The sequence below is a fragment of the Pseudomonas sp. NFACC16-2 genome, from assembly GCF_900119205.1.
Classification (GTDB): Bacteria; Pseudomonadota; Gammaproteobacteria; order Pseudomonadales; family Pseudomonadaceae; genus Aquipseudomonas; species Aquipseudomonas fluorescens_Q.
Window position 1 is genome coordinate 1 of the sequence record NZ_FPIX01000022.1, and the last position, 57,057, is coordinate 57,057.

Annotated in this window: 51 protein-coding genes, 4 tRNA genes, 1 rRNA gene and 1 pseudogene; 28 read left to right on the forward strand and 29 right to left on the reverse strand. The window is 60.9% G+C overall.

Annotation, left to right across the window (positions count from 1 at the left end; translation table 11 throughout):
- The 7 genes from BT116_RS17835 to BT116_RS17870 all read right to left on the reverse strand — a co-directional run.
- A 16S ribosomal RNA gene (locus BT116_RS17835) occupies nt 1–89 on the reverse strand; the annotation flags it as partial.
- Nucleotides 90–642: 553 nt separating this feature from the next.
- Entirely contained in the window at nt 643–1,263 is a 621-nt protein-coding gene (gene msrQ, locus BT116_RS17845) for a protein-methionine-sulfoxide reductase heme-binding subunit MsrQ (protein ID WP_072346055.1), read from the reverse strand.
- Nucleotides 1,263–2,276 (reverse strand): protein-methionine-sulfoxide reductase catalytic subunit MsrP, encoded by a 1,014-nt coding sequence (msrP, locus tag BT116_RS17850; RefSeq protein WP_063324360.1) that lies wholly within the window; start codon nt 2,274–2,276, stop codon nt 1,263–1,265. The genes msrQ and msrP overlap by 1 nt, the downstream gene beginning before the upstream one ends.
- 75 nt (nt 2,277–2,351) lie before the next feature.
- A complete protein-coding gene (gene pssA, locus BT116_RS17855; protein ID WP_063324359.1) occupies nt 2,352–3,197 on the reverse strand; it encodes a CDP-diacylglycerol--serine O-phosphatidyltransferase in 846 nt (281 codons plus the stop codon).
- A gap of 145 nt (nt 3,198–3,342) precedes the next feature.
- Nucleotides 3,343–4,359, reverse strand: a complete 1,017-nt coding sequence (gene ilvC / locus BT116_RS17860) for a ketol-acid reductoisomerase (protein ID WP_024779611.1) — start codon at nt 4,357–4,359, stop codon at nt 3,343–3,345.
- 45 nt (nt 4,360–4,404) lie between these two features.
- Nucleotides 4,405–4,896, reverse strand: a complete 492-nt coding sequence (ilvN, locus tag BT116_RS17865) for an acetolactate synthase small subunit (RefSeq protein ID WP_003205610.1) — start codon at nt 4,894–4,896, stop codon at nt 4,405–4,407.
- Nucleotides 4,897–4,898: 2 nt separating this feature from the next.
- A complete protein-coding gene (locus BT116_RS17870) occupies nt 4,899–6,623 on the reverse strand; it encodes an acetolactate synthase 3 large subunit (protein WP_072346158.1) in 1,725 nt (574 codons plus the stop codon).
- 401 nt (nt 6,624–7,024) lie between these two features.
- On the opposite strand from BT116_RS17870, the gene BT116_RS17875 reads away from it, so the two are divergent.
- Nucleotides 7,025–7,447 (forward strand): DUF4124 domain-containing protein, encoded by a 423-nt coding sequence (locus tag BT116_RS17875; protein ID WP_024618735.1) that lies wholly within the window; start codon nt 7,025–7,027, stop codon nt 7,445–7,447.
- 6 nt (nt 7,448–7,453) lie between these two features.
- Here BT116_RS17875 and BT116_RS17880 read toward each other — a convergent pair whose 3' ends face one another.
- From BT116_RS17880 to mrcB, 3 genes are read right to left on the reverse strand one after another with little or no spacing between them, the layout of a single operon-like run.
- The gene (locus tag BT116_RS17880) at nt 7,454–7,783 is read right to left on the reverse strand and encodes a YqcC family protein (protein WP_072346057.1); all 330 of its coding nucleotides are present in this window, start codon (nt 7,781–7,783) and stop codon (nt 7,454–7,456) included.
- On the reverse strand, nt 7,783–8,502 hold the full coding sequence (locus tag BT116_RS17885; protein ID WP_063324356.1) for a tetratricopeptide repeat protein: 720 nt from the start codon (nt 8,500–8,502) through the stop codon (nt 7,783–7,785). Before BT116_RS17885 ends, BT116_RS17880 begins: the two co-directional genes overlap by 1 nt.
- A gap of 16 nt (nt 8,503–8,518) precedes the next feature.
- Nucleotides 8,519–10,837, reverse strand: coding sequence for a penicillin-binding protein 1B (gene mrcB, locus BT116_RS17890; RefSeq protein WP_063324355.1), 2,319 nt, complete (start codon nt 10,835–10,837; stop codon nt 8,519–8,521).
- A gap of 118 nt (nt 10,838–10,955) precedes the next feature.
- Here mrcB and BT116_RS17895 point away from each other — a divergent pair, with 118 nt between their 5' ends.
- The 3 genes from BT116_RS17895 (at nt 10,956) to BT116_RS17905 (ending at nt 13,447) form a co-directional block, all read left to right on the forward strand.
- Nucleotides 10,956–12,512: a bifunctional aminoglycoside phosphotransferase/ATP-binding protein gene (locus tag BT116_RS17895; RefSeq protein WP_072346059.1), complete on the forward strand. Its 1,557-nt coding sequence runs from the start codon at nt 10,956–10,958 to the stop codon at nt 12,510–12,512.
- 87 nt (nt 12,513–12,599) lie between these two features.
- Complete coding sequence (locus tag BT116_RS17900) at nt 12,600–12,941, forward strand: pentapeptide repeat-containing protein (protein ID WP_003205621.1); 342 nt, start codon at nt 12,600–12,602, stop codon at nt 12,939–12,941.
- 233 nt (nt 12,942–13,174) lie between these two features.
- Nucleotides 13,175–13,447 (forward strand): TfoX/Sxy family protein, encoded by a 273-nt coding sequence (locus tag BT116_RS17905; protein WP_063324352.1) that lies wholly within the window; start codon nt 13,175–13,177, stop codon nt 13,445–13,447.
- 223 nt (nt 13,448–13,670) lie between these two features.
- Here the strand turns inward: BT116_RS17905 and BT116_RS17910 are convergent, their stop codons facing one another.
- Genes BT116_RS17910 through BT116_RS17925 form a run of 4 tightly spaced genes read right to left on the reverse strand, consistent with a single transcriptional unit; the run spans nt 13,671 to nt 17,221 of the window.
- Complete coding sequence (locus BT116_RS17910; RefSeq protein WP_072346061.1) at nt 13,671–14,525, reverse strand: ChaN family lipoprotein; 855 nt, start codon at nt 14,523–14,525, stop codon at nt 13,671–13,673.
- Nucleotides 14,526–14,541: 16 nt separating this feature from the next.
- Nucleotides 14,542–15,309 (reverse strand): heme ABC transporter ATP-binding protein, encoded by a 768-nt coding sequence (locus tag BT116_RS17915; RefSeq protein WP_072346063.1) that lies wholly within the window; start codon nt 15,307–15,309, stop codon nt 14,542–14,544.
- Nucleotides 15,309–16,292, reverse strand: a complete 984-nt coding sequence (locus tag BT116_RS17920) for a FecCD family ABC transporter permease (protein ID WP_170845986.1) — start codon at nt 16,290–16,292, stop codon at nt 15,309–15,311. The genes BT116_RS17915 and BT116_RS17920 overlap by 1 nt, the downstream gene beginning before the upstream one ends.
- 50 nt (nt 16,293–16,342) lie before the next feature.
- A complete protein-coding gene (locus tag BT116_RS17925; protein WP_072346066.1) occupies nt 16,343–17,221 on the reverse strand; it encodes a heme/hemin ABC transporter substrate-binding protein in 879 nt (292 codons plus the stop codon).
- Between the two features lie 195 nt (nt 17,222–17,416).
- Here BT116_RS17925 and BT116_RS17930 point away from each other — a divergent pair, with 195 nt between their 5' ends.
- Nucleotides 17,417–17,734, forward strand: a complete 318-nt coding sequence (locus tag BT116_RS17930) for a Rieske (2Fe-2S) protein (RefSeq protein WP_003205632.1) — start codon at nt 17,417–17,419, stop codon at nt 17,732–17,734.
- On the opposite strand, the gene sfsA is transcribed toward BT116_RS17930, so the two are convergent.
- On the reverse strand, nt 17,690–18,436 hold the full coding sequence (gene sfsA / locus BT116_RS17935; RefSeq protein ID WP_072346160.1) for a DNA/RNA nuclease SfsA: 747 nt from the start codon (nt 18,434–18,436) through the stop codon (nt 17,690–17,692). The genes BT116_RS17930 and sfsA overlap by 45 nt on opposite strands.
- Complete coding sequence (locus BT116_RS17940; RefSeq protein WP_072346068.1) at nt 18,436–19,608, reverse strand: pyridoxal phosphate-dependent aminotransferase; 1,173 nt, start codon at nt 19,606–19,608, stop codon at nt 18,436–18,438. The genes sfsA and BT116_RS17940 overlap by 1 nt, the downstream gene beginning before the upstream one ends.
- Nucleotides 19,609–19,959: 351 nt before the next feature.
- Between BT116_RS17940 and dksA the strand changes: the two genes are divergently transcribed.
- The 14 genes from dksA (at nt 19,960) to BT116_RS18005 (ending at nt 39,513) form a co-directional block, all read left to right on the forward strand.
- Complete coding sequence (dksA, locus tag BT116_RS17945; protein WP_003205639.1) at nt 19,960–20,403, forward strand: RNA polymerase-binding protein DksA; 444 nt, start codon at nt 19,960–19,962, stop codon at nt 20,401–20,403.
- A 155-nt stretch (nt 20,404–20,558) separates the two neighbouring features.
- Nucleotides 20,559–21,440, forward strand: coding sequence for a tRNA glutamyl-Q(34) synthetase GluQRS (gene gluQRS / locus BT116_RS17950; protein WP_072346070.1), 882 nt, complete (start codon nt 20,559–20,561; stop codon nt 21,438–21,440).
- 78 nt (nt 21,441–21,518) lie between these two features.
- On the forward strand, nt 21,519–21,695 hold the full coding sequence (locus BT116_RS30660) for a hypothetical protein (protein WP_003176118.1): 177 nt from the start codon (nt 21,519–21,521) through the stop codon (nt 21,693–21,695).
- Nucleotides 21,679–24,633: a sensor histidine kinase gene (locus BT116_RS17955; RefSeq protein WP_161951744.1), complete on the forward strand. Its 2,955-nt coding sequence runs from the start codon at nt 21,679–21,681 to the stop codon at nt 24,631–24,633. The genes BT116_RS30660 and BT116_RS17955 overlap by 17 nt, the downstream gene beginning before the upstream one ends.
- Nucleotides 24,634–24,655: 22 nt before the next feature.
- Nucleotides 24,656–26,089 carry a sigma-54-dependent transcriptional regulator gene (locus BT116_RS17960; RefSeq protein ID WP_063324342.1) on the forward strand — a complete coding sequence of 478 codons (1,434 nt, stop codon included), beginning with the start codon at nt 24,656–24,658 and terminating at the stop codon, nt 26,087–26,089.
- 717 nt (nt 26,090–26,806) lie between these two features.
- Complete coding sequence (locus BT116_RS17965) at nt 26,807–28,204, forward strand: polynucleotide adenylyltransferase PcnB (RefSeq protein ID WP_057450877.1); 1,398 nt, start codon at nt 26,807–26,809, stop codon at nt 28,202–28,204.
- A 3-nt stretch (nt 28,205–28,207) separates the two neighbouring features.
- A complete protein-coding gene (gene folK / locus BT116_RS17970; protein ID WP_072346072.1) occupies nt 28,208–28,693 on the forward strand; it encodes a 2-amino-4-hydroxy-6-hydroxymethyldihydropteridine diphosphokinase in 486 nt (161 codons plus the stop codon).
- 350 nt (nt 28,694–29,043) lie between these two features.
- Nucleotides 29,044–29,844, forward strand: a complete 801-nt coding sequence (gene panB / locus BT116_RS17975) for a 3-methyl-2-oxobutanoate hydroxymethyltransferase (protein ID WP_072346074.1) — start codon at nt 29,044–29,046, stop codon at nt 29,842–29,844.
- Nucleotides 29,841–30,701 carry a pantoate--beta-alanine ligase gene (gene panC, locus BT116_RS17980; RefSeq protein WP_072346076.1) on the forward strand — a complete coding sequence of 287 codons (861 nt, stop codon included), beginning with the start codon at nt 29,841–29,843 and terminating at the stop codon, nt 30,699–30,701. Before panB ends, panC begins: the two co-directional genes overlap by 4 nt.
- 327 nt (nt 30,702–31,028) lie before the next feature.
- Complete coding sequence (gene pgi, locus BT116_RS17985; RefSeq protein WP_060740585.1) at nt 31,029–32,693, forward strand: glucose-6-phosphate isomerase; 1,665 nt, start codon at nt 31,029–31,031, stop codon at nt 32,691–32,693.
- A 217-nt stretch (nt 32,694–32,910) separates the two neighbouring features.
- The gene (gene acs / locus BT116_RS17990) at nt 32,911–34,848 is read left to right on the forward strand and encodes an acetate--CoA ligase (protein WP_072346078.1); all 1,938 of its coding nucleotides are present in this window, start codon (nt 32,911–32,913) and stop codon (nt 34,846–34,848) included.
- A 297-nt stretch (nt 34,849–35,145) separates the two neighbouring features.
- Nucleotides 35,146–36,162 carry a class I SAM-dependent rRNA methyltransferase gene (locus BT116_RS17995; RefSeq protein WP_072346082.1) on the forward strand — a complete coding sequence of 339 codons (1,017 nt, stop codon included), beginning with the start codon at nt 35,146–35,148 and terminating at the stop codon, nt 36,160–36,162.
- Nucleotides 36,163–36,282: 120 nt separating this feature from the next.
- Entirely contained in the window at nt 36,283–39,216 is a 2,934-nt protein-coding gene (locus BT116_RS18000) for a DUF748 domain-containing protein (RefSeq protein WP_170845985.1), read from the forward strand.
- On the forward strand, nt 39,217–39,513 hold the full coding sequence (locus tag BT116_RS18005) for a DUF2845 domain-containing protein (protein WP_072346084.1): 297 nt from the start codon (nt 39,217–39,219) through the stop codon (nt 39,511–39,513).
- A 330-nt stretch (nt 39,514–39,843) separates the two neighbouring features.
- Here BT116_RS18005 and BT116_RS18010 read toward each other — a convergent pair whose 3' ends face one another.
- Together BT116_RS18010 and BT116_RS18015 are read right to left on the reverse strand one after the other, a co-directional pair.
- Nucleotides 39,844–40,197, reverse strand: coding sequence for a BON domain-containing protein (locus BT116_RS18010; RefSeq protein ID WP_063324333.1), 354 nt, complete (start codon nt 40,195–40,197; stop codon nt 39,844–39,846).
- A gap of 319 nt (nt 40,198–40,516) precedes the next feature.
- Nucleotides 40,517–40,948, reverse strand: a complete 432-nt coding sequence (locus tag BT116_RS18015; protein ID WP_072346086.1) for a pilin — start codon at nt 40,946–40,948, stop codon at nt 40,517–40,519.
- Between the two features lie 224 nt (nt 40,949–41,172).
- Here BT116_RS18015 and pilB point away from each other — a divergent pair, with 224 nt between their 5' ends.
- The 5 genes from pilB to yacG are packed head-to-tail and all read left to right on the forward strand — an operon-like array spanning nt 41,173 to nt 45,784.
- Nucleotides 41,173–42,873 (forward strand): type IV-A pilus assembly ATPase PilB, encoded by a 1,701-nt coding sequence (gene pilB, locus BT116_RS18020; RefSeq protein WP_072346088.1) that lies wholly within the window; start codon nt 41,173–41,175, stop codon nt 42,871–42,873.
- A 2-nt stretch (nt 42,874–42,875) separates the two neighbouring features.
- Nucleotides 42,876–44,093 carry a type II secretion system F family protein gene (locus BT116_RS18025; RefSeq protein WP_072346090.1) on the forward strand — a complete coding sequence of 406 codons (1,218 nt, stop codon included), beginning with the start codon at nt 42,876–42,878 and terminating at the stop codon, nt 44,091–44,093.
- 1 nt (nt 44,094) lies between these two features.
- On the forward strand, nt 44,095–44,964 hold the full coding sequence (locus tag BT116_RS18030) for a prepilin peptidase (RefSeq protein WP_072346093.1): 870 nt from the start codon (nt 44,095–44,097) through the stop codon (nt 44,962–44,964).
- Entirely contained in the window at nt 44,964–45,587 is a 624-nt protein-coding gene (gene coaE, locus BT116_RS18035; protein WP_072346095.1) for a dephospho-CoA kinase, read from the forward strand. Before BT116_RS18030 ends, coaE begins: the two co-directional genes overlap by 1 nt.
- On the forward strand, nt 45,584–45,784 hold the full coding sequence (gene yacG, locus BT116_RS18040) for a DNA gyrase inhibitor YacG (protein WP_072346097.1): 201 nt from the start codon (nt 45,584–45,586) through the stop codon (nt 45,782–45,784). The genes coaE and yacG overlap by 4 nt, the downstream gene beginning before the upstream one ends.
- A gap of 202 nt (nt 45,785–45,986) precedes the next feature.
- Here yacG and BT116_RS18045 read toward each other — a convergent pair whose 3' ends face one another.
- Together BT116_RS18045 and BT116_RS18050 are read right to left on the reverse strand one after the other, a co-directional pair.
- Nucleotides 45,987–46,202 (reverse strand): hypothetical protein, encoded by a 216-nt coding sequence (locus BT116_RS18045; protein ID WP_072346099.1) that lies wholly within the window; start codon nt 46,200–46,202, stop codon nt 45,987–45,989.
- Between the two features lie 63 nt (nt 46,203–46,265).
- Nucleotides 46,266–46,952 carry an energy-coupling factor ABC transporter permease gene (locus BT116_RS18050; RefSeq protein WP_072346101.1) on the reverse strand — a complete coding sequence of 229 codons (687 nt, stop codon included), beginning with the start codon at nt 46,950–46,952 and terminating at the stop codon, nt 46,266–46,268.
- Between the two features lie 229 nt (nt 46,953–47,181).
- Between BT116_RS18050 and BT116_RS18055 the strand changes: the two genes are divergently transcribed.
- The 4 genes from BT116_RS18055 to BT116_RS18070 all read left to right on the forward strand — a co-directional run bounded on the left by BT116_RS18055 (nt 47,182) and on the right by BT116_RS18070 (nt 49,926).
- Entirely contained in the window at nt 47,182–47,808 is a 627-nt protein-coding gene (locus BT116_RS18055; RefSeq protein ID WP_003205682.1) for a DUF1780 domain-containing protein, read from the forward strand.
- Entirely contained in the window at nt 47,805–48,332 is a 528-nt protein-coding gene (locus BT116_RS18060; protein WP_072346103.1) for an MOSC domain-containing protein, read from the forward strand. The genes BT116_RS18055 and BT116_RS18060 overlap by 4 nt, the downstream gene beginning before the upstream one ends.
- Before the next feature lie 52 nt (nt 48,333–48,384).
- The gene (locus BT116_RS18065) at nt 48,385–48,558 is read left to right on the forward strand and encodes a DUF3094 domain-containing protein (RefSeq protein ID WP_003205686.1); all 174 of its coding nucleotides are present in this window, start codon (nt 48,385–48,387) and stop codon (nt 48,556–48,558) included.
- Between the two features lie 69 nt (nt 48,559–48,627).
- The gene (locus BT116_RS18070; protein WP_072346105.1) at nt 48,628–49,926 is read left to right on the forward strand and encodes an NAD(P)/FAD-dependent oxidoreductase; all 1,299 of its coding nucleotides are present in this window, start codon (nt 48,628–48,630) and stop codon (nt 49,924–49,926) included.
- Nucleotides 49,927–50,065: 139 nt separating this feature from the next.
- Here BT116_RS18070 and BT116_RS31880 read toward each other — a convergent pair whose 3' ends face one another.
- The 9 genes and pseudogenes from BT116_RS31880 to rluD all read right to left on the reverse strand — a co-directional run bounded on the left by BT116_RS31880 (nt 50,066) and on the right by rluD (nt 57,047).
- The gene (locus BT116_RS31880; protein ID WP_371856180.1) at nt 50,066–50,929 is read right to left on the reverse strand and encodes a methyl-accepting chemotaxis protein; all 864 of its coding nucleotides are present in this window, start codon (nt 50,927–50,929) and stop codon (nt 50,066–50,068) included.
- Nucleotides 50,921–51,691 (reverse strand): annotated as a pseudogene (locus BT116_RS31885) (MCP four helix bundle domain-containing protein); the annotation flags it as partial. The pseudogene BT116_RS31885 and the gene BT116_RS31880, both read right to left, overlap by 9 nt.
- A 150-nt stretch (nt 51,692–51,841) precedes the next feature.
- Nucleotides 51,842–51,918, reverse strand: a tRNA-Pro gene (locus BT116_RS18080).
- Nucleotides 51,919–52,011: 93 nt separating this feature from the next.
- Nucleotides 52,012–52,087, reverse strand: a tRNA-Lys gene (locus BT116_RS18085).
- Nucleotides 52,088–52,092: 5 nt separating this feature from the next.
- Nucleotides 52,093–52,169, reverse strand: a tRNA-Pro gene (locus BT116_RS18090).
- A 7-nt stretch (nt 52,170–52,176) separates the two neighbouring features.
- Nucleotides 52,177–52,252: transfer RNA gene (locus BT116_RS18095), tRNA-Asn, on the reverse strand.
- 415 nt (nt 52,253–52,667) lie between these two features.
- Nucleotides 52,668–55,232: an ATP-dependent chaperone ClpB gene (gene clpB / locus BT116_RS18100; protein WP_053125348.1), complete on the reverse strand. Its 2,565-nt coding sequence runs from the start codon at nt 55,230–55,232 to the stop codon at nt 52,668–52,670.
- A gap of 130 nt (nt 55,233–55,362) precedes the next feature.
- Nucleotides 55,363–56,088, reverse strand: a complete 726-nt coding sequence (gene pgeF, locus BT116_RS18105) for a peptidoglycan editing factor PgeF (protein ID WP_072346109.1) — start codon at nt 56,086–56,088, stop codon at nt 55,363–55,365.
- Nucleotides 56,085–57,047 (reverse strand): 23S rRNA pseudouridine(1911/1915/1917) synthase RluD, encoded by a 963-nt coding sequence (gene rluD, locus BT116_RS18110; protein WP_072346111.1) that lies wholly within the window; start codon nt 57,045–57,047, stop codon nt 56,085–56,087. Before rluD ends, pgeF begins: the two co-directional genes overlap by 4 nt.
- Nucleotides 57,048–57,057 lie beyond the last annotated feature (10 nt).

Genomic DNA, 57,057 nt, shown 5'->3' on the forward strand with positions numbered 1-57,057 from the left:
GAGAAGCAAGCTTCTCTCTACCGCTCGACTTGCATGTGTTAGGCCTGCCGCCAGCGTTCAATCTGAGCCATGATCAAACTCTTCAGTTCAAACATCTTTGGGTTTTGAGAAAACCCTAAACTTGGCTCAGCAATCGTTGGTTACATCTTTGATTTCTCGCGGAGTAACTTGTGATGCTGATAATCTGTTGACTAGCAGTCTGACTCCACAAGCACCCACACGAATTGCTTGATTCAGTTGTTAAAGAGCGGTTGGCTGAGTCTTTCGTCTCAACCGAGGCGCGCATTCTACAGCGCCCCGTGTATCTGTCAAGCGGTTATTTTCAGAAGTTTTCAAAGTTTCGCTTCGGAAACATCAACAACTTCAACCACTTGCGCCTAAGATCTCTCGTTAGCGGGAGGCGAATTCTACAGCGTTACTCGCTGCTGTCAACACCTCTTTTTCACCGCTTTCGACCGAGAAGATCGAACCGCCGATAGAGCCAAACAACACCGCTCCACCTGCTCCTTCCGGGCTTCGATGAACTGAAGCCCTGCACCTTCGAAACCTAGTTAACTCATTGAATCTAAAGGAGTTTTCCGTTTCGACTGCGCCGGAAGTGGGGCGAATTATAGACTTCCAGAATCTGCCGTCAACCCTTAATTACGCTTTTGTTGCAGAAGAGACTTTCCTACCCCGCAAACGCGGGATCCGGCGCATAACCGGCGGGACTCTTAGCATCAACAGTACAGCCCCTATAAACGCGTATATCGCCCACTCCTTCAGATCTGCCCGCACGATCCACAGCATATGCAGCAACCCAAGCCCCAGGATCAGATAAACCAGGCGATGCAATTTCTTCCAACGCATGCCAAGCCGCCGCTGACTGTAGCGATTGGATGTGACCGCCAACGCCAGCAGGCCGAGAAACCCAAGCGCCCCGACGATAATGTAAGGCCGCTTGCTCAACTCGACGCCCAACTGCGACCAGTCGAACCCCAATATGAACGCCGCATACCCACTCAAATGCAGCACCACATAAGCAAAGCACCACAACCCCAACTGCCGCCTGACCGCAATCCACCCCGCCCATCCCGTCAGCTTTTGCAGCGGCGTCATGCTCAAGGTGATCAACAACAGGATCAACGTGCCCAACCCGAGCCGATCCACCAGCACCTTGCCCGGGTCAGGACCCAGCGAGTTCATCAAGGCCTCGTAAAGCCAGAACAAGGGCCAGATCGCCGCCGCGATGAAGACGCCGACTCGCCAGACTGGAAAACGCATCAGTAGTCCTTCCTCAGGTCCATCCCTGCATATAAAGAAGCGACTTCATCCTGATAGCCGTTGAACATCAACGTATCGCGGACATTGGGACTGAACAGACCGCTCGGTAAACGACGCTCATGCGCCTGGGTCCACCGCGGGTGATCGACCGTCGGATTGACGTTGGCATAAAAACCGTATTCGTCAGACGCAATGCTCTGCCAAGTCGTCTTCGGCTGCTCACTCACCAGACTGATACGCACGATGGACTTCACACTTTTGAAACCGTATTTCCATGGGACCACCAACCGCAGCGGCGCGCCGTTCTGGTTCGGCAACTCCCGCCCGTACATTCCCACCGCCAGAATGGCCAACGGGTTCATCGCCTCATCCAATCGCAAGCCTTCGACATACGGCCAGTCGATCAAGGCGAAACCGGAACGCTGCCCCGGCATGACCTTGGGATCCTGCAGGGTTTCGAAGCGGATGTACTTGGCCTTGGAGGTCGGTTCGACCTGCTTGAGCAAGGCAGAGATGGGGAAGCCAATCCACGGAATGACCATCGACCAAGCCTCGACACAGCGCAATCGATAGATGCGCTCTTCCAGTTGATAAGGCTTCATGAAGTCTTCCAACCCGTAGCGTCCCGGCTTGCCCACCTCCCCGTCCACGACCACGCTCCAGGGCTCGGTCTTCAACGATCCTGCATTGGCTGCCGGGTCTCCCTTGTCAGTTCCGAATTCATAGAAGTTGTTGTAGTGGGTTGCGTCCTTGAACGGCGTGATGGGCTCATTCTTGACCGTGACCACGCCCCATTGGACTGAGGGCAGTTTCTCGGCAAACCAGGACGGCGCCTTGCCGGGCTCGACATCGGCATAACGCGCCGCATCGGCAGCACTGGCCCATTGAGGCAAGCCGCTGACGGCGAGACCAGCCAGGGACGCACCGAGCATTTGCCGACGGGATAGATAGAGGGATTCGGGCGTGACGTCCGATTCACGGCAGTCGGACGACTTGGGGATCTTGATCAGCATGACAACTCCGCAGTATTGGAGGGCAGGTGCACCAATAGACTGCGGAGTATGGGGGAAATTACATTAAGGCAACGTTTAGCGTCGGCGAAGACGCAACAAGTATTGCACCGGTCCGGAAGCGGCATAGCCCAGGAAAACCAACAACAGGATACGCGGTGGATCACTGAACACCACTGCGAACACCAGCACCACCGCCAGAATCGCCACGAATGGCACACGCCCCTTCAGGTCGAGCTCCTTGAAGCTGTTGTATTTGATGTTGCTGACCATCAACATCCCGGCCGCCGCAACCAGCAACGCCACCAGGAACGACATTTTCGACCCCTGGATGCCGTAGTCGCTGAATGCCCAGACGACACCTGCCACGACACCCGCCGCGGCCGGACTGGCCAGGCCGATGAAGTAACGTTTGTCAGCCTTGCCAACCTGGGTGTTGAAACGCGCCAGGCGCAACGCCGCCCCCGCCACATAGATAAAGGCAACCATCCAGCCGACCTTGCCCATGTCTCCCAGCGCCCAGCCGAACGCCAGCAAGGCGGGAGCCACGCCAAAGGCGACCATGTCGGACAGTGAATCATACTCAGCGCCAAACGCACTCTGGGTATTGGTCATGCGGGCCACGCGCCCGTCCAGACCATCGAGCACCATGGCGACGAAGATCGCAATGGCGGCGAACGCGAAGTAACGACTCGCCCCTGCGCCATCCCCAGCGCTCAAGGCAGCCTGGGCACTCATGGAGTTGATGATGGAATAGAAACCGGCGAACAGGTTCGCGGTGGTGAACAGGTTCGGCAATAGATAGATGCCACGATGCCGGACCTTACGGCCTTCAGCGTCATGGCCTTCTTCGACGTGTTCATCGATGGGTAGCAGGCTTTCGGCGTCAGGAGCCTGGTTTGGCTCGTCGGGACGTTCGCTCATGGACAATACCTTGCAACGGTGTGAAAAAATTCGACAGATGTCTGGGACGACGGTTCGGCCGCAAACGATGCAGCTTTATACCAGAAGCCACCGCCCAAACGAAAAAACGCGGCCAAGGCCGCGTTTTTCGACTCAAGTTCGCGACTTAGTTCTTGGCTTTGTCGACGATCTTGTTGGCGCTGATCCACGGCATCATCGAACGCAGTTGCTCGCCGATGATTTCGATACCGTGCGCAGCGTTGTTGCGACGCTTGGCGGTCATCGAAGGATAGCCGGTGGCGCCTTCGCTGATGAACATCTTGGCGTATTCGCCGTCCTGGATACGTTTCAGGGCGTTGCGCATGGCCTGACGGGATTCGGCGTTGATCACTTCCGGACCGGTCACGTACTCGCCGTACTCGGCGTTGTTGGAGATCGAGTAGTTCATGTTGGCGATACCGCCTTCGTACATGAGGTCAACGATCAGCTTCAGTTCGTGCAGGCACTCGAAGTAAGCCATTTCCGGCGCGTAGCCCGCTTCGACCAGGGTTTCAAAACCGGCCTTGACCAGTTCGACGGTACCGCCACACAGAACGGCTTGCTCGCCGAACAGGTCGGTTTCGGTCTCGTCCTTGAACGTGGTTTCGATGATGCCGGTACGACCGCCACCCACGCCAGCGGCGTAGGACAGAGCCACGTTCTTGGCATTGCCCGAAGCGTCCTGGTAGATCGCGATCAGGTCAGGGATACCGCCGCCTTTCACGAACTCGGAACGCACGGTGTGGCCCGGAGCCTTCGGCGCGATCATGATCACGTCGAGGTCGGCACGCGGCACGACCTGGTTGTAATGGATCGAGAAACCGTGGGAGAAGGCCAGGGTCGCGCCTTTCTTGATGTTCGGTTCGATTTCGTCGCGATACAGGGCGCCCTGGAACTCGTCCGGCGTCAGGATCATGACCAGGTCGGCAGCGGCAACGGCGGAAGCCACGTCAGCCACTTTCAGGCCATGGGCTTCTGCCTTGGCAACGGTGGCCGAGCCTTTGCGCAGGCCGACAGTCACGTCAACGCCGGAATCTTTCAGGTTGCACGCCTGGGCGTGACCTTGGGAACCGTAGCCGATGATGGCGACTTTCTTGCCCTGGATGATCGACAGGTCGCAGTCTTTATCGTAGAAAACTTTCATGAATTTCCCCTCTATCCGGCCGTTCAGGCCATTCGCTAATTTGGTTTAGATGCTCAGTACTTTGTCGCCACGGGCAATCCCGGTGACGCCACTGCGTACGGTTTCCAGAATCGAGGCAGTGCCGATCGATTGAATGAAGCTGTCGAGCTTGTCGCTGGTACCGGTCAACTGAACGGTATAGACGCTGGCGCTGACATCGACGATCTGCCCACGATAAATATCGGTAGTACGCTTGATCTCGGCGCGCTGGGCGCCGGTGGCCTTGACCTTGACCAGCATCAGTTCACGCTCGATGTGAGCGCTTTCCGACAGGTCCACCAGCTTGACCACCTCGATCAGCTTGTTCAGGTTCTTGGTGATCTGCTCGATGATTTCATCGTGCCCCACGGTGGTCAGCGTCAGACGCGACAGGGTCGGGTCTTCGGTTGGCGCCACGGTCAGGCTTTCAATGTTGTAGTTGCGCTGCGAGAACAGGCCTACAACACGAGACAGCGCACCCGGTTCGTTTTCCAGAAGCAAGGAAATAATGTGTCGCATGATTAGGTACGCTCCGTCTTGCTCAGCCACATATCGCGCATGGAGCCGTCTTTGATCTGCATCGGGTAGACGTGCTCGCTGGTGTCGACCGCAATATCGATCACCACCAGGCGATCCTTCATGGCGAACGCTTCCTCCATCTTCGACTTCAAATCCTTCGATTCGGTGATGCGCACGCCAACGTGACCGTAGGCCTCTGCCAGCTTGACGAAATCAGGCAACGATTCCATGTACGAGTGCGAGTGACGGCTGCCGTAGCTCATGTCCTGCCACTGGCGAACCATCCCCAACACGCCGTTGTTCAGGATCACGATCTTCACCGGCAAACCGTATTGCAGGCAGGTGGACAGTTCCTGGATGTTCATCTGGATGCTGCCCTCGCCGGTGACGCAGGCGACATCAGCCTCTGGAAAGCTCAACTTGATGCCCATGGCCGCCGGGAAACCGAAGCCCATGGTGCCCAGGCCGCCGGAGTTGATCCAGCGATTGGGCTTGTCGAACTTGTAGTACTGCGCAGCGAACATCTGGTGCTGGCCCACGTCGGAGGTCACAAAGGCATCGCCGTTGGTCACTTCGCACAGGGTTTCGATCACGGTCTGCGGCTTGATCACACTGCCGTCACCCTTGTCATAAGGGAACAGGCCACGATCGCCGCGCCATTCATCGACCTGCTTCCACCAGCTGGCCACGGACTCCTTGTTTGGAACCTCGCCGATTTCCTTGAGGATGGCGACCATTTCGGTCAGCACGCTCTCTACAGGACCGACAATCGGCACGTCTGCCTTGATGGTCTTGGAGATGGACGCCGGGTCGATGTCGATGTGGATGATCTTGGCGTTCGGGCAGAATTTCGCCGGCCCGTTGATAACGCGGTCGTCGAAACGCGCGCCAACCGCCAGGATGACATCGGCGTGGTGCATCGCCAGGTTGGCGGTGTAGCTGCCGTGCATGCCGAGCATACCGATGAACTGACGGTCGGTGCCAGGGAACGCGCCCAGGCCCATCAGCGTATTGGTGACCGGCAGGTTGAGCATTTTTGCCAGTTCAGTCAGCGGCGCGGAGCCACCGCCGAGGATCACGCCACCACCGGAGTACAGCACCGGGCGCTTGGCCGCCAGGAGCATTTCGGCTGCCTTGCGGATTTGCCCGGAGTGGCCGCGTACGGCCGGGCTGTAGGAACGCAGCTTGGCTTTTTTCGGGAAGATGTATTCGAACTTCTCGGCCGGGTTGGTCATGTCTTTCGGGACATCGACCACGACCGGGCCCGGACGACCGGATTCAGCCAGGTAGAAGGCCTTCTTCATGACTTCCGGGATCTCCGATGCGTGCTTGATCATGAAGCTGTGCTTCACGATCGGCCGGGAGATACCGATCATGTCGGTTTCCTGGAATGCATCGGTCCCCACCATGGTGCTGGGCACCTGGCCGGAAATGATCACCATCGGGATGGAGTCCATGTACGCGGTAGCGATACCGGTGATGGCGTTCGTGGCGCCTGGACCGGAAGTCACCAGTACCACGCCGGCCTTGCCGGTGGCACGGGCATAGCCGTCAGCCATATGGGTGGCCGCCTGCTCGTGACGAACCAGGATGTGGGTCACTTCCGGTTCTTTGAACAGGGCATCATAGACATGAAGAAGAGCACCACCGGGGTACCCGTAAATATATTTGACGCCTTCGTCACGCAAAAAGCGGACGAGCATCTCACCGCCAGATAAAAGCTCCACGTTGTTCACCTCTAAAACGCCAGAATACCGACCCACAAGAAAGGGACGGGTCTTAATAGGTTTACTTCTCGGCAGAGCATGAGCGACGGTGGTCGCCGACTACGTCAGCACTGACTGAGCAAGTATTGGGATCGTCCCAAGTGTTGCGGGCCTTTCCCACCCAGCGCGAGGTAACGCGTTGCGGGTGTAACAGGTCGGCGCGGATGTGCGCCTCATGATCTGCTGAGTGGGTCTGCTTCTGGCAGTCCCTCTACAGCGGACTTTGGATTCTTCTGTTTCGCCTCCTTCAAGTCAAGTCGTCTATGTGCTTTATTCGAAGTAAGCGCATGAGAACGCAAGAAAAAACCTTTAAACGGCAACTGTGTTAGCTTCAATTGCGCAACCCATGACAAGGAAACAGCATGCGAATGATCTTCTTGACGGCCAGCCTGCTGGTTGGCCTGAGCCCGATGTGCATGGCCGGCCAGGTCTACAAATGGGTGGACGCCCAGGGTGTTACCCACTTCGGCGCCCAGCCGCCGGAAGGCACGGAGGCCACGACGGTGATCAAGTCCGCCCCGCCGCCCGCCAAACCGGCGGCACCGCCGTCTGGCGGAGTCATTGGCGACCAAAAGGCCATCGATCAACAGGTCAAGAAACAGATTGCCGAGCAGGAAGCCCAACTAAAGGCGTTTTGCGAACAGGCGCGGACCAACCTGGCGCAATTGCAGAACAATCCCAGGGTACGTGAAGACGTGGAGGGGGAAATGCGCCGCCTCACCGATGAGGAGCGACGCCTGCGGATCGACGAGACCCGCAAGCAAATCGAGGAGAACTGTCAGTAACGCCGGTCAGCCGGCGTTGCTGATCAACTGATCGAACTGCGCCAGCAGCCGCTGCAACTCGATGCCCTGCCCTGGCCGCTGGGCATAGACCATCTCGGCCATGGCAAGGATGCCCGAGGCGTTGGGCAGCGGCAGGTCGTTTTCCAGGATAGTTTTCATCCTGGGCAGGAAGATCCATTGCAGCCATTGCTCGAAGTCCAGGGTGTCGACCGCGAACGGCTCGACGCTGGCCAGCGCCTGCGCCGAAGGCGACACATCGCTCCACCAGCCCTGGACCCGCAGTTCCCGCTCGATCAACAGCAACTGATCGGCGATCCGAGGAAAACGCGTATCCATCAGAGCGAAACCTTGGCCTTCTGACGGGCCAATGCCGCGCCAGCGGAATCGCCCTGTTTCTCACGGGCCTGGGCGATCAATTCCCACAGGCTGGCCTGAAGTGCCGGACGACCACTGGAGAATGTCAGGCCACGACGGGCCAGCTGTTCGGCTTGCGGTGCGTCGCCCTGGGCCATGCGCACCTGGGCCAGGCGATAAAGCACCTGGGGTTCGCGCGGCGCGACACGCTGGGCGCGCTCCAGGCTGGAAGACGCACCGTTGAGGTCACCGCCGGCCTGTTGCTGTTGCGCGGTGGTCAGCAGGGCCAGGACCGGACCGTCGAGCTGCTCATCGGCGGACAGACCACCGGCTCCTGCCGACGGAATGCTGCTCGGCGTCGAAGGCATGCTGTAGCTGCCCTGATCGATCGGCGAGGTTTCGATTGGCCCGGGGGTGATCGGGCCCGGCGTGATCGGCGTGCTGCTGATCGGCGCCGAGGTCGTCGCGCCGCCACCTGGCACCATCACGACGACACCGGTGTCGCCCTGCGGGATTGCCTGGACCTGGCCCTGCACCGGCCGCTTCACTGTCGTCTGACGGAAACCGCCGTTGGCCGAGACCCGCTCACTGTTGGAAACAGCGGTGCCGGAGTCAACGACCGGAATCGAACCACGTTGTACGGTAGAACAACCACTGAGCAAAGCCACGGCTGTTACCGCTGGAATCAACCACTTGTTCACTTGAAACCCTCTTTGCTTAATTCATCCAGTCCTTGACCCAATCCATCACCGATTCGGCGGGATTCGTGCCGCCACAGGCAGCACCAGGTGGCGGTTCGCTGCCGCGAATATACGGCATCTGCACAGCGCCGGGGCAATTGGCATCGGAGCCTTGCCCCGTGCGTGAATCGACCCACGCCTGGACGATGTTGTCCGGTTGCGGCATGTCCAGCGGCAACGGGTCGGCCTTGCGCATGAAACTGGTCCAGACCTGCAGCGCACCGGTGGCACCGGTGAATGGGGTCTTGCCGTTGTCATCACGTCCGAGCCAGACCACCGCCAGCAGGTCCTGGCTGAAGCCGGCGAACCAACTGTCACGCGAGTCGTTACTGGTACCGGTCTTGCCCGCCAGGGTCAGGGTCCGGGGCAGCACGTTATAGACCGAACTGCCGGTGCCTTCACGCATGACCCGCTGCATGGCGCTCTGGATCAGGTAAATGGAGGCCGGATCGAAACGCTGCTGAATCTGGAACGGATAACGCTTGAGCGGCTCGCCATCGGCGGTCAGCACACTGCGGATCCCGCGCATCGGCGTATTGAAACCGCCGTTGGCCAGCGTCTGGTACATGGCCGCCACTTCTATCGGCGTCAGCCCACCCGCCCCCAGCAACATCGACGGGAAGGCCGGCAGTTCGCGGCTTACTCCCAGGCGTGCCAGAGTCTTGAGTACATTCGGCACGCCGACTTCCAGCCCGAGGCGAGCTGTCGACAGGTTGTAGGAATGCGCCAGCCCCTGATAGAGGAACACCGTGCCGTGGGAACGACGGTCATAGTTCTGCGGTTTCCAGACCTGGCCATCGGCCCCCTTGACCGAGAACGTCTCGTCCGACAGCCAGCTGGTCAACGTGTATTGGCTCGGCTTTTCCAGGGCGGTGAGGTACACCGCCGGCTTGATCAGCGAGCCAATCGGGCGCACCGCATCCAGCGCCCGGTTGAAACCGGCGAAACTGGCCTGCCGGCTGCCGATCATGGCCTGGACTTCGCCGGTTTCCGGGTTGGTCACCACCATGGCCGCTTCGACTTCGTCAGCGCCCTTGCGCCCACCCAGTCGCTTGAAGGTGTCCTCGACCGAGGCTTCGGCTTTCATCTGCAGGATCGGGTCGAAACTGGTGAAGATGCGCAGGCCTTCTTCGGTCAAGTCTTCGTCGCGGTAGTCTTCCCGCAGCTGACGCTTGACCAGGTCCATGAAACCGGGGAACGAACTGTCTGCCAGGCTGCCACGCTTGGTCACGCCTAACGGCATCTTTTTCGCCGCCTCGACTTGCTCGGCCGTCGCCACACCCTGTTGTTGCAGCAGGTCGAGCACCAGGTTGCGCCGTTCGAGGGCGCGTTCCGGATTACGACGCGGGTTATAGGAAGACGGCCCCTTGACCATGCCCACCAACAACGCCACCTGATGCAACTTGAGCTCGGACAGCGGTTGGCTGAAGAAGAACTGGCTGGCGAGGCCGAAACCGTGCACCGCCCGTTGACCGTCCTGGCCGATAAATACCTCGTTGAGGTACGCCTCCAGGATCTCCTGCTTGTCGTAGTGCAGCTCCAGCAACAACGCCATCATGGCTTCGGTGAGCTTGCGGGTCAGGCTGCGTTCGTTGGTCAGGTAGAAGTTCTTGACCAACTGCTGGGTCAGCGTGCTGCCGCCCTGGCGCATGTGACCCGAGGAGGTATTGACCCAGACGGCCCGGGCAATCGACTTGGGCGAGACGCCGAAGTGATGGTAGAAGTCGCGGTCTTCGACGGCGATCAGCGTATCGAGCAGGAACGGCGGCACCTGGTCGATCTTGATCAGGATCCGGTCTTCGAGGTTCTTGGGGTACAGGCCACCAATGAGCAGCGGCTCAAGGCGCACCACCGACAGGCTTGCGTTGTTGGCGCCGGTCAACGCAGCGACATAATCGCCGGAAAAACGCACCCGCACCGGTTGTGCCTGCTCCATGCCCTCATAGAACTGGAAGCCACGGGTATTGAGGTCGATGGTATTGCCATTGACCGAGGCTGCGCCCGGACCATTGGCCACGCTTTCACGGCGATAACCCAAGGCATCGAGCTCGGTCAGGAAATCATCCTTGCTCAGCTTTTGTCCGACGAACAGCTCCAACGGCCGGGCATAGACCTTGGCCGGAATGGTCCAGCGCTTGCCGGAGAACTTCTCCTGGACCACGGCATCGAGATAGACCGCAAAACCGGCGAGCACGACGAGGCCCACCAGGCTGAGTTTAAGGGCCCAGCCCAGCCAGGGCCGCAGGCGGCTGGCGGGTGGTTTCTTGGGGGTACGGGGGGATCGGGTACGAGTCATGGCGGCGGATTATACGCACTTTGTCGGGGTTCAACATGAGCCCTCCACGCGGTTTGCGTTAGCGCGGCTTGCGGCCATAATGACGGCCTGAATTTTTCCAGTCTATGAAGGACCGCCCGTGAGCCAATCCCTGATCGCTGCCCTGCAAAACCCGGCCCTCTACCCGCATCCCGTCGAAGGGTTCCAGGTCATCGAGACCCACATTTCCTGGGTATTGCTCACTGGGCCATACGCCTACAAACTCAAAAAACCGGTCAACTTCGGCTTCCTCGACTTCACCAGCCTCGAGGCGCGCAAGCACTTCTGTGGTGAGGAGTTGCGCCTCAACCAGCGCCTGACCCAGGACCTGTACCTGGACGTCCTGCCAATTACCGGCAGCGCCGAAGCGCCGCAGCTGGGTGGCGACGGCCCGGCCATCGAGTACGCCCTGAAGATGCGTCAGTTCCCGCAGAGCGAACTGCTCAGCACGCTGCAAGCCAACGGCGAACTGACTACCGCGCACATCGACGAGATGGCCGCGCAGATCGCCCAATTCCACCTCGCCACGCCCAAGGTGCCCGCCGCAAACGACGCCGGCACCCCGCAAAGCGTGATGGCACCGGTGCTGCAGAACTTCGAACAGATCCGCCCGTTCCTCAACGACAAGGCCGACCTGTTGCAACTCGAAGCCCTGCAAGCCTGGGCCGAAAGCAGTTTCGAACGCCTCAAGCCGCTGTTCACCCAACGCAAGGCCGAAGGCTTCATCCGCGAATGCCACGGTGATATCCACCTGGGCAACGCCACCGTGATCGACGGCAAGGTGGTGATTTTCGACTGCATCGAGTTCAACGAGCCGTTCCGTTTCACCGACGTCTATGCCGACACCGCATTCCTGGCGATGGACCTGGAGGACCGCGGTCTGAAATCGCTGGCACGGCGCTTCGTCAGCCAGTACCTGGAACTGACCGGTGACTACCAGGGCCTGGAGCTGCTGAACTTCTATAAAGCCTATCGTGCCCTGGTCCGGGCAAAAGTCGCGCTGTTCAGCATGCCGGCCGAAGCCGATCCGGTGCAGCGCGCCACCACCCTGCGCCAGTACCGCAACTACGCCAACCTGGCCGAAAGCTACAGCACCATTCCTTCGCCTTTCCTGGCCATCACCCACGGCGTCTCGGCCGTCGGCAAAAGCCATGTCGCGATGCGCCTGGTAGAGGCACTGGGCGCCATTCGCCTGCGTTCGGACGTGGAGCGCAAGCGTCTGTTCGGCCAGCAACAAGTACCCAACGACCCACAGGCCGGCATTTATAGCAGCGACGCCAGCAGCGCTACCTACGCCCGCCTGCATGAAATCGCCGCGGTGATCCTGCGCGCCGGCTTCCCGGTGGTGATCGATGCCACTTACCTCAAGCGCGATCAACGCGACGCAGCAGCGAAAATTGCCGAAGCCACCGGTGCTCCGTTCCTGATCCTCGACTGCGATGCGCCGCAAGCGGTCATCGAAAGCCGCCTGGCACAACGGCAGGCCGACCAGAAAGACCCCTCCGATGCGAATCTGGCGGTCATTGCCGCCCAACAGTCCAGCCGCGAAGCCCTGACCCCGGCGGAAATTCTCTGCAGCAAACGGGTCCAAACCAACGAAAGCGGCACACTCGACATCGTGGTCGCGCAGATCCGTCAGCGCTTGCCAGGCTTGTAACTATTTCGGCCGTGAAGCGATGCCCGGCTTCACGGCCGCCAAATAGTGGCACTATACTGGCGTCATAAAACCAACAGGTGATATGAAATGAGCCTTCCCAAGCTTCTCAACACCCCGCTGTATGCCTTGCTACGCAAAGACGATATCGCCGGGTTCAACAACGAACGCCCACAAGGCCCAGTCGACATGCGTGGTGGCGATTTTCGCGGCCTTGATCTGCGGGAACTGAACGCGGACGACGTTGACTTCAGCGACGCCTACTTCCGCTCCGCCGATCTGCGTGGTATCGATTTTCGCAAGTCGTCACTGGAAGGCGCGAGCCTGGCCCACGCGCAGATATCCGGCGCCTACTTCCCGCCAGAGCTGTCTGCGGACGAGATCCTGATGTCGATGAACTTCGGCACCCGGTTGCGCTACCGCACTCGCTGAACCTGTTTGAAGCGGGTCGGCCAGCGAGCGGAACTGCTACAGACTGAAACGGACCTCCAGCGCCCCCGCTTGCGCTGGAGCAGTTAGTTTGCAGCCTTTTCCCACCCCATCGTGCGTAATGCATTAGAAGCTTTTGCGTCAAATCCGAGCAAACAATCACGCTTTTCCTACTGACCGCTACACTGCTCAGAAGCTTGCCCATTGCACCAATCGGCCATTCGCAAGGAGGCTCGATGAATGATGAACTGCAACATCTGAAGAATCTGGGCAAGACATCAGCCCAGTGGCTGCACGCCGTGGGCATTCACAGTGCCTCGGATCTACGCCGGCTTGGCGCGGTGGACGCCTATCGCGCCGTACGCACTCGGGGCTTCCGGGCCTCCAAGGTGTTGCTGTACGCCATCGAGGGCGCGTTGATGGATGTGCATTGGAATGACATCCCCGCCGAGCGCAAAGAAGCCCTGAATAAACAGCTGGACGCCATTTCAATGCGCCATAAGACCTGACGCCCCTTTCGTTTCCAGCGCGAACCCTGGTCGCGCGGTTATTTCGGCGAATCGCAAAACAATGTTTGACATGGTAATGAGAATCGCTATGATTAGCACATCCGGTCGCGAGACTGGTCGATATTTGAACAGCCCTTGGTTCGGACTCTCAGATATCTCCTCATCAGGCTAATCACGGTTATTTGACCCGGCTTTTGCCGGGTCTTTTTTTGCCTGTAGGAAATCACTTCCCGGCGTGTTCGCGCATCTGCGCGCAGTAATCCTGTGGCGGCATGGCCGGCGTGTACCACACGTAATCCGCCATGGCCGACGTCACCTCGCTGCCCTCCTCGGCCAGCATCAAGACGATGGGTGCCTCACTGGCGCCAAGATCCAACGCATGCATCGGCACACCAACATCCTTGCGCGCATGCCAGGCACCGGCGAACAACAGTGTCGGTGCCGGCGCTTGCAACAAGCGTTCGGCCATGCGCCGGTCACGCTGCTGCTGCACGGCCAGCATCGCCGGCATTTGCGACTCGGGCAGCAAACCGCAGTGGGATTCACGGATTTGCCCCAACAACTCGTCCTTCACAGTGGCTGCATTGGAGCGGGTGCCCATCAAGCTGGGGACTTGTCGATAGAAACGCTGGATCTCGGCGGTGTCCAGATTGGCGGCCAGCAACGGATAACGTTGTGCCAGGGCAAACTCGACGACGGGGCCATACAAGCTCCAATCCCAGCCCGGCGACCAGTCCAGTGCGCCGGGCAGGTCCTTCGGCAAGGTGGGTAACTGGCGGACCGCATCAACGCGTGGTTGCTGGGCGGGGGTGAGCATTTCCAGCAACAGGCTGCCCTGGACCCGCTGCCCGGCCAGGGCCTGGAGCAGCCAGACCTGCAGTGCGTGGTGATCGCGATTGTCGTGCCGCTCCCCCACCACCACCCTAGGCGCCGTTGCCAAGCGTTCGACCAATGCCTGGGGTGTCACGGCCTGGCCATTGTGCAAATCACGGATTCGTCCGCCGAGTGGGGGCGGTGTGATGCTCTGACACGCCGTCAGTACACTCAACGCCAGAATCAGAAGCAGGCGCACGTCCATCTCCTCCAGGGCGCCCTCAGCGGGCAATGATCAATGGATGCCCGCGCTCCGGATGGTCTTGCACCAGCACGTCCAGGCCAAACACCGCCTTGAGCGGTTCCGGGCGCAGCACGTGCCGGGGCGTGTCCAGGGCCACTGGCCGACCGGACGCGAGCAGCAACAGGCGATCACAGTAACGCGCCGCCAGGTTCAGGTCATGTAGGATCACCAACACGGCGGCGCCACGACTGGCGAACTCACGCACTGCCTGGAGGATGGTGTGCTGATGCAGCGGATCGAGCATCGAGGTCGGCTCATCCAGCAACAGGGTTTGCCCCGTTTCACCTGGCCACAACTGCGCCAACACCCGCGCCAGATGCACCCGCTGACGTTCGCCGCCGGACAACGCCAGGTAACTGCGACCGTGCAGATGCGCAGCGTCTGCCACTTGCAGCGCCGAGGCGACGATTTGCTCATCGCGCACTCGACCACTCTGGTGCGGCAGGCGCCCCATGCCGACGACCTCCTCGACACGGAAGGCGAAATCCAGGGTCGAGGACTGCGGCAAGACCGCCAGGCGCCGGGCGCGCTCCGCCCCCTGCCACTGGGCCAGTGGCCGATCATCGAGCCAGACCTGCCCTTGGGCCGGGCGCAATTCGCCGCACAGGCCCGCCAGCAAAGTACTTTTACCTGCGCCGTTGGGCCCAAGCACTCCGAGTACTTCACCAGGGTTGAGCGCGAGATCGACGTCCGCCAGCACCGTCTTGCGGCCACGTTGAATGTGCAGGTTCTGCGCTCGCAGCATCAGGCGCGCCCTCGCACCAATAGATAAAGGAAGAACGGCGCGCCGATGAAGGCCGTGACAATGCCGATCGGCAATTCCGCAGGCGCCAGTGCCAGGCGCGCCACCAGATCGGCGAACAGTAGCAGGCTTGCGCCCGCCAACACCGAAGCAGGCAGCAACACACGGTGATCGGGGCCGGCCACCAGCCGCACCAGGTGCGGCACTACCAGCCCGACAAAGCCGATCATGCCCGCAGCCGCCACCGCCGCGCCAACCCCCAAGGCCGTACAAAACACCAGTTCACGCTTGAGGCTTTCGACGTTAACGCCCAGGTGGGCAGCCTCGGATTCTCCTAGCAACAGCGCATTGAGTGCCCTGGCCCGGCGTGGCAGCCAGAGCGCCACTGCGGCACTGACCAGCAACAGCGGCCACAACCGCGCATAGCTGGCGCCGTTGAGACTGCCCAGGTTCCAGAACGTCAGGGTGCGCAGGGTCGCGTCATCCGCCAGGTAGGTGAACAGACCGACGGCCGAACCGGATAGCGCGGTCAGGGCAATACCGGCCAGGAGCATGGTTGCGACATGGGTCTGGCCGTTGCGTCGCCCGAGACGATAGACCAACGCCGTAACGCCGAGCCCGCCAAGGAATGCACACAGCGACAACACGTAGGGGCCAAAGGCTTCGGGCAAACCACCCAGCGCCGAGCCAGCGACAATGGCGAACGCGGCACCCAATGCCGCACCGCTGGACACGCCCACCAGCCCCGGGTCCGCCAGTGGGTTGCGAAACAGTCCTTGCATTGCCACACCGGACAACGCCAGCACCCCGCCCACCGCCAACCCCAGCAGGGTGCGCGGCAAACGGATCTGGCCGAGGATCAGTTCGGCCTGCTCCAGGCCATCGGCCGCCACCGGCAAGCCCAACAAGCGCAGGGCGGCGCGCAAGGTGTCGAGCAGCGGCAAGCTCACCGGCCCCAGGGCCAGGGACAGCCAGGTTGCCAGCAGACACAGCAGGCCCAGGCCAATGAACAACGTGCGTGGCTTGACCAACGAGGTCATGGCGCCGTGGCCGACGCAGCCGGATAGAAGCCCGCCGTCAGTGTCACCAGGCTTTGTGGCAACCGCGGGCCCAATCCGCCTACCAACAGCGTCGGGTCAAGCTCCATGACGCGCCCATCCCTGGCGGCCTGGGTCGAGGAAAGAATCGGGTTTTCCCTGAACAGCGCCGCACGCGCTTCTTCACCGCTCAAGGCACGATCAGCAAAGACCAGCACTTGCGGATTCAGGCTGGCCAGGGTTTCCACGGAAAAAGACTTGTAGCCGCTGTGGGTCGCCAGGTTATGACCGCCGGCCTGCTGTAACAGCCAATCAGCCGAAGTCCCCTTACCGGCGACCAGTGGCTTGCCGCCGGAACTGCCCACCAACAGCAATATGCCGGGGGCCTTTTGCTTGCGCTGGGCCTCGGCCACCCGGGCCTGTTGCTGAATGAGTTGTTTTTGATAAAGGTCGAACAACCGCGTCGCCTCGGCCTCAGCCCCCAGCAATTGTCCCAGGTGCCGCAGATTGCCCTGCAGGGTCGGCAGGTCTGGTGTGGCCGAGAACAGTTCGACCTGCACACCGGCGCTGCGAATTTGCGCCAACACGGGCGGTGGCCCCATTTCCTCGGTGCCCACCAGGATCTGCGGACGCAGGCTCAGCACGCCCTCCGCCGACAGCTGTCGCTGATAGCCAATACTGGGCAAGGCTCGCAAGGATTCAGGATGCTGGCTTGTGGTGTCCACACCCACCAGTTTCGACTCACCCCCCAGCGCGCTGACCCACTCCGACAAGGCGCCGCCGGCACTGACCCAGCGTTGCGGCAATTGGGCCGCGCTGGCCCCTTGGCTGACCAACAATGCAACACAGAGCGCAACAACGTGGATGTTCAGGCGCATCGGGCAGCGTCCTCAAAGAAGTTTTTCACAGGACCGGGCATGGCCAAGTATCCTCAGACACCTGTGAAGAAGGCGACATTTGATAATTGTTTTCATTTGACCGTCAAGCGTGGATCTTTTGCCACACGAAACCTTGTGGGAACGAGCTTGCTCGCTCCCACAGAGTCTCACTCCGACAGACATATAGAGACACACATGAAGTTTCTTTGTACCGCCGCCCAATTGCCCGACAACGGCAGTCGCGGTTTCGACCTCGATGGGCGCAAGGTGCTGGCCGTGCGACGCGCCGGCCAGGTCTATGCCTATCTCAACCGCTGCCCGCACCGGGGCGTGCCGCTGGAATGGCAACCCGACCAGTTCCTCGACCCCAGCGCCAGCCTGATCCAGTGCGCCACCCACGGCGCGCTGTTCCTGATAGAAAGCGGCGAATGCGTGGCGGGCCCTTGCGCCGGTCAGTTCCTCGCTGCCCTAGACAGCCGGGAGGACGAGCAAGGCATCTGGGTCGAGCTCTAGCAGCACCGGCAACGCGCGATCCACCCACATCTGCTCGAGCGTCAGCGTGACCCCATAGGCCAGCACCTCTACACCCGCCGCCACCGCATCACGCAGGGCTGCGGCGTATACCGGGTCGATTTCCTGTGCCGGGCGCACCGCTTCGATGCCGCTCAGGTTCACACAATACAACTGCACCGCCCGCACACCGTCCCGGGCCAGGCAGGCGAGCTCCCTCAGGTGCTTGGCCCCGCGCAGGGTCACCGCATCGGGAAACGCCGCCACATTCGTGCCATCGAACCCCAGCGTGACACTTTTGACTTCGACCCAGGCCGAGCCGTGGTCGTAGTCCAGGCGAAAATCGATACGGCTGTTTTCCACCCCATAAGCCACTTCACGCTTGAGCCCGGTAAACCCGTTCAGTTCGCTGATGACCCCGGCGCGCAAGGCTTCTTCGATCAACGCGTTGGCCCGCGCGGTATTGATGCAGGCCAGCCGCCCTTGAGGGGTTTCGCCGATTTCCCAGGTGCCGGGCAACTTGCGCTTGGGATCGCTGGAGCGACTGAACCAGACACGCGCGCCTTCAGCCATGCAATTGAGCATCGAGCCGGTGTTGGGGCAGTGAACAGTGAGCAGTTCGCCATGAACGGTCTCGATATCGGCGAGAAAACGCTTGTAACGTCGAATCAAGCGGCCTTCTTCCAACGCAGGGGAAAATTGCATCAGCCTTTCCAGCTCCATAGTCCACGTTCGATTCGTGCCACCGCTTCCTGTAGCCGCGGCAGGCTCTGGGTGTAGGCGAAGCGCACGTGGTGACCGGCCTGATGGCGACCGAAATCCAGGCCCGGCGTGAAGGCCACGTGTTCGGTTTCCAGGAAGTGCTGGCAGAACGCAAAGGCATCGCCGCCGAACGCACTGATGTCGGCATAGAGGTAAAACGCCCCTTCCGGCTCCACCGCAATACCGAAGCCCAATTCACGCAAGGCCGGCAGTAGAAAGTCACGGCGCCGCGCAAACTCGGCCCGCCGCTGCTCGAAGATCTCGATGGTCGCCGGCTCGAAACAGGCCAGGGCGGCGTACTGGGCCATGCTCGGCGCACTGATGTAGAGGTTCTGCGCGAGTTTTTCCAGCTCGCCGACAGCCGCCGAAGGGGCCACCAGCCAGCCAAGTCGCCAGCCGGTCATGCCGAAATACTTGGAGAAACTGTTAAGGACAAAGGCATCGTCATCGACTTCCAGCACGCTGGCGGCGTCGGTGCCGTAGGTCAGGCCATGATAGATCTCGTCCACCACCAGATGGCCGTTATGGCCCTTGATGACCTTGGACAGCCCCGCCAATTCGTCCCGGGTGAGAATCGTCCCGGTCGGGTTGGCCGGTGAGGCCACCAACGCACCGACGCTGTCCTGGTCCCAATGGCGGTTCACCAGGTCTGGCGTCAATTGGTAACGCACCTCGGGCCCCACTGGCACCAATTGCGCTGCCCCTTCGACCAGGCGCAGGAAATGACGGTTGCACGGATAACCGGGGTCGGCCAGCAGCCAATGCTTGCCTGGGTCCACCAGCAAAGCGCTGGCCAGCAGCAACGCGCCGGACCCGCCCGGGGTCACGAGGATGCGCCGGGGGTCAATCTCCACCCCATAACGCTGGCCGTAGAAACCGGCGATGGCCTCGCGCAGTTCTGGAATGCCACGGGCCGCGGTGTAACGGGTCTTGCCCGCTGCCAGCGCGGCCTGGCCGGCCTGGATGATTGGCTCGGCCGTGGTGAAGTCCGGCTCGCCGATCTCCAGGTGGATGACGTCATGCCCGGCGGCCTGCAGTTCGTTGGCACGGGCCAGCAACGCCATCACATGGAAAGGTTCGATGGCGCGGCTGCGCGCACTGTAGGGCTGAGCCATTGGCCTTCCTTCAGGGGAAAAAAGAACCGATTCTACCCAACTCTCCAGCCAAGTCAGAAACAACTGCGGGAACAGGTGGCAACCGCAAGTGGTCTGAGCCCGTGGATTGCAGGAAATGACTCCCGCGATTGGCCCAGGCTTGACTAGAATCAAGCATTGAGCAGGTTTAAATCCCCACCGAAGCGAACCCGGCCATGTTTTACAAGCCCCGGCCGCCGCAGGCTCGACAACCGGGAGTAGCGCGGCCCGATTTGATCTGGTAAGTTCGCCCGCTTGCAGCCGCAGGGCCGGCAGGTGTCGGTGATGGAGCAATCCTGCGTAGTGGATTACAAGAGTAGAGGCGGTCCATTCATGCCCACCCAAGCAAAGCAAAATCAAAATCAGTCGCTCAGCGGGTTTGAGCCTTACGTCCCGCAAGCTGGCGAAGAGTACATGGGCGCCCCCATGCGCGCGCACTTCACCAAGATCCTGAACAAGTGGAAACAGGACTTGATGCAGGAAGTCGACCGCACCGTGGATCACATGAAAGACGAAGCGGCCAACTTCCCCGACCCGGCCGACCGTGCCAGTCAGGAAGAAGAGTTCAGCCTCGAGCTGCGTGCCCGTGATCGCGAGCGCAAGCTCATCAAGAAAATCGACAAGACCCTGCAACTGATCGAAGACGAAGAATACGGTTGGTGCGAGTCCTGCGGCATCGAGATCGGCATTCGCCGCCTGGAAGCCCGCCCGACGGCCGATCTGTGCATCGACTGCAAGACCTTGGCGGAAATCAAGGAAAAACAGGTCGGCAAGTAATCGCCGGCGCTGTCACCGAAACGGAGCGTTCATACGCTCCGTTTTTTGTTTCCGATATTTTCTCCAAGTCTGAAAAACCCTGCTCGCTCCCACAGGGGATATGCTTTGTTGTCGAGATTGCATGCCAACCGCCCGGACCCAGTAACATTCGCCCTATGACTGCCTACATCGGACGCTTCGCCCCCACCCCCAGCGGCCACTTGCACTTCGGCTCACTGGTCGCCGCACTGGCGTCGTACCTGGATGCCCGCGCCGTGGGCGGGCGCTGGTTGCTGCGCATGGAAGACCTCGACCCGCCCCGGGAAGAACCGGGCGCGCAAGCGGCGATTCTCAAGGCACTGGAAAGCTACGGGTTCGAATGGGACGGCGAGATGGTTCGCCAGAGCGAACGCCATGACGCCTATGATCAGGTCATCAACCGATTGTTCAGCCAAGGCCTGGCCTATGCCTGCACCTGTTCGCGCAAACAACTGGAAGCGTACCAGGGCATTTATCCGGGGCTGTGCCGCAATGCCGGGCACGGCACCGAGGACGCCGCCATCCGTCTGCGCGTCCCCGAGCTTGAGTACCACTTCACCGACCGGGTCCAGGGCGAGTTCCGCCAGCACCTGGGCCGTGAGGTCGGCGACTTCGTGATCCGCCGCCGCGACGGGCTCTACGCCTATCAATTGGCCGTGGTCCTGGACGATGCCTGGCAAGGGGTGACCGATATCGTGCGCGGCGCCGACCTGCTGGACTCCACGCCGCGCCAGCTCTACCTGCAAGAACTGCTCGGCTTGCCGCAACCGCGTTACCTGCACGTGCCGCTGATCACCCAGCCCGACGGGCACAAGCTCGGTAAATCCTACCGCTCACCGCCCCTGGCGGCCGATCAGGCCACGCCATTGTTGTTACGGGCGTTGCGCGCACTGGGCCAGCAACCGGGCCTCGAACTAGTCGACGCCAGTCCACGGGAACTGCTGGCTTGGGGCATTCGCCACTGGGATGCGGGCAAGATCCCGCGCACACTGAGCCTGCCCGAAGCGCAAATACGTTGACGGCCCTTGCAGCTTGGCGCCCATCCGTTACCATCGCCGCACGTTTTTTGGGCACGCGCATAAATTAGAGAGGCCGGGATGTATATCTATCGCTTGGTCCTGCTCCTGGTAGTGGGGATTTATCTGTTCTCCCCGGCCATCATGGATTGGTGGATCGATGCCACGGGTGCCTGGTATCGGCCGTATCTGCTCTGGCTGATCCTGATTGTCGTGACCTTCATCCTGCAGAGCCAAAAAGATGCCGATGAGCTTTAGCCTGACCCAGATGGTCCTGATCAGCGCCGCCTACCTGGCAGTGCTGTTCGGCGTAGCCTGGATCAGCGAACGAGGCATGATCCCGCGGGCGATCATCCGCCACCCGCTGACCTACACCCTGTCGCTGGGTGTCTATGCCAGCGCATGGGCGTTCTATGGCACGGTCGGGCTGGCCTATCAGTACGGCTATGGTTTCCTCTCCAGTTACCTGGGGGTGTCAGGGGCGTTCCTGCTGGCGCCGGTGTTGCTCTACCCGATCCTGAAAATCACCCGCACCTACCAACTGTCGTCGCTGGCCGACCTGTTCGCCTTTCGTTTTCGCAGCACCTGGGCCGGCGCGCTGACCACGATCTTCATGCTGGTCGGGGTGTTGCCGCTGCTGGCCCTGCAGATCCAGGCCGTGGCCGACTCCATCAGCATCCTGACCCGCGAACCGGTGCAGCACCGGGTGGCGCTGAGTTTCTGCGTACTGATCATCCTGTTCACGATTTTCTTCGGTTCCCGACACATCGCCACGCGGGAGAAACACGAAGGCCTGGTGTTCGCCATCGCTTTCGAATCGGTGATCAAGCTGATTGCCATCGGTGGTGTCGGTCTCTATGCCCTGTATGGCGTGTTCGATGGCCCGCAACAGCTGGAAATTTGGCTGCTGCAGAACCAGACGGCCCTCGCCGCCCTGCACACACCGTTGCAGGAAGGCCCATGGCGCACGCTATTGCTGGTGTTCTTCGCATCGGCCATCGTGATGCCGCACATGTACCACATGACGTTTACCGAAAACCTCAACCCGCGCTCGCTGGTCAGCGCCAGTTGGGGCCTGCCGCTGTTCCTGCTGCTGATGAGCCTGGCGGTACCGCTGATCCTCTGGGCCGGCTTGAAGCTGGGCGCCAGTACCAATCCGGAATATTTCACCCTGGGCATCGGCATCGCCGCCAACAGCAAGGCCCTGGCGTTGCTGGCGTATGTCGGCGGCCTGTCGGCGGCCAGCGGCTTGATCATCGTCACCACGCTGGCATTGTCGGGCATGGCCCTCAACCACCTGGTGCTGCCGCTCTACCAGCCACCGGCCGAAGGCAATATCTACCGCTGGCTGAAGTGGACACGGCGGGCGCTGATCGTCGCCATCATCATGGCCGGCTACGGCTTCTACCTGATGCTGGGCGAGGGGCAGGACCTGGCCAACCTGGGCATCGTCGCCTTCGTGGCCACCTTGCAGTTCCTGCCCGGGGTACTGTCGGTGCTGTATTGGCCGACCGCCAACCGCCGCGGCTTCATCGCCGGCCTGCTGGCAGGGATCCTGGTGTGGCTGGTCGCGATGCTGTTGCCGCTGATGGGCAACCTGCAGGGCTTCTATATTCCGCTGCTGAACATGATCTACGTGCTCGACGACACCAGTTGGCATATGGCGGCCATCGCCTCCCTGGCGGCGAACGTGCTGATGTTCACCCTGATCTCGCTGTTCACCAACGCCAGCAGCGAAGAGGCCAGCGCCGCCGAAGCCTGCGCGGTGGACAATGTCCGCCGCCCGCAGCGCCGCGAACTGCACGCCGCCTCGCCCCAGGAATTCGCCACGCAACTGGCCAAGCCCTTGGGCGCCAAGGCCGCGCAAAAGGAAGTCGAACAGGCCCTGCGAGACCTCTACCTGCCTTTCGATGAACGTCGCCCGTATGCCCTGCGTCGCCTGCGGGACCGGATCGAAGCCAACCTGTCCGGCCTGATGGGCCCCAGCGTGGCCCAGGACATGGTCGAGACGTTCCTGCCCTACAAGGCCGGCGGCGAAAACTACGTCACCGAAGACATCCACTTCATCGAGAGCCGCCTCGAGGATTACCACTCGCGCCTCACGGGCCTGGCCGCCGAACTGGACGCCTTGCGCCGTTACCATCGCCAGACCCTGCAGGAACTACCAATGGGCGTGTGTTCCCTGGCCAAGGACCAGGAAATCCTGATGTGGAACAAAGCCATGGAAGAACTCACCGGGATCGCCGCCCAGCGCGTGGTCGGTTCACGCCTGAGCACCCTGGGCGAGCCGTGGAAAGGCTTATTGCAAGGTTTCATCGACCTGCCGGACGAGCACTTGCACAAACAGCACCTGGCCCTCGACGGCCAGACCCGTTGGCTGAACCTGCACAAGGCGGCGATCGACGAGCCGTTGGCACCCGGTAACAGCGGCCTGGTGCTGCTGGTCGAAGACCTGACCGATACCCAGATGCTCGAAGACAAACTGGTCCACTCCGAACGACTGGCAAGCATCGGTCGGTTGGCCGCCGGGGTGGCCCACGAAATCGGCAACCCGATCACCGGCATCGCTTGCCTGGCGCAGAACCTGCGCGAAGAACGCGAGGACGACGGCGAACTGACGGAAATCAGCGGCCAGATCCTCGAACAGACCAAGCGCGTGTCGCGCATCGTCCAGTCGCTGATGAGCTTCGCCCATGCCGGCGGTCACCAGCACAATGACGAGCCCGTCTGTCTGGCCGAAGTGGCCCAGGATGCCATTGGTCTGCTGGCGCTCAACCGGCGCAATTTCGAAGTGCAATTCTTCAACCTGTGCGATCCGGACCACTGGGTCGATGGCGACCCCCAGCGGCTCGCCCAGGTGTTGATCAACCTGCTGTCCAACGCGCGGGACGCCTCACCGGCCGGCAGCGCGGTGCGGGTCAAGAGTGAAGCCTTCGAACACACGGTCGACCTGATCGTCGAAGACGAAGGCAGCGGTATCCCACAGAACATCATGGACCGATTGTTCGAACCTTTCTTCACCACCAAGGATCCTGGCGAAGGCACCGGTCTGGGCCTCGCACTGGTCTATTCCATCGTTGAAGAGCATTATGGACAAATCACCATCGACAGCCCGGCCGATGTACAAAGCCAACGCGGCACCCGTATCCGGGTGACCTTGCCGCGTCATGTCGAAGCGACGTCCGCTGTGAACTGAGACCGTCGAGAGAATCGAATCAATGCCGCACATTTTGATCGTCGAAGACGAAACAATTATCCGCTCCGCCTTGCGCCGCCTGCTGGAACGCAACCAGTACCAGGTCAGCGAAGCCGGTTCAGTGCAGGAAGCACAAGAACGTTTCAGCATTCCAACGTTTGACCTGATCGTCAGCGACCTGCGCCTGCCTGGCGCCCCGGGTACCGAGCTGATCAAGCTCGGCCAGGGCACACCCGTGCTGATCATGACCAGTTACGCCAGCCTGCGCTCGGCGGTCGACTCCATGAAAATGGGTGCGGTGGACTACATCGCCAAACCGTTCGACCACGATGAGATGCTCCAGGCCGTGGCCCGCATCCTGCGCGACCGACAAGCGGCGACCAGCAACCCGGCGGAACCCGCCGGCAAGGCCAGTGCCTCGACGAAAGCCGGCGCCAGTAACAATAATGGCGAAATTGGCATCATCGGTTCCTGCCCGCCCATGCAGGACCTGTACAGCAAGATCCGCAAAGTGGCCCCGACCGACTCCAATGTCCTGATCCAGGGCGAGTCCGGTACCGGCAAGGAGCTGGTAGCCCGAGCCCTGCACAACCTGTCACGCCGGGCCAAGGCACCGATGATTTCGGTGAACTGCGCGGCGATCCCGGAAAGCCTGATCGAGTCCGAACTGTTCGGCCACGAAAAAGGTGCGTTCACCGGCGCCAGCGCCGGGCGCGCAGGCTTGGTGGAAGCGGCGGACGGCGGCACGCTGTTCCTCGATGAAATCGGCGAACTGCCACTGGAAGCCCAGGCGCGGTTGCTGCGGGTGCTTCAGGAAGGCGAAATCCGCCGCGTCGGCTCGGTGCAGTCGCAAAAGGTCGATGTCCGCCTGATCGCGGCCACCCACCGTGACCTCAAGAGCCTGGCGAAGATCGGCCAGTTCCGCGAAGACTTGTATTACCGCTTGCACGTGATCGCCTTGAAGCTGCCCGCCCTGCGCGAACGTGGCGCGGACGTCAATGAAATCGCCCAGGCATTCCTGGCTCGCCAGAGCGCGCGGGTCAACCGCACCGATCTCAAGTTCGCCCCGGACGCCGAACAGGCCATCCGTCATTACGCCTGGCCGGGTAACGTTCGTGAGCTGGAAAACGCGGTCGAGCGGGCGGTGATCCTGTGCGAGAGCCCGGAAATCTCTGCCGACCTGCTGGGCATCGACATCGAACTGAGCGACCTGGACGACGAAGAATTCATCGGCCTGGCCCCGCAACAGGGCGGCGCTGCCAACAACACCAGCCACGAGCCCACCGAAGACCTGTCCCTGGAGGACTACTTCCAGCACTTCGTCCTGGAGCACCAGGACCACATGACCGAGACCGAACTGGCACGCAAACTGGGCGTAAGCCGCAAGTGCCTGTGGGAAAGGCGCCAGCGCCTGGGGATTCCACGGCGCAAGACCGGAGCGACCAGCGAAAGCTGAGGTGTGGGCGGTAACACCGCCGAATGTGAAAAAACTGTTACCTCAGCTTTTTCACGTAACAGAAGCCGGGGTTTACGGTAACGAAACCCCGGCTTTTTTTCGCCCCGGAAAAATGGTTATAACCCTAGAACCCCCGGTTTCGCTGGGCCTCGCAAAAGTTGGCACGCACCCTGCTATAGCTTTGGTACAAGAACAATAACAAGCAATGCAAAAGACAATAAAAATAAGACGAATCGACTCACGCACAATAAAAACAAGACGGCGAGAGGCGCAGCTAACTGATTCTTTTGGAGAGGCGTTGTATTTGGGGCTTGCCCCACAACCAGGCCGAGAACAATAAAAACTGTCTCAAGACAGGTGCCTGAACTGGTTGGATCGATTGATCACTGCAACACAGCGACCAAAGCAATCCGTTTGCTCTTGGCTCCCGATTGGGAGGGTCACGAAGGGAAAACCTCGTGACGCGGGCACTCAACAAAAACAAGAAGCCCAAAACCAATAATAAAAACAGAGCACGTAACTAATTCTGGGGGAGCTTCGGCTCCCCTTGTGGTTTCTGTCGTTCCGCCTCCCCGCAGCCTACAAAGCTTGTCGCTTGAAGCTTGCAGCTCAAAACTGCTGCGTCCTACACCATCCCTCGACTAAATGCTAGAATCTCGGCCCATCATGCGGCCATTCTTCGTTTTTGGCCGAATATTCCTTCAAACAGTGCATCCCATGCTGAAGAAGCTGTTCCAGTCATTCCGTTCTCCCTTGCGTCGTACGCAACACATTCGCAGCACGCCTGAAGTGCTCAACAGCGGCCAGCATTCACTGCAGAAGGCCCAGTTCAGCCGTTATGCGGTGAACATCGTCGAACGTTTGCAGAACGCCGGTTACCAGGCTTACCTGGTCGGTGGCTGCGTGCGCGACATGCTGCTCAACATCACCCCAAAGGATTTCGACGTCGCCACCAGCGCCACGCCGGAACAGATACGGGCCGAATTTCGCAACGCGCGGATCATTGGCCGGCGCTTCAAACTGGTCCACATCCACTTCGGTCGCGAAATCATCGAAGTGGCGACCTTCCGCGCCAATCACCCGCAAAACGATGAAGAAGAAGACAGCAACCAGTCTTCCCGTAACGAAAGCGGGCGCATCCTGCGCGATAACGTCTACGGCACTCTGGAAGAAGACGCGCAACGCCGCGACTTCACCATCAACGCCCTGTATTACGATCCCGTCAGCGAACGCATCCTCGATTACGCCAACGGCGTACACGACATTCGCAATCGCCTGATCCGCCTGATCGGCGACCCCAAGCAGCGCTATCAGGAAGACCCGGTGCGCATGCTGCGGGCCGTGCGTTTCGCCGCCAAGCTGGATTTCGGCATCGAAAAACACAGCGCCTTGCCGATTCGTGAACTGGCGCCGATGCTGCGGGAAATCCCTTCGGCGCGCCTGTTCGAGGAAGTGCTCAAGCTGTTCCTGTCGGGCAACGCCGCAGACACCTTCGAGATGCTGGTGGACCTGCAGTTGTTCGATCCGCTGTTCCCCGCCAGTGCCGAGGCCCTGGAGCACAACCCGACCTACACCCACACCTTGATCAGCGAAGCACTGATCAACACCGACCTGCGCATCAAGCAGAACAAGCCGGTGACGCCGGCGTTCCTGTTCGCCGCCTTGCTCTGGCCTGCCCTGCCGGCTCGGGTGCTGCGCCTGCAAGAGCGTGGCATGCCGCCGATCCCGGCGATGCAGGAAGCCGCCCACGAGCTGATTGCCGAACAGTGCCAGCGCATCGCCATTCCAAAACGCTTCACGATGCCGATCCGCGAGATCTGGGACATGCAGGAACGCCTGCCACGGCGCAGCGGCAAGCGTGCCGACCTGCTGCTGGACAACCCGCGTTTCCGCGCCGGCTACGACTTCCTGCTGCTGCGTGAAAGCGCGGGCGAGCAGACCGATGGCCTGGGTGAATGGTGGACCGATTACCAGGACGCCAACGACAGCGAACGCCGCGACATGATTCGCGAGCTCAGCGGCAAGGATGACGGCGCCAGCGGCCCGCGCAAGCGCCGCCGCAGCAGCGGTGCCAAGCGCAAGCGTGCCGGTGTACCGAGCGCATCGGGCGAGTAATCGATGGAACGCATCTACATCGGCATGGGCAGCAACCTGGCCGAACCCGCCGAACAATTGCGCAGTGCCATCCAGGCGCTGGCGCAATTGCCCGATACCCAACTGGTGGGGGTCTCGACGTTTTATCAAAGCGATTCCCTGCTGCCCGGCCAGCCGCGCTACACCAACGCGGTGGCGGTGCTGGACAGCCGCCTGGCACCGCTGGACCTGCTCGATGCGCTGCAAGCCATCGAAACCGGACAAGGTCGCGAACGCCTGGAACGCTGGGGCCCACGCACCCTGGACCTGGACATCCTGCTGTTCGGCGATCACCTGATCGACGAGTCTCGCCTCAAGGTCCCTCACTACCACATGCAGGCCCGAGCCTTCGTGCTGTACCCACTGGCCGAGTTGGCACCCGCCGACCTGCGCCTGGCCGATGGGCGCTTGCTCAAGGATCTGCTCGCGGCGTGCCCATTCGTTGGCCTGGAACGCCTGCCGCCTATCTGACAAAGCCCCCCTGTGGGAGCGAGTTTGCGGCACATCCAGCATCCAGGGTGACTGACACACCGCCATCGCGAGCAAGCTCGCTCCCGCAGCATCAGGGACCCGGCAGTCAGATCCGAGACACGCCTCTACGCTGAAACGCATCAGTAACCCCGGTAACACCCGGCGGTAACACATCCAATTGACTTCCCGAGAGCTCCTCACGACTATAGGCGTCCCGATGCCGCCAACGCGGCGTTTAAAGGGCGCAATCCAGGCCTTACAAGCACCACACATAGAGGGTGCGCCTGTATAGATGACGATTCATGCGCGTTACTCGCAGTAGCTCAAGAGCGCCTAATGAGGACTTTTTCATGCCAGCTATTACCCTGACCACGCTGCAAGGTCTCAAGCAAAAAGGTGAGAAAATCGCCATGCTGACCTGCTATGACGCAACCTTCGCCCACGCCTGCAATGAGGCCGGTGTCGAAGTGTTGCTGGTGGGCGATTCCCTCGGCATGGTGCTGCAAGGTCACGACAGCACGCTGCCAGTGACCACCGTCGAGATGGCCTACCATGTGGCCGCCGTCAAACGCGGTAACACCGATGCACTGATTCTCGCCGACCTGCCATTCATGGCCTACGCCACCCTTGAACAAACCATGACCAACAGCGCCATGCTGATGCAGGCCGGTGCCCATATGGTCAAGGTCGAAGGCGCGTTGTGGCTGGCCGATTCGATTCGGCTGCTGGCCGAGCGGGGCATCCCGGTGTGCGCGCACCTGGGCCTGACCCCACAAGCGGTGAACATCCTCGGTGGCTATAAAGTCCAGGGCCGCAATGAGAACCAGGCGCGGCAGATGCGCGCCGATGCGATTGCACTGGAGCAGGCTGGCGCGGCGATGTTGCTGCTCGAATGCGTGCCCAGCGAGCTGGCGGAAGAAATCACCCAGGCGGTGAAGATCCCGGTGATCGGGATCGGCGCCGGCCACGCCACCGATGGCCAGGTACTGGTGCTGCACGACATGCTCGGGCTGTCGATCACCGGTCGCGCGCCCAAGTTCGTGAAAAACTTCATGGCAGGGCAAACGTCCATCCAGGGCGCCCTGAGTGCCTATGTCGCTGAGGTCAAGGCCGTGACCTTCCCGGGCGCCGAACACGGGTTTTCTGCATGAATACCGTCAAAACCGTACGCGAACTGCGGGCCGCCGTAGCCCGTGCCCGCGGCGAAGGCAAACGCATCGCTTTCGTGCCGACCATGGGCAACCTGCACAGTGGTCACGTGGCGCTGGTCACCAAGGCCGCGCAACGGGCCGACTTCGTGGTGGCGAGCATTTTCGTCAACCCACTGCAATTCGGTGCTGGCGAAGACCTGGACAAATACCCTCGCACCCTGGCGGCCGACCAGGAGAAACTGCTCCAGGCCGGCTGCCATCTGTTGTTCGCGCCCAGCGTCGAAGAGATGTACCCCGACGGCATGGCCGGGCAGACCCGGGTCAGCGTCCCGCAATTGTCCGAAGGCCTGTGCGGCGCCAGTCGCCCGGGGCATTTCGAGGGTGTGGCGACGGTGGTCAGCAAACTGTTCAACATGGTCCAGCCTGACCTGGCGGTGTTTGGCCAGAAAGACTTCCAGCAACTGGCGGTGATTCGCGCACTGGTCCATGACCTGAACATGCCGATCCAGATCATCGGCGAACCGACCGTGCGCGCCGAGGACGGCCTGGCGCTGTCCTCGCGCAACGGCTTCCTCAGCCCGGACCAACGTGCCATCGCGCCCGTGGTCTATCGCGTCCTGAGGCAGATCGCCGAGGCCATCAAACAGGGCCGACGAGATTTCCCGGCGCTGATCGACGAGCAGCTCAAGCAGCTCGAAGCGGCCGGCCTGCGTCCCGATTACCTGGAGATCCGTCACGCCAAGACCTTGCGCCCGGCATTGAGCGAGGATCGCGACCTGGTGATCCTGATAGCGGCGTTCCTGGGCACCACGCGGTTGATCGACAACCTGCACCTGGATCTCGACACGCCCGCCTAAGCATCACCAAACCCTGTGGGAGCGAGCTTGCTCACGATAGCGATAGGTCAGTTGATAGAGATGTCGACGGACACACCGCTATCGCGAGCAAGCTCGCTCCCACGGTAAGCAATCTGCGTTTCCGTTTGTCGGACCTTTCCCGCCCAGTTGTATAAAAAAGTACCGGGAATCGGTCTGACAAAGTCAAGACAGATCGCAACGCGAGGTTTACTGTATTCGCCCTGCGTCCGGCGATCGTGTCGATGCAGTGTCCGGACGCCCACCTCGAGCCGCGCCGGAATTTTTAGTGTACAAAAGGTCGTTCAAGTAAAAAGGAAACCCGCAGCGATGGCGTATTACCGAACCCCTCATGACGTGACCGCTCTGCCAGCCTGGCAAGCGCTGAATGACCACCGCAAAGCCATGCAGGATTTCAGCATGCGCGAAGCGTTCAATGCCGATCCGCAGCGTTTCACTCAATTCACCCTGTCGAGCTGCGGCCTGTTTCTCGACTACTCGAAAAACCTGATCAACGCCCAGACCCGCGATCTGCTGGTGGGCCTGGCCAACGAAGTCGACCTCAAGGGCGCGATCAAGTCGCTGTTCGAAGGCGAAATCGTCAACGCCTCGGAAAACCGCCCTGCCCTGCACACTGCCCTGCGTCGGCCGGTGGGCGACAAGTTGCTGGTCAACGGCGTCAACGTGATGCCGGACGTGCACAAAGTGCTGAACCAGATCACCGACCTGGTGGGCCGCATTCACGACGGCCTGTGGCGCGGCTACACCGAGAAGCCGATCACCGACGTGGTGAACATCGGCATCGGTGGTTCTTTCCTCGGCCCCGAGCTGGTGTCCGAAGCGCTGTTGTCCTACGCGCAAAAAGGCGTTCGCTGCCACTACCTGGCGAACATCGACGGCAGCGAGTTCCATGAACTGACCATGAAGCTGCGCGCCGAGACCACGCTGTTCATCGTCTCGTCGAAATCCTTCAACACCCTCGAAACCCTGAAGAACGCCCAGGCCGCCCGCGCCTGGTACCTGGCCCAGGGTGGCTCCGAAGCGGAGCTGTACCGCCACTTCATCGCCGTGTCGAGCAACAATGCCGCCGCCGTGGCCTTCGGCATCCGTGAAGAGAACATCTTCCCGATGTGGGACTGGGTCGGCGGGCGTTACTCGCTGTGGTCGGCCATCGGCCTGCCGATCGCCCTGGCCATCGGCATGTCGAACTTCAAGGAATTGCTCTCCGGGGCCTATTCCATGGACCAGCATTTCCAGAGCGCCCCGTTCGAGCAGAACATGCCGGTGCTGCTGGCACTGCTGGGTGTGTGGTACGGCAACTTCTGGGGTGCGCAGAGCCATGCGATCCTGCCGTACGACCACTACCTGCGTAACATCACCAAGCATTTGCAGCAATTGGACATGGAATCCAACGGCAAGAGCGTGCGCCAGGACGGTACACCGGTGTCGACCGACACGGGCCCGGTCATCTGGGGCGGCGTCGGCTGCAACGGTCAGCACGCTTACCACCAGTTGCTGCACCAGGGCACCCAGTTGATCCCGGCCGACTTCATCGTGCCGATCGTCAGCTTCAACCCGGTTTCCGATCATCACCAATGGCTGTATGCCAACTGCCTGTCCCAGAGCCAGGCACTGATGCTCGGCAAGACCCGCGCCGAAGCCGAAGCCGAGCTGCGGGACAAGGGCGCCAGCGAAGAAGAGGTGCAGAAACTGGCCTCCCACAAGGTGATCCCGGGCAACCGTCCGAGCAACACCCTGGTGGTCGAACGCATCAGCCCACGTCGCCTCGGCGCACTGGTCGCGCTGTATGAACACAAGGTGTTCGTGCAGAGCGTGGTCTGGGGCATCAACGCCTTCGACCAATGGGGCGTGGAACTGGGCAAGGAACTGGGCAAGGGCGTCTACAACCGCCTGGTGGGCAGTGAAGAAAACCCGGCCGAAGATGCCTCGACCCAGGGCTTGATCAACTACTTCCGCGGGCGTCATCGCGGCTGATCGTAGGTCGAACCCCAAGCACTTACTTTTGTGGGAGCGAGCTTGCTCGCGATGACGATGACGATGACGATGACGATGAATCAGTTGACACTTATGTTGACTGACACACCGCCTTCGCGAGCAAGCTCGCTCCCACAGTTGTTTGTGCATGACTTGAACCCTCCGGCTACTGGGCGCATCTTTATGACTTGTCGCAAAACAAGAATAAGGAACCGTCATGTTCGATATCAGCCAGTACCCCCAAGCCGATGCCGTCCGCCGGGCTGCGCAACTGAGTCAGGACGAGTACAAGCGGCTCTATAAAGAATCCATCGAACACCCCAGCGCCTTCTGGGCCGAGCAGGCCACACGCTTTCTCGACTGGATGACGCCCTGGCAAACCGTCCAGCGCTATGACCTCAAGAACGGCGACGCGACCTGGTTCGCCGGTGGCAAGCTGAACGTCAGCGCCAATTGCATCGACCGTCACCTGCAAACGCGCGGCGACCAGACGGCAATCATCTGGGAAGGCGACGACCCCGCCGAATCGGCAGAAATCACCTACAAAAAACTACACAACCATGTGTGCCGCCTGGCTAACGTGCTGAAAAGCCGTGGCGTGAAGAAAGGCGACCGGGTCTGCATCTACATGCCGATGATCCCCGAGGCCGCCTACGCCATGCTCGCCTGTACCCGCATCGGCGCGGTGCATTCAGTGGTGTTCGGCGGTTTCTCGCCGGACTCGCTGCGCGACCGGATTCTCGACGCCGATTGCCGCACCGTGATCACCGCTGACGAAGGCGTGCGTGGCGGGCGCTTCATACCGCTCAAGCGCAACGTCGACAAGGCCCTGGAAAGTTGCCCGAACGTCAGCACCGTGCTGGTGGTCGAGCGCACCCAGGGCGAGGTGAACTGGGTTGAAGGCCGTGACCTGTGGTACCACCAGGCCATGCACGAGATGAGCGACGACTGCCCACCCGAACCGATGGACGCCGAAGACCCGTTATTCATCCTCTACACTTCCGGTAGCACTGGCAAACCCAAGGGCGTGCTGCACACCACGGGAGGCTATCTGCTGCAAGCGGCGATGACGTTCAAGTACGTGCTCGATTACCGCGACAACGAAGTGTTCTGGTGCACCGCCGATGTCGGCTGGGTCACCGGCCATAGCTACATCGTCTACGGCCCGCTGGCCAATGGCGCCACCACGCTGATCTTCGAGGGCGTGCCGAGCTACCCGAGCAGTTCGCGCTTCTGGCAGGTGATCGACAAGCATCAGGTCAACATCTTCTACACCGCACCGACCGCCCTGCGCGCGCTGATGCGCGAAGGTGCCGGCCCGTTGCAGGAAACGTCCCGCAAAAGCCTGCGATTACTCGGCAGCGTTGGTGAGCCGATCAACCCGGAAGCATGGGAATGGTATTTCAACACGGTAGGCGAACAGCGCTGCCCGATTGTCGATACCTGGTGGCAGACCGAGACGGGCGGCATCATGCTCAGCCCGTTGGTGAGCGCCCCACGGCTCAAGCCAGGCTGCGCCACCCGGCCGATGTTCGGCGTGCAACCGGTCTTGCTGGATGAAGTGGGCAAGGAAATCAGCGGCGCCGGCAGCGGCGTACTGGCGATCAAATCCAGTTGGCCCGGGCAAATTCGCAGCGTCTACGGCGATCATCAACGCATGGTCGACACCTACTTCAAACCCTACCCCGGCTACTACTTCACCGGCGACGGCGCGCGCCGCGACGAAGATGGCGATTACTGGATCACCGGGCGCATCGACGATGTGATCAACGTTTCCGGGCATCGCATCGGCACCGCCGAGGTGGAAAGCGCCCTGGTGCTGCACGACAACATTGCCGAAGCGGCCGTCGTCGGCTATCCCCATGACCTCAAGGGCCAGGGCATCTATGCCTTTGTCACGCCGATGAACGGTGTGGAGGCCAATGACGAGCTGAAGAAGGAACTGCTGGCCCACGTCAGCAAGGAAATCGGCAGCTTCGCCAAACCGGAGCTGATCCAGTGGGCGCCGGCGTTGCCCAAGACCCGTTCGGGCAAGATCATGCGGCGCATCCTGCGCAAGATCGCCTGCAACGAACTCGACAGCCTCGGTGATACCTCGACCCTGGCCGATCCAAGTGTGGTGGAGGGGCTGATCGACAAACGCCTCAATCGCTGAGCCAAACGACTCGGTTCCTCAGGGGCACCGTTCCTCTGTGGCAAGAGCCTTTATCTGCGGCAAGAGCCTTTATCTGTGGCAAGAGCCTTTATCTGTGGCAAGAGCCTTTATCTGTGGCGAGGGGATTTATCCCCGTTGGGCTGCGCAGCAGCCCCCCCTACAACAAGCGAGGTGTGGCTGACACTCCGAGTGGGCTGCTGCGCAGCCCAGCGGGGATAAATCCCCTCGCCACAGGTCGGTGCCGGGTTTGTATAACTGCTAAACTCCCGCGCCTCATTTCTCTAAGGCGCGCCCGGCATGTCTTCCTTGAATCAGGCGCTGCGCGCCGCCCTCGACCAGCGTCAGGAGCTGCTCGGCCAACTGCACGCGCAAGGCACCGACTGCTATCGCCTGTTCCATGGCAGCCAGGAAGGCGCGCCCGGCCTGACCGTCGACCGCTACGGCCCGCAACTGCTGGTGCAGAGCTTCCATCAGTCGCTGGAACGGGACGACCTGCTGCAACTGCACGGCCTCGTCAACGAACGGCTGGGCCTGGAAACCCTGTTGGTCTACAACGACCGCGCCCGCGGCAATTCGCGCGTCGACCGCCAGGACACCGTCTATCAGGCGGACGAAGCCGCCCTGCAAGACCTGGTCGGGCATGAATGGGGCTTGAATTATCGCGTTCGCGGTCGCCACGCCGGGCAGGATCCACTGCTGTTTCTCGACCTGCGCAACGCCCGAGGCTGGGTCAAGGCACACAGCCGCAACAAAAGCGTGCTGAACCTGTTCGCCTACACCTGCGGCGTCGGCCTGAGCGCTGCGGCCGGCGGTGCGCGGGAGGTGTGCAACCTGGACTTCGCCGAAGGCAACCTGGCCGTGGGCCGCGAAAACGGCCTGCTCAACCCCGATTTGCCGCCGATGGCGTTCGTGCAGTCGGATTACTTTCCGGCGATCCGCCAACTGGCCGGCCTGCCCATCAGCCAGCGGCGCGGGCAGAAACTGCCCAACTATGTGCGCCTGGAACAACGCCAGTACGACCTGGTGCTGCTCGATCCACCGGCCTGGGCCAAAAGTGCGTTCGGCACCGTCGACCTGTTGCGCGACTACCAAAGCCTGCTGAAACCGGCCCTGCTCACCACCGCCGACAATGGCGTGCTGATCTGCTGCAACAACCTGGCAAAAGTGTCCATGGACGACTGGCGCGAACAGGTACTGCGTTGTGCGGAAAAAGCCGGGCGCCCGGTGCGCGAGTGGAGCGTGCTGACGCCCGGCAGCGATTTCCCCTCCCTGGACCAGCAACCGCCACTCAAGACCCTGGTCCTCCAGCTCTAAGCCAGGCTCAGAATTCTCACGCAAAAAACGGACAAATCTCATAAATCACAGTGGCTTCGGAACCGTAAACGCATGCCATACTCCAAGGCATTCCGAATTCACACCAAGATGAAGCCGCACATGCCCAAAGGATTGATTCGCGCCATCGGCGCTCTGTTGACCGCACTGGCCCTCTACAGCCTATTGGGCTTTCTGATTTTGCCGGGCATCGCCTTGCGCATCGCCAACCAGCAACTGGCCGCCCTTGCGACGGTGCCGGCCCAGATCCAGCGCATTGAACTCAATCCCTTCAGCCTTGAAGTCACCCTCTGGGGCCTGAATATCGGCGAACCTGGCAAGGAACAGGTCGGCTTCGAACGGCTGTATGCCAACCTGCAGCTCGACAGCCTGTGGTCGGGCGCCCTGCACCTGGTCGACATCGAGCTGGACAAGCCCAAGACCGAAGTGATGTTCGCCAAGGACGGTCAATTGAACCTGCTGGGCCTGTTCAAGCTGCCGGCCAGCGAGCCGACGCCCGCCGCCCCCGAGGCCAAGCCGTTCCCCCTGCGGGTCGACCGAATCAAGTTGGCCGGCGGTTATGTGCATTTTCAGGACCTGCGCCCCAGCGAACCCATTGAGTTTCTCTACGACACCCTCGATTTCGAGCTGAAAAACCTCAGCACCCTGCCCGACGACAATGCCGACATGACCCTGGTGGCTGCTGGCCCCGAAGGCGGACAGATCGACTGGACCGGTAATTTCAGCCTCACGCCGATTGCCTCCCAAGGCACTCTCAAAGTCACTGGCGGCCAAATGAAAGCCTGGTGGCCCTATGTGCGCGACGCCGTGCCGCTGGTTCTGGAAAACGGCGTCCTGAACCTCAGCACCGACTACAAGCTCAACCTGGCCAAGGGTACCGAACTGCTGCTCAACAACGCCGCGGTCAGTGTCGCGCCCTTCGCCATCAAGGCACCCGATGGCCGTCCACTGGTGAAGCTCGAACGCCTGGACGTGAGCGAAACCTCGGTGGACCTGGCCAAGCAGCAAGTTATCATGGGCAAGATCCGTAGCCAGAAGCTGGAAACCTGGGCCGCTCGCGAGGCGGACGGGCAGTTGGACTGGCAGAAACTCTTCGCCAGCCAGCCGGCCAAACCGCAGGTCAAGGCTGAGCCGGCATCCGCCCCGGCAGCGGCAGACTCGCCAAAAGCTGAACCGGCACCGCCCAGCAAACCCTGGCAGGTGATGTTGAAGGATGTGCAACTGCGCGACTATAAGGTGCACTTGGCCGACCGCCAGGCCCAGCCCGCGGTGGCACTGGACGTCGGCCCGCTGAACCTCGACCTGCAGAACTACGACACCCTCAACGGCTCACCCTTTACCCTCAAGCTGGACACCGGGGTAGGCAAGCAGGGCAAGATCCTGGCCGACGGCCAGGTCAATCTGAACCCGATCACCGCCAAGCTCAAGGTCAAGACCCAGGACGTCGACCTGCGCGTCGCCCAGTCGTACATCAACCCGTTCATTCGCCTGGAGCTGCGCTCCGGGATGCTCGGCAGTGACTTGGCGGTCGACCTCAAAAGTACCGAACCACTGGCATTTGCCGTCACCGGCCGCGCCCAGGTCGATCAGTTGCACACCCTCGACACGCTCAAGACCCGCGACTTCCTCAAGTGGCAAAGCCTGGTCCTCGAAGGCCTGAATTATCAGCACGGTGACGGCCTTTCCATCGACAAGGTCAACCTGTTCCAACCGTACGCGCGCTTCATGATCAACGACGACCGCACCACCAACGTCGATGACCTGCTGATCCCGCAACCGGCCGACAGCGGCACGAAGAACACCGTGGCAAAACCAGCTCCCCAGGAAAAACCGCTGGGCATCCACATCGGTGGTATCGCCATCAATGACGGTTCGGCCAACTTCGCCGACTTCAGCCTGACACCCAATTTCGCCACGGCTATCCAACAGCTCAACGGTGCAATCGGCACGATCGACAGTCGCCAGGCCAAACCGGCCAGTGTCGACATCAAGGGCAAGGTCGATCGCTATGCACCGGTCACCATCAAAGGGGCGGTCAACCCCTTCGACCCGATGGCCAGCCTCAACATCGCCACCAGTTTCAAACGGGTCGAGCTGACCACCCTGACGCCCTACTCCGGCAAGTTCGCCGGCTATCGCATCCGCAAGGGTCGGCTCAATCTCGACCTGCATTACCGAATCACCCAGGGCAAGCTCCAGGCGGAGAACAAAGTGGTGGTCGAGCAGTTGCAACTGGGGGAGAAAGTCGACAGCCCGGACGCCGTGAGCCTGCCACTCAAATTGGCCGTCGCCTTGCTCAAGGATTCCGACGGCAAGATTTCCATCGAACTACCGGTGTCCGGCGATCTCAACGACCCGCAATTCAGCGTCATGCCGATCATCTGGCAGACCCTGCGCAACCTGGTGGTACGAGCGGCCCAGGCGCCGTTCAAGCTGATCGGTGGGTTGGTGGCCGGCGGCGGCTCGGAAGACCTGGGTAGCGTGGCGTTTGCGCCGGGCTCCAGCGACCTGAGCAAAGACAATGAAGGCGTGCTGCTCAAACTGTCCGAGGCCCTTGGCAAACGTCCGGAGCTACGCCTGGAGATCGAAGGCACCGCCGCCGAAAGCAGCGACGGCCCACTGCTCGCCGCCCAACGCCTGGAGCGCGAATACCAATACAACTACTACAAGATGCTGCAGCGTCGGGGCGACAAAGTTCCGGCCCAGGCCTCGCAGATACAGGTGCCCGAGGACGAAAAGGCGCCGCTGCTCGAAGGCATCTACCGCACCCGCCTCAAGACCCAACCGCCCGCCGAATGGACACAATTGGATAAAAAGGCGCGTATCGAGAAACTGCGTGAAGGCGTGATCAAGTTCTGGAGCGGCAGTGACGTGCTCTTGCGCCAACTGGGGCAGGAACGGGCCAGTAGCATCAAGGACTTCCTGGTGGACAAAGGCCAGTTGGCCGATGACCGCGTGTATTTCATCGACGCCAACCTCGGCCAGGCTGAGAGCGATGGCCGGGTGATTACCCCGCTGCATCTGGATGCCGAATAGATGAAGCCCTGGTTCGGGCTCTGCCTGGGTCTATCGCTGGCCACCGGCCAGGCCGCGGCTGCCGACACGCTGCGCTGCGGCAGCCAGCTGATCAGCGTCGGCGACCGCTCGAGCGAAGTGCTGCAAAAGTGCGGGGAGCCAGCGGCGCGGGATGACCTGGGCTACAAGCGCAGTGTCAACCGCCGGGAAGAATACCCGGTGGAAGAATGGACCTACGGCCCCACCAGCGGCATGTACCAGTACCTGCGTTTCGAAGGCAATCGGCTGGTGCAGATCACCAGCAAGCGGGGGCGCTGAGCTTGCCCGTACAGAGGCGTTGAATGTACTACCGCCATCGCGAGCAAGCTCGCACACAGGAGGATGGCGCTGAGCACTGATTTTGAGATCACCCAGAACAATGTGCGAGCTTGCTCGCGATGGCGGCAACTCGATCCTACAGACTCATCGACAACCGCTGCCCCCCCAAATTGGTCCACCCCATAATAGAACAGGCCCCCGCCACGAATGCCGGGGGCCTGTAATGGCCACGTCCGTTGTGGCCTTTCGCATGAACTCCAAAGCGACGGCAAACGTATATCCTGGCCCGCTTGCCGCGCCTTCTCCCAGCCCAGGCGAGAAGTCTTAGCCTTATTCGGCTTTCAGGCCGTCAGCCGATACGGCCTTGACGCCTTTGATTTTCTTGGCGATCGCCACAGCGGTGTCTTTTTGTGCCTCAGTGACTTTGGTCATCGAAGACAGGGACACAACACCTTTGTTGGTTTCGACTTTGATATCAGTGCCTGGAATGCCTTTTTCGGTGACCAGGTCAGCTTTGACCTTGGTGGTGATCCAGGTATCGGAAACGTCCTCTTTGGCCTCTGTCACTTCGCCTGCAGCCAGCATCATTGGCGCCTGAGTTGCTTGAGTGGTCTCGGCGAATGCGCTAGCCATGGTCAGGGTCAGAGCGGTAGCAGCGGCGGCAGTGATAGCGAACTTCTTCATACGAGTAACTCCTGTTTTTCTCAGAAACTGCCGGGGTGATGCATTCCGGCAGGGTTAACAGGAGTAGTGCGAAGGCTGTGCCAGCTTTGAAAAAATTATAAATTTCTTATAAATCAGCAAGTTAAGCGAAACGGTGATTTTCGTGATCATGCAAAATGCATGAAGCGGTGATTCTGGACATGCAACTTGCGGGTTTTGGCCGAATTCTAAGCTTATGAATTGCGAAGGGTTTTTCAGTAAAGCCCGAGCTCGTTCCCGCCAAAGCTTCCAACAGCCATAAAAAAGGGCCGCTGCGCAGCCCAGATCAAGTTCGAATTCATTAACCTCCGGTAGGAGCCGCAGCGCCACCGGTACAGCCGGCCGGCAGGAATTCCTGAGCGGCGGTTGATCCGCAGGTCCAAACCCCTTGAGCTGAACGCGTAAGGGTGATCGCTTTACCCAGTACAGGAGAGGGCGCATTCAACAGGGTACATGCAATGGTGCCCGTCCCTGCCGACGCAGTACCTGAAGCGGTCAAGTTACAGTTGCTGGTGGGTGTCGTTCCGCCAATATTCTCCAGCGATGGGTTGGTACCTTGGTTCATCACGTCCTCAAACGGCACTTTCAACGCAGAGATCTCCGCCAACCCCGCCGTCGCCTTCGCCCGCGCCTGATACTTCGAATATTGCGGCAACGCAAACGTCGCCAGGATGCCGATGATCGCCACGACGATCAGCAGCTCGATCAAAGTGAAGCCACTCTGCTTATTCATAGACATCTCCCATGCATGAGTCGAAATCTCATGACCTGAAATAGCCATTGCAGGGCACATGCCAACCCTCAAGCCTCATCAATAAGGGGGGTTGAACCGGCACAACGGCGACGTCCTACCTCAACAACCGCACTATCTGACGTTTTTTGTCACCCTGCCCCGCTGGTTTGGCGTCGATGCTTGACTAGGCTATAAGTCATGAACTGTCCGCCCTCGGTATTCCCATGAATGACATTCCCCTCAGCGGTCTGGCCAAGCAACTGGTGCTGGCCGAACTGATCACCGAGCAAAATGCTCATCAGGCGTACCAACAGGCCCAGCGCAGTCGCATGCCCTTGGTCAGTTACCTGGTGCAAAACAAACTGGTCCAGAGCCGTCAGGTGGCGGAAATCGCCTCGGAGCATTTTGGCGTCGCCCTGCTGGACCTCAGCAGCCTGGAGAAAGACACCCAACCCACGGGGCTGGTCAGTGAAAAACTGGTGCGCCAACATCATGCCCTGCCACTGTGGCGACGCGGCAACAAGTTGTTCGTGGGCATTTCCGACCCGACCAATCACCAGGCCATCAATGACATCCAGTTCAGTACCGGCCTGACCACCGAAGCCATCCTGGTGGAGGACGACAAGCTCAGTGACGCCATCGAAAAGTTTTTCGAATCCAGCAGTACAGGCCTGGAAGGCATGGGCGATGTCGATCTCGATGGCCTGGACATCGAGTCGATCGACGATTCCAAGCAGGACGCCATCAGCGGTCAAGACACCGACGACGCGCCGGTGGTGCGCTTCGTCAACAAGATGCTGCTGGACGCGATCAAGGGCGGCTCTTCCGACCTGCACTTCGAACCCTACGAAAAAATCTACCGGGTGCGGGTGCGCACCGACGGCATACTGCGGGAAGTAGCCAAGCCACCGATCCAATTGGCCAACCGTATCGCCGCCCGCCTGAAAGTCATGGCCAGCCTCGATATCTCCGAACGGCGCAAACCCCAGGACGGACGGCTGAAAATGCGTCTGTCGAAAACCAAGTCCATCGATTTCCGGGTCAACACCCTGCCCACGCTCTGGGGCGAAAAAGTGGTAATCCGGATCCTTGACCCCTCCAGCGCGCAAATGGGCATCGATGCCCTGGGCTACGAACCGGACCAGAAAGACCTGTACATGGCCGCCCTCAAGCAACCGCAAGGGCTGATCCTGGTGACCGGTCCGACCGGCTCGGGCAAGACCGTGTCGCTCTACACCGGGCTGAATATCCTCAACACCGTGGACATCAACATTTCCACCGCCGAAGACCCGGTGGAAATCAACATGGAAGGCATCAACCAGGTCAACGTGAATCCGCGCCAGGGGCTGGATTTCGCCCAGGCCCTGCGCTCGTTCCTGCGCCAGGACCCGGACGTGATCATGGTCGGCGAGATCCGCGACCTGGAAACCGCCGAGATCGCCATCAAGGCCGCCCAGACCGGGCACCTGGTGCTCTCCACCCTGCACACCAACAGCGCCGCCGAAACCCTGATCCGCCTGCAGAACATGGGCATTCCGGGGTTCAACATCGCCACCGCCGTGCACCTGATCATTGCCCAGCGGCTGGCGCGCAAGCTGTGCAGTCACTGCAAGAAAGCCATCGATATTCCCGAGGAAACCTTGCTCAAGGAAGGTTTCCCTCGGGAACGCATCGGCACATTCACGATCTATGAGCCGGTCGGTTGCGAACAGTGCAACAACGGTTACAAAGGGCGCGTGGGAGTTTACGAAGTGGTCAAGAACACGCCCGAGCTGCAACGGTTGATCATGGCCGAGGGCAACTCGCTGGAAATCGATCTGCAAATGCGCAAGGACGGTTTCAATGACCTGCGCACGTCGGGGCTGCTCAAAGTGATGCAGGGCGTCACCAGCCTCGAAGAAATCAACCGGGTCACCAAGGATTGAACATGGCGGTCAAGGCAGTCAAAACCGATGTTTACACTTGGGAAGGCAAGGACCGCAAAGGCACAAAAATGAGTGGCGAGCTGACGGGCCAGAGCCCGGCGCTGGTCAAGGCACAGCTGCGCAAACAAGGCATCAACCCGCAGAAGGTGCGCAAGAAATCCACCTCGATATTCAGCAAGGGCAAGCGCATCAAGCCACTGGATATCGCCCTCTTCACCCGCCAGATGGCCACGATGCTCAAGGCTGGCGTGCCACTGCTGCAGGCGTTCGACATCATTGGCGAAGGCTTCGACAACCCCAACATGCGCAAGCTGGTGGACGAGGTGAAGCAGGAAGTCGCCGCCGGCAACAGCTTCGCCGCGGCGCTGCGCAAGTGCCCGCAATATTTCGACGAGCTGTACTGCAACCTGGTGGATGCCGGCGAACAGGCCGGTGCCCTGGACACCCTGCTGGACCGGGTCGCGACCTACAAGGAAAAGAGCGAAGCGCTCAAGGCCAAGATCAAGAAAGCCATGACCTACCCGGCGGCCGTGGTCCTCGTTGCCGCAGTGGTCACGGGGATCCTCCTGGTCAAGGTCGTGCCGCAGTTCGAGTCGGTATTCTCCGGGTTCGGTGCGCAATTGCCAGCCTTCACGGTGATGGTCATCGGCCTGTCGGAAATCATGCAGCAATGGTGGTGGATAATGCTTGGCGGGGTGGTGGGGGCGTTTTTTGGCGTGAAGTACGCGCTCAGGCGTTCGGAGCGCTTTCGCGACTGGCGCGACAAATGGCTGCTCAAGCTGCCGCTGATAGGCACCTTGCTGTACAAATCCGCCGTGGCCCGCTACGCCCGCACGCTTTCCACCACCTTCGCCGCCGGCGTGCCGCTGGTGGAGGCCCTGGACTCGGTGTCTGGCGCCACCGGCAACGTGGTGTTCAAACATGCCGTGCAGCGCATCAAGCAGGAGGTCTCGACCGGCATGCAGTTGAATTTTTCCATGCGTGCCTCAGGGATCTTTCCGAACCTGGCGGTCCAGATGACCGCCATCGGCGAGGAATCCGGTGCGCTGGACGACATGCTCGACAAGGTGGCGAGCTTTTATGAGGCCGAGGTGGACAATCTGGTGGACAACCTCACCAGCCTGATGGAACCCTTCATCATGGTGGTCCTGGGGGTGGTCGTCGGTGGCCTAGTGGTTGCCATGTACCTGCCCATCTTTCAACTCGGCTCTGCGATCTGACATGCCCCTGAGCGAATTCTTCGTGCTGTATCCCCTGGCTTTCGTGCTCGTTGCAGCACTGCTCGGCCTGATCATAGGCAGCTTCCTCAACGTGCTGGTGTGGCGCTTGCCGAAAATGCTCAACCGCGAATGGCGCCTGCAGGCTCACGACCTGCTGGGCCTGCCGGCCGAAACCCCGGGCCCGGTCTACAATCTGATGCTGCCCCACTCCCAGTGCCCGCACTGCGGCCATCGCATCCGCGCCTGGGAAAACATTCCGCTGCTCAGCTACCTGATGCTGCGCGGCCGCTGTTCGAGCTGCGCCGCGCCCATCGGCAAGCGTTACCCCCTGACCGAATTGGCTTGCGCCGCGTTATCGGCGTTCGTCGCCTGGCATTTCGGCTTTGGCTGGCACGCCGTGATGGTGATGGTCTTGACCTGGGGCCTGCTGGGCATGAGTCTGATCGACGCCGAGCATCAATTGCTGCCCGATTCCCTGGTGCTGCCGCTGTTGTGGCTGGGCTTGATCATCAACAGCTTCGGACTCTTCGTGCCCTTGAACCAGGCGATGTGGGGCGCGGTGGCCGGCTATCTGGCGCTGTGGTCGCTGTTCTGGGTGTTCAAGCTGATCACCGGCAAGGAAGGCATGGGCTACGGGGATTTCAAGCTGCTGGCGATGCTCGGCGCCTGGGGTGGCTGGCAGATCCTGCCGCTGACACTGCTGCTGTCGTCGCTGGTGGGCGCCGTTGTCGGGGTGATTGTACTGCGCTTGCGCGATGCTCCCGAGTCGACGCAGATTCCCTTTGGACCTTATCTGGCCATTGCCGGCTGGATTGCCTTGCTCTGGGGTGGTCAAATAACCGACTTCTATTGGCAGTCTGTCGGTTTTTAATGAATACCTCAGTGAAAAAGCCCTGGATTCTCGGCCTGACCGGTGGCATCGGCAGCGGCAAGAGCGCGGCGGCGCAGCATTTCATCGACCTGGGCGTGCATGTCATCGACGCCGATCATGCGGCGCGCTGGGTGGTCGAGCCCGGACGCCCGGCGCTGGCGAAAATCGCCGAACACTTCGGTCCCGGCGTATTGCAGGCCGACGGCGCCCTGGACCGGGCGACGTTGCGCAAGCTGATCTTCGAGAATGCCGATGAGCGCCGCTGGCTCGAGGCGCTGCTGCATCCGCTGATCGCCGAGGAAATCGCCCATCATCTGGCCCAGGCACAATCGCCCTATGCGATCCTGGTATCACCGCTGCTGATCGAGTCAGGGCAGTACGCCATGACCCAGCGGATCCTGGTGATCGATGCGCCGGAACAGCTGCAGATCGAACGTACATTGCAGCGCGACCAGACCAGCGAACAGCAGGTCCAGGCGATTCTCAAGGCCCAGTCCAGCCGCCAGGATCGCCTGAGCCATGCCGACGACGTGGTGGTCAATGATCGCGACCTCGCCTGGCTGCACAGCGAGGTCGAGCGCCTGCATCACTTTTACCTTACTTTGCGTGGAGGCCAATCATGAGCCAGACCCCAACCGTTGATTGCCCAACCTGTGGCGCCCCTGTGGAATGGACACCGGAGAGCAAATTCCGACCGTTCTGCTCTGACCGCTGCAAACTGATCGACCTCGGCGCCTGGGCCTCGGAAGAACACAAGATCCCGGTCAGCCCCGACGCCGAGGACGAGCTGTTCAGCGAAGACTTCGAGCCCCGGCATTAAGGTAGTGTCGCTCACTCAGGAAAAATCTGAGTCATTGTGGCGAGGGGATTTATCCCCGCTGGGCTGCGCAGCAGCCCCAAAAAGCTGAATGCAGTCGATCTGAAACACCACAGTGTCAGGTTTCAGGGCTACTACGCAGCCCAGCGGGGATAAATCCCCTCGCCACAGAGTCATCGTTTTCTTGGATGTACAGCATTCGCCATTAAGGCCGCATGAAACAGTAGTCCTGTTCATCGTCGAGGTTTTCCGCCAGGAAACTCAACTCATCGGCCAGGTCTTCAGGGCTGCGCACTGTCTTGCTCTGTTGCACGATCGCACTGAGCAAGGCGCGCAGGCTCAAGCCTGGGTCAAAACCGATCTCCATTGCGGCATCGTGGCTACGCCTGATCTCTTGTCTGGCCCACTCATAAACACTCATGGTTGTGCTCCTGGAAATTTTCCAAAGCATGAATGGCGTGTGGTGGGGCAGCCTTGACGTGAATCAAGGCTTGTCATCATCGTTCCACGGAGCCGACAGGTAGCGCGTGCGGTTGAAGGTCTCCAGCCATTCGGGACTGAACACCACCAATGCACTGATCACCATGCCGTTGATAAAGGCCTCGGGAAAAATGATCAACCAGAGGTAGCCGACAAAATCTTCCAGCCAGTAAGGCATGGCGAATATGCCGTCGTACCACAGCAGGCCAAGCCCCAGCAGCAGGCATGCCAGCGCCGAAAGCGCGGCGGCGAGAAACCCCGAACAGAAGATATACACGAACAGATTGCGCGGCTGGGCGCGCTCCACCAGGATCGCGCAGCACTCGGTGACCAGCACCGGCAAAAGGATCAGCAGCACACCGTTGACCCCTACCGCTGCCATGTCCTGGCGGCCCAGCAGCACCAGCGCCATCTGCGCGCACAGGCCACCGAGGATCGCCAATGGCCAGTCCAGCAATAGCGTCACGGCAGTCATGCCGATGAAATGATACGAGACACCCGTATCGAAATCCCGGCGCACCAGCCACAGCATGAACAACGCCAGCACTGTGCCGAATAGCAGATGCTGGCGACGGCTGTCGGTGAACAGCTCGACCCACGGTGCCCGAAACACCGCCCAAGCCAAGGCAGGCAGAAAAATCAGCCAGCCGCCCGCCAGCGTCTGCGGGGAGAGCAGTTCGGCACCGATCATGGGACTACTCCTTTCGCTTGCCCTTGCCTCAAACAGGCTGTTGTGGCGAGGGAGCTTGCTCCCGCTCGGTTGCGCAGCGACCGCAAAATCTTGGGGCCGCTTCGCAGCCCAACGGGAGCAAGCTCCCTCGCCACGGTATTTCAAACCAGCAGTCTACACCCCGCCCATAACGTCTATTAATCCACGCAACGCTTTCAGCTTGTCGCAATTGAACGCTAAGCTTGGGCTCATGGATGACTCCGATTACTTACGCCTGCTGACCATCGCGGCCGAGCAAGCCAACGCCTTTCTCTCCAATGCCCGCAAATGGGAGCGTGAGCGTTGGGTTTGCCAGCGTCTGCTGCAAGGGCTGAACGTACCTTATCGCGCCGACGAGTTCGCGCCGGCCGGCGAGCCGCCGGACGTGTTGTTTCGCGATGCCAATTTCGAAGTGTTTTTCGTGCTCGACGAGGGTCGACGCCTCAATGACGAATGGCGCGATGAACTGCAACGTCGCCGCAGCGCCTTCTCCCTGAGCCAGCTGGTACGTCGCGAGGCCAAGCCGCGGCGGATTCCGGCCAATGAGTTCCTGATGCGGCTGGCCCCGACCCTTCGCAAGAAAGCTCACAACTACACCGAACGCGGCATGGACCTGGGTGACCTGGACATCATCGCCTTCGCCAGCCTCAAGCGCGAAGTGCTGGACCTCAACAGTCACTTCCCACCGCCGACCGAATACCTGCGCCAGGGCTGGCGCTCGCTGTCACTGGTGGGGCCGACGTTTGCCCGGGTGCTGTTCGCCCACCCCGACGCGCCGGACTTCCTGCGCAGCAACCTGGGTCGCAGCATTGTGTTCGATGTCGGGATCAGCCTGTGAGCCCACTGCAGGAACTGATTGCCGCTGTGCCCCAGCAGGGCCGCGTACGCTGGATTGGCGTACGACCTCAGGGCCATGCGCCCATGATCGAACTGGACGCCGTGGAGGCCCGCCTGGAGGCTGGGCTGACCGGCGATCACGCTCGCCCCGGCGTGCGCAATGCGCGGCAAGTGACGCTGATCCAATGGGAGCACCTGGCCGTGATCGGCTCGCTGATGGGCCGTCCCGAGGACCGGCCCGTGCTGCCACAGGAGCTGCGACGCAATATTGTGGTCAGCGGCATCAATCTGTTCAGCCTCAAGGGCCGGCGCTTTCGCATTGGCCAAGCCATTTTTGAAACCACCGGCTGGTGCCAGCCTTGTGCCCGATTGGAGCGAAACCTCGGCGAAGGTACGTTCCAGGCCGTACGCGGCCATGGCGGAATCACCGCCCGGGTGTTAAAAAGTGGAATCATTCGCCTGGACGACAGCCTGATCGTCGAACCCGTTCCGGCGAGCGGCTACGCTGCTTTCAATGCCGGCTAGCCGGACGCTGTAACGTCTTCACATTTCGCAACGTCTACCTGACGAGGCCTTTATGACCAGCCGCCTGAACCCAGAAGACCAGAAGCATGTCGAAGAGTACCTGCAACTGTCCCAGCACCGAGTCGAGCGCCGGCCTTTCCGGCCGTGGATGCTCCTGGTGGTGGTACTGGCCGTGACCATCGGCCTGGGCCTGTTGAGCCGACTGATCAGTTACCTGACGCTATGAGCCGCCCAGTCACACTGCCGCTCGCTCGGGTAACGGCACCGATTTCCTTTAGCCTTGCGAGATATCCCCATGACTCATCGTATTGTCATCGTTGGCGGCGGCGCCGGCGGTCTGGAGTTGGCTACCCGTCTGGGTAAGACTCTGGGCAAGCGCGGCACGGCCAGTGTGATGCTGGTCGACGCGAACCTGACCCACATCTGGAAACCGCTGCTGCACGAAGTGGCCGCAGGCTCCTTGAACTCCTCCGAAGACGAACTAAACTATGTCGCCCAGGCAAAATGGAACCACTTCGAGTTCCAGCTCGGGCGCATGAGTGGCCTGGATCGCGAGCGCAAGAGAATCCAACTGGCCGCCACCTACGATGAGGCGGGCGTCGAGCTATTGCCGGCCCGGGAACTGGGCTACGACACGCTGGTGATTGCCGTCGGCAGTACCACCAATGACTTCGGCACCGAAGGCGCAGCACAGCATTGCCTGTTCCTAGATACCCGCAAACAGGCCGAGCGCTTCCATCAGCAACTGCTTCATCACTATCTGCGCGCCCACGCCGGGCAAACCGATATCGTCGAGCGCATCAGCGTCGCCATTGTCGGAGCCGGTGCGACCGGGGTCGAACTGGCGGCCGAGCTGCATAATGCCGCCCACGAACTGCACGCCTACGGCCTGGACCGGATCAAACCGGAGAACATGCACATCACGCTGATCGAAGCGGGCCCACGCGTCTTGCCAGCCCTGCCGGAACGTATCGGCGGACCGGTGCACAAGACCCTGGAGAAACTCGGCGTCAACGTCATGACCGACGCCGCCGTCAGCCAAGTGACCGCCGACAGCCTGATTACGGCAGATGGCAAAGTGATCGACGCGAGCCTGAAAGTCTGGGCCGCCGGGATTCGCGCCCCGGACTTCCTCAAGGACATCGACGGGCTGGAGACCAACCGGATCAATCAGCTGCAAGTGCTGCCTACGTTGCAGACCAGCCGCGACGAGAACATCTTTGCCTTCGGCGACTGCGCCGCCTGCCCGCAACCCGGCAGCGAGCGCAACGTCCCGCCCCGCGCCCAGGCCGCGCACCAGCAGGCCTCGCTGCTGGCCAAGTCCTTGAAACTGCGAATCGAAGGCAAGGCCCTGCCCGAATACAAATACACCGACTACGGCTCGCTGATCTCGTTGTCGCGGTTCTCGGCAGTGGGCAACCTGATGGGCAACCTGACTGGCAGCGTGATGCTCGAAGGGTGGCTGGCGCGGATGTTCTACGTTTCGCTCTACCGCATGCACCAGATGGCACTGTACGGCATGTTCCGCACGGCCATGCTGATGCTGGGCAGCAAGATCGGACGCGGGACCGAGCCACGGCTGAAGTTGCACTGAGACCTTACTGATGATCGTTCCCACGCTCTGCGTGGGAATGCAGCCCGGGACGCTCCGCGTCCTTTGTGACGCAGAGCGTCACTGGATTCACTCCCATGCAGAGCCTGGGAGCGATCATCCCTTCATGTCCCCTCAATAATCAAACCTGAAACCGCTGCACCATCGTGCGCAACGAATTGGCCAGTTGCGACAACTCATGGCTGGACGCACTGGTCTGGTCCGCGCCGGAAGCCGAACGCACCGACAAATCACGAATGTTCACCAGGTTGCGATCCACCTCGCGGGCCACTTGTGCCTGCTCTTCGGCGGCGCTGGCAATCACCAGGTTGCGTTCATGGATTTCATTGACCGACGCCGTGATGGTCTGCAACGCCTCCCCCGCTCGCTCCGCCATGGCCAGGGTGCTGGCAGCACGGGTGGAACTCGCTTGCATAGAATCCAGCGCCTGGGTGGCACCGCTGCGCATGCCCTGGACCATTTGCTCGATTTCCTGGGTCGATTGCTGCGTGCGATAAGCCAGCGCCCGCACCTCATCGGCCACCACTGCAAACCCACGCCCGCTCTCACCCGCCCGGGCCGCTTCGATGGCCGCGTTGAGGGCCAGCAGGTTGGTCTGCTCGGCGATGGCGCGGATCACGTCCAGCACCTTGCCGATATCCTGCGATTGGTTGGCCAGGGATTGCACCAGGCCGCCAGTCACTTGCACGTCGCTGGCGAGGGCGCCGATGGCGTCGACCGTGTCGCTGACCCGCTGTTGCCCAAGGGACGCCGACTCACTGGACTGACGCGTTGCATCGGAGGTGGAAACCGCATTGCGCGCGACTTCTTCCACGGCGGTGGTCATCTCGGTGACGGCCGTGGCGGCCTGTTCAATTTCGTTATTCTGCTGTTGCAGGCTGTGGGTACTGTCGAGGGTGACGGCGTTCAGCTCATCGGCGGCGGTCGCCAACTGTGCAGCCGAGCCGCTGATGCCCTGCAGGGTTTCACGCAAGTTCTGCTGCATGGTCGCCAGCGCCTTGAGCAAGCGGCTCACTTCGTCGCTGCCGTGGGTCTCGATTGGCCGGGTCAGGTCACCCCGGGCGACGTTCTCCGCAGCATTGAGCGCCTCACCCAAGGGTTTGACGATACTGCGCGTGAGCAGCATGGCCAGGGCCACCGTGGCCAGGGCGGCGAGCACAACGAACAGGCTGACGATCATCCGGGAATTGGCGTAGTGCTCCTGGGACTTCTGACTCTCGATGGACACTTGCTTGGAGAACAGCTCCGCCAGGTCGTTGAGCTGTTTGCCGGAACCGTCCACCACGGTCTTCATGTCCACCAGCAGCAGCTTGATCAGCTCGTCCCGACGCCCTTGCTCTGCCAGGGTGAAGGATTGGGCAATACCGGTACGATAAGCGGCGAAGGTTTGCTTGAACTGGTCATAAAGCGCCTTGCCTTCAGGCGTCACGACGAGCTTTTCGTAGGCCGCGATTTTTTCGCCCAGCTCCTTGTCGCGCGTATCCATCTGCCCGCGATACACCGCAATATTCTTCGGGTCCTGGTCCAGGGCCATGCGCAGGGAAATGGTGCGGATCCGCAGCATCCACTCGCGGATCTCATCACCGCCGCGAATGCTCGGCAGCCACTGGGTTTCCACCGCAACTTCACTGTCACGAATACTCGACATCTGTCCCAGCGCGAACACCCCAAGCAGCGCCACCAGCACGGCGATCAAGGCAAAACCCAACGCGGCACGAGGGGCGATATTCAGCTGACGAAGAACCATAGGAATGCCTTTTTTATTGTTGGCCTGAAGTGGGGCCAGGCCCCTGTCAGCGGGTTATCGGCACGTTGTACGATGTCTTAAGTCCAATCCACTTTATCGCACGCAAAAAAAAAAAAATCCCCGTATCTTTCGATACGAGGATTTTCAATATGGTCGGGGTAAGGGGATTCGAACTCCTGACATCCTGCTCCCAAAGCAGGCGCGCTACCGGACTGCGCTATACCCCGGTAAAAAAAAGGCGACCTTCGCAAGTCGCCTTCTCGATCAGCGCTTTTGGCCTCTGATCTTAAGATTCGATTCCAGCGAACTGGTTTCAAAAATGGTGGGTCGTGTGGGATTCGAACCTACGACCAATTGGTTAAAAGCCAACTGCTCTACCAACTGAGCTAACGACCCAAAAATGGTCGGGGTAAGGGGATTCGAACTCCTGACATCCTGCTCCCAAAGCAGGCGCGCTACCGGACTGCGCTATACCCCGATTGAAATGGCTCCGTGACCAGGACTCGAACCTGGGACCCAATGATTAACAGTCATTTGCTCTACCGACTGAGCTATCACGGAACTGATATTTCAAGTTACAACGTTGAAGCTAGCTTCAACCTCTTCTACCCTTACGCATCGCTGCGTTCGTGTGTCTGAGGCGCGCTATTCTACAATCTTCAAAACCTCTGTCAACCCCTTAAATTGCTTTCAAGACAATGATTTGCAACTTATTTTGGATTCCTTCTCAGCGAGAAGTAACCCTTGGGGTGACTGACTGCGGGGCGCACTTTACAAGCCTTTTCCTTTGAGTTCAACGGCCTGATGAAAAAAATGGCGCTTGGAAGCGAGCCCTCCCATAAAGCAGGAAAAGAACACCGGCCGTGGCGAGGGAGCTTGCTCGCGCTGGAGCGCGAAGCACTCCTCGCTTTTTGAGGGGCCGCTACGCGACCCAACGGGAGCAAGCTCCCTCGCCACAAAAGCCCAGACAATCGCCTCAGTTGAAGACGATTTCGTCGTTCTCCACTGTACCGGTCACCGTTTCACCCGGCATGAAGCGACCCGACAGGATCAACTGCGCCAGCGGGTTTTCGATCCAGCGCTGGATCGCCCGCTTCAGCGGCCGTGCGCCATAGACCGGGTCGTAACCCACCGCAATCAGCTTGTCCAACGCCTCGTCGCTCAACTGCAGTTTCAGCTCACGCTCGGTGAGGCGACTGCGCAGGCGACCCAACTGGATCTCGGTAATGCCGGCAATCTGATCACGGGCCAATGGCTCGAAGATCACCACCTCGTCGACGCGGTTGATGAACTCCGGCCGGAAGTGCGTAGAGATCGCGTCCATCACCGCCGCGCGCTGCGCCTCGCGGTCGCCCACCAGTTCCTGGATCTGCGTCGAGCCCAGGTTGGAGGTCATCACGATCACCGTGTTGCGGAAGTCCACCGTGCGCCCGTGGCTGTCGGTCAGGCGGCCATCCTCCAGCACCTGCAGCAAAATGTTGAACACATCCGGATGGGCCTTCTCGACCTCATCGAGCAGGATCACCGAGTACGGCTTGCGCCGCACAGCCTCAGTCAGGTAACCGCCCTCTTCATAGCCGACATAGCCCGGTGGCGCACCGATCAGCCGCGCCACGGAGTGCTTCTCCATGAACTCGGACATGTCGATGCGCACCATGGCCTCTTCGGTGTCGAAGAGGAACTCGGCCAGCGCCTTGCACAGTTCGGTTTTACCGACCCCCGTCGGGCCGAGGAACATGAACGAGCCGCTCGGACGGTTAGGGTCCGACAGCCCGGCACGGGAGCGGCGTACGGCATTGGACACTGCCACGACTGCCTCTTCCTGGCCGATCACACGCTGGTGCAGCAGGCTTTCCATCTTCAGCAGCTTGTCGCGCTCGCCTTCGAGCATTTTCGACACCGGAATGCCGGTCCATTTGGAGACCACTTCGGCAATCTCTTCCTCGGTGACCTTGCTGCGCAGCAACTGGTTTTCGCTCTTGCCATGCTGGTCGACCATTTGCAGGCTGCGCTCCAGGTCCGGGATCACCCCGTACTGCAGCTCGGCCATGCGGTTGAGGTCGCCTTTACGACGGGCCGCTTCCAGCTCCTGGCGAGACTGTTCGATCTTCTGCTGGATCTGCGCCGAGCCCTGGACTTCGGCTTTCTCCGAGTTCCAGATTTCCTCGAGGTCGGAATACTCACGCTCGTGACGAACGATCTCTTCCTGCAACCTTTCCAGACGCTTCTTCGCCGCTTCGTCGCTTTCTTTCTTCAGGGCCTGGGATTCGACCTTGAGCTGAATCAGGCGGCGCTCCAACCGATCCAGCACTTCGGGCTTGGAGTCGATTTCCATGCGGATGCGGCTGGCGGCCTCGTCGATCAGGTCGATGGCCTTGTCCGGCAACTGGCGGTCGGTGATGTAGCGGTGGCTGAGCTTGGCCGCCGCGATAATCGCGCCATCGGTGATCGCCACCTTGTGGTGAACTTCGTAGCGTTCTTTGAGGCCGCGCAGGATGGCGATGGTGTCTTCCTCGCTCGGCTCCTCCACCAGCACTTTCTGGAAGCGCCGCTCCAGGGCTGCGTCCTTTTCTATATATTGGCGGTACTCGTTGAGCGTGGTCGCGCCGACGCAGTGCAACTCGCCACGGGCCAACGCAGGCTTGAGCATGTTGCCGGCGTCCATCGAGCCTTCGCCTTTACCCGCACCGACCATGGTGTGCAGTTCGTCGATGAACAGGATGATCTGCCCTTCCTGCTTGGACAGTTCATTGAGCAAAGCCTTGAGCCGTTCTTCGAACTCGCCACGGTACTTGGCACCGGCGATCAAAGCCCCCATGTCCAGGGACAACAGGCGCTTGCCCTTGAGGCCGTCCGGCACTTCGCCGTTGATGATGCGCTGGGCCAGGCCCTCGGCGATGGCGGTTTTACCCACGCCTGGCTCACCGATCAGCACTGGGTTGTTCTTGGTGCGGCGTTGCAGCACCTGGATCGTGCGGCGGATTTCATCGTCGCGACCGATCACCGGGTCGAGCTTGCCTTCCTCGGCGCGCTTGGTCAGGTCGACGGTGTATTTGTCCAGCGCCTGGCGCGACTCCTCGTGGTTGGCATCGTTGACCGCCTCGCCGCCACGCAGGTTGTTGATGGCATTTTCCAGGGCTTTCTTGCTCACCCCTTGGCCGAGCAGCAACTTGCCGAGCTTGCTGTTCTCGTCCATGGCGGCGAGCAGCACCAGCTCGCTGGAAATGAACTGGTCGCCCTTCTGCTGGGCCAGGCGATCGGCCTGGTTGAGCAGCCGCGCCAGGTCCTGGGACATGTTCACGTCACCGGTGGGATTCTGGATCTTGGGTAACTGGTCGAGTTCCTTGGCCAGTTCTTTGCGCAGACTGTTGACGTCAAAGCCAACCTGCATCAGCAGGGGCTTGATGGAGCCGCCCTGCTGTTCGAGCATGGCCTGCATCAAATGCGCCGGTTCGATACCGGGATGGTCCAGGCCGACGGCCAGGGACTGGGCATCGGACAGGGCCAACTGTAATTTGCTGGTTAAACGATCAATACGCATGGGTCACCTTCCTAATGAGCAGGCCGGACCTTGGAAACATCCTGAATGAAGAAACCTGCCAGATACCGTTATAGATGTGGTCGATTCTGGAAGATTCAAGCCGGGCGCCCTTGATACAGATCAGAGAAGTCTAGCGTTCGATCCAGATCAGCGAAGCGAAGCGACCGGTGCGCGGGTTGCGGCGGTAGGAAAAGAAACGAGGGTCGGTCACGGTGCAGAGACCGCCACCGTAGACGGCCGTGACACCACGTGCGGCCAGGCGCAGCCGTGCCAACGCGTAGATATCGGCGAGGAACTTGCCGGCGTTTGGGCTCGCGGCAAAGGCTTGGGCTGCCTGGGGCAGTTGCGCGATGAAGGCTTCACGGACTTCCGGCCCGACTTCAAACGCTTGCGGGCCGATGGCCGGGCCGAGCCAGGCGAGGATTTCATCCGCGGGCACGGCAAGGCTGTCGAGGGTGACTTCCAGCACGCCGTTCGCCAGCCCGCGCCAGCCGGCATGGGCCGCCGCGACGCGGGTGCCGGCACGGTTGCAGAACAGCACAGGCAGGCAGTCCGCCGTCATCGCGGTGCAGGCGATACCGGGCGTGTCGGTCCAACTGGCATCGGCGGTCGCCACCTGGGCCGGATCAGCCTCGACCACGGCAATGCCGTGGACCTGCTGTAGCCAGGCCGGGGTGATAGCGAATTGATCGGTGAGGCGACGACGGTTTTCGGCCACGGCCGCAGGATCGTCGCCCACATGATCGCCCAGGTTGAGGCTGTCGAACGGCACCAGGCTGACGCCGCCCCCACGGGTGGTGACGCAGGCCTTGACCCGGGCCGGCGCGGGCCAGTCGGGTATCAGCCAGTCACTCATCCGATGAACGCCTCGCGGTCCTGCTTGAGCAATGTCAGCAGCCAGACGAAGTCATCCGGCAACGGCGACTCCCAGCTCATGCGCTTGCCGGTCGTCGGATGATCCAGCTCCAGGAAACGTGCATGCAACGCCTGGCGCGGGAAATTCTTCAGCGATTCGACCATGGTCTGGCTGGCAGCCGGCGGAATGCGGAAACGACCGCCATAGGCCGGGTCGCCCACCAACGGGAAGTTGATGTGGGCCATGTGCACACGGATCTGGTGGGTCCGGCCGGTTTCCAGCTTGACCCGCACATGGGTGTGGGAGCGGAAACGCTCGAGCACACGATAATGGCTGACCGCCTGCTTGCCGCCCTCCATCACCGCCATGCGTTGGCGCTGCTGGCCGTGACGACCGATAGGGGCGTTGATCTTGCCACCGGCGGTGACGACCCCGATCACGATGCATTCATAGATACGGCTGACGCTGCGGCTTTGCAGCTGCGTGACCAGCTGTGTCTGCGCCTGGATGGTCTTGGCTACCACCATCAGACCGGTGGTGTCCTTGTCCAGGCGATGGACGATGCCGGCACGCGGCACATTGATAATGTCCGGTACGTGGTGCAGCAAGGCATTGAGCAAGGTGCCATCAGCATGCCCAGCCGCCGGGTGCACCACCAGGCCCGCAGGCTTGTTGATCACCAGGATGTCTTCGTCTTCATAGACGATTTCCAGGGCGATGTCCTGGGCGACCCATTCTCCCTGGGCCTCCTGTTCGGCAGTCAGCTCGAGAATGGCACCGCCATGGACGATGTCGCGCGGGCGGATCACCGCCCCATCCACAGTCAGGCGGCCGTCCTTGATCCAGGCGGAAAGGCGCGAGCGAGAGTGCTCGGCAAAGAGTTGTGCGGCGACTTGATCGAGGCGTTGGCCGCCCAATTCGGACGGCACCTCTGCGCGAAGTTCTATTTTATCGGACATGCTCGGACTG

Coding starts and splice junctions, on each gene's coding strand:
- msrQ (WP_072346055.1), bottom strand. CDS start 1,263: ATGCGTTTTCCAGTCTGGCGAGTCGGCGTCTTCATCGCGGCGGCGATC.
- msrP (WP_063324360.1), bottom strand. CDS start 2,276: ATGCTGATCAAGATCCCCAAGTCGTCCGACTGCCGTGAATCGGACGTC.
- pssA (WP_063324359.1), bottom strand. CDS start 3,197: ATGAGCGAACGTCCCGACGAGCCAAACCAGGCTCCTGACGCCGAAAGC.
- ilvC (WP_024779611.1), bottom strand. CDS start 4,359: ATGAAAGTTTTCTACGATAAAGACTGCGACCTGTCGATCATCCAGGGC.
- ilvN (WP_003205610.1), bottom strand. CDS start 4,896: ATGCGACACATTATTTCCTTGCTTCTGGAAAACGAACCGGGTGCGCTG.
- BT116_RS17875 (WP_024618735.1), top strand. CDS start 7,025: ATGCGAATGATCTTCTTGACGGCCAGCCTGCTGGTTGGCCTGAGCCCG.
- BT116_RS17880 (WP_072346057.1), bottom strand. CDS start 7,783: ATGGATACGCGTTTTCCTCGGATCGCCGATCAGTTGCTGTTGATCGAG.
- mrcB (WP_063324355.1), bottom strand. CDS start 10,837: ATGACTCGTACCCGATCCCCCCGTACCCCCAAGAAACCACCCGCCAGC.
- BT116_RS17900 (WP_003205621.1), top strand. CDS start 12,600: ATGAGCCTTCCCAAGCTTCTCAACACCCCGCTGTATGCCTTGCTACGC.
- BT116_RS17905 (WP_063324352.1), top strand. CDS start 13,175: ATGAATGATGAACTGCAACATCTGAAGAATCTGGGCAAGACATCAGCC.
- BT116_RS17910 (WP_072346061.1), bottom strand. CDS start 14,525: ATGGACGTGCGCCTGCTTCTGATTCTGGCGTTGAGTGTACTGACGGCG.
- BT116_RS17915 (WP_072346063.1), bottom strand. CDS start 15,309: ATGCTGCGAGCGCAGAACCTGCACATTCAACGTGGCCGCAAGACGGTG.
- BT116_RS17925 (WP_072346066.1), bottom strand. CDS start 17,221: ATGCGCCTGAACATCCACGTTGTTGCGCTCTGTGTTGCATTGTTGGTC.
- BT116_RS17930 (WP_003205632.1), top strand. CDS start 17,417: ATGAAGTTTCTTTGTACCGCCGCCCAATTGCCCGACAACGGCAGTCGC.
- sfsA (WP_072346160.1), bottom strand. CDS start 18,436: ATGCAATTTTCCCCTGCGTTGGAAGAAGGCCGCTTGATTCGACGTTAC.
- BT116_RS17940 (WP_072346068.1), bottom strand. CDS start 19,608: ATGGCTCAGCCCTACAGTGCGCGCAGCCGCGCCATCGAACCTTTCCAT.
- dksA (WP_003205639.1), top strand. CDS start 19,960: ATGCCCACCCAAGCAAAGCAAAATCAAAATCAGTCGCTCAGCGGGTTT.
- gluQRS (WP_072346070.1), top strand. CDS start 20,559: ATGACTGCCTACATCGGACGCTTCGCCCCCACCCCCAGCGGCCACTTG.
- BT116_RS30660 (WP_003176118.1), top strand. CDS start 21,519: ATGTATATCTATCGCTTGGTCCTGCTCCTGGTAGTGGGGATTTATCTG.
- BT116_RS17955 (WP_161951744.1), top strand. CDS start 21,679: ATGCCGATGAGCTTTAGCCTGACCCAGATGGTCCTGATCAGCGCCGCC.
- BT116_RS17960 (WP_063324342.1), top strand. CDS start 24,656: ATGCCGCACATTTTGATCGTCGAAGACGAAACAATTATCCGCTCCGCC.
- BT116_RS17965 (WP_057450877.1), top strand. CDS start 26,807: ATGCTGAAGAAGCTGTTCCAGTCATTCCGTTCTCCCTTGCGTCGTACG.
- folK (WP_072346072.1), top strand. CDS start 28,208: ATGGAACGCATCTACATCGGCATGGGCAGCAACCTGGCCGAACCCGCC.
- panB (WP_072346074.1), top strand. CDS start 29,044: ATGCCAGCTATTACCCTGACCACGCTGCAAGGTCTCAAGCAAAAAGGT.
- panC (WP_072346076.1), top strand. CDS start 29,841: ATGAATACCGTCAAAACCGTACGCGAACTGCGGGCCGCCGTAGCCCGT.
- pgi (WP_060740585.1), top strand. CDS start 31,029: ATGGCGTATTACCGAACCCCTCATGACGTGACCGCTCTGCCAGCCTGG.
- acs (WP_072346078.1), top strand. CDS start 32,911: ATGTTCGATATCAGCCAGTACCCCCAAGCCGATGCCGTCCGCCGGGCT.
- BT116_RS17995 (WP_072346082.1), top strand. CDS start 35,146: ATGTCTTCCTTGAATCAGGCGCTGCGCGCCGCCCTCGACCAGCGTCAG.
- BT116_RS18000 (WP_170845985.1), top strand. CDS start 36,283: ATGCCCAAAGGATTGATTCGCGCCATCGGCGCTCTGTTGACCGCACTG.
- BT116_RS18005 (WP_072346084.1), top strand. CDS start 39,217: ATGAAGCCCTGGTTCGGGCTCTGCCTGGGTCTATCGCTGGCCACCGGC.
- BT116_RS18010 (WP_063324333.1), bottom strand. CDS start 40,197: ATGAAGAAGTTCGCTATCACTGCCGCCGCTGCTACCGCTCTGACCCTG.
- BT116_RS18015 (WP_072346086.1), bottom strand. CDS start 40,948: ATGAATAAGCAGAGTGGCTTCACTTTGATCGAGCTGCTGATCGTCGTG.
- pilB (WP_072346088.1), top strand. CDS start 41,173: ATGAATGACATTCCCCTCAGCGGTCTGGCCAAGCAACTGGTGCTGGCC.
- BT116_RS18025 (WP_072346090.1), top strand. CDS start 42,876: ATGGCGGTCAAGGCAGTCAAAACCGATGTTTACACTTGGGAAGGCAAG.
- BT116_RS18030 (WP_072346093.1), top strand. CDS start 44,095: ATGCCCCTGAGCGAATTCTTCGTGCTGTATCCCCTGGCTTTCGTGCTC.
- coaE (WP_072346095.1), top strand. CDS start 44,964: ATGAATACCTCAGTGAAAAAGCCCTGGATTCTCGGCCTGACCGGTGGC.
- yacG (WP_072346097.1), top strand. CDS start 45,584: ATGAGCCAGACCCCAACCGTTGATTGCCCAACCTGTGGCGCCCCTGTG.
- BT116_RS18045 (WP_072346099.1), bottom strand. CDS start 46,202: ATGAGTGTTTATGAGTGGGCCAGACAAGAGATCAGGCGTAGCCACGAT.
- BT116_RS18050 (WP_072346101.1), bottom strand. CDS start 46,952: ATGATCGGTGCCGAACTGCTCTCCCCGCAGACGCTGGCGGGCGGCTGG.
- BT116_RS18055 (WP_003205682.1), top strand. CDS start 47,182: ATGGATGACTCCGATTACTTACGCCTGCTGACCATCGCGGCCGAGCAA.
- BT116_RS18065 (WP_003205686.1), top strand. CDS start 48,385: ATGACCAGCCGCCTGAACCCAGAAGACCAGAAGCATGTCGAAGAGTAC.
- BT116_RS18070 (WP_072346105.1), top strand. CDS start 48,628: ATGACTCATCGTATTGTCATCGTTGGCGGCGGCGCCGGCGGTCTGGAG.
- BT116_RS31880 (WP_371856180.1), bottom strand. CDS start 50,929: ATGCAGCAGAACTTGCGTGAAACCCTGCAGGGCATCAGCGGCTCGGCT.
- clpB (WP_053125348.1), bottom strand. CDS start 55,232: ATGCGTATTGATCGTTTAACCAGCAAATTACAGTTGGCCCTGTCCGAT.
- pgeF (WP_072346109.1), bottom strand. CDS start 56,088: ATGAGTGACTGGCTGATACCCGACTGGCCCGCGCCGGCCCGGGTCAAG.
- rluD (WP_072346111.1), bottom strand. CDS start 57,047: ATGTCCGATAAAATAGAACTTCGCGCAGAGGTGCCGTCCGAATTGGGC.